Source organism: Streptomyces blastmyceticus (assembly GCF_039521185.1).
Classification (GTDB): Bacteria; Actinomycetota; Actinomycetes; order Streptomycetales; family Streptomycetaceae; genus Streptomyces; species Streptomyces blastmyceticus.
In genome coordinates, this window is record NZ_BAAABW010000013.1 from 288,358 (window position 1) to 345,763 (window position 57,406).

The window sequence follows — 57,406 nt, forward strand, 5'->3', positions numbered from 1 at the left end:
CCGGGTTCGAAGGCGCGCCACACCCGCTCGTCGAGGGAGCCGAGGGAGGTCATGACCAGGACGTTCGCGACGCGGGCGGCTTCGGCGAAAAGGGGGATGTCGCGGCGCAGGAGGGCGCTCTTGGTCGTGGTGGTGAAGTTGACGTGGTACTTCGCGAGCGCGCCCAGGATTCCGGGCATCAATCGGTAGTGGCCTTCGGCCCGTTGGTAGCAGTCGGTGGAGGTGCCGACCATGACCCAGTCGTCGCCGGTCTTGCCGCCGCGCAGTTCGCGGCGCAGGACGTCGGCGGCGTTGGTCTTGACGACGACCTGGGTGTTGAAGCCGCTGCCGGTGTCGAAGCCGAGGCGGTCGTGGCCGTCGCGGGCGAAGCAGTAGGTGCAGGCATGGGTGCAGCCACGGTAGGGATTGAGGGTCCAGGCCATGCCGCCGGGGCGGGCCCCGGGGATCTTGTTGAGCAGGGTGCGGGCGCGCTGTTCGTGGAAGGTGATGCCCTGGAAGCCGGGGGCCGGTGTGGGTGGCGGAGCAACCTCGGCCGCGTCGAAGAGCCCCGGCTGGCTGTTCACCTGGCGTCCCCTGCCTGCTCGGCGGTGTGCGCGGCGCGCAGGACGCGCTCTCCCAACGTCCGCAGGTGCGGGACGAGTTCGGGCGGGTCGAGGACGTCGAAGTCGAAGCCGAGGACGGCGATGCGGTAGGCCAGGTATTCGAGGGAGTCGGCTCCGGTGAGGAGCCGGCAGGTGTGGTCGTCGACGGGTTCGACGACGCCGAGGGTGGCGGGGACGCGGTCGGCGACCTGCTCGGCGGGGGCGTGGACGAGGAGCAGGGCGCGGTGGCCGGCGGTGCCGCTGAGGGTGGTCGAGACCCAGGTGGCGGCGTCCACGCCGCCGGGCAGTTCGCGGGCCGGGACGCGCGCGCCGGTGCGCAGCAGGTCGGTGAGGCGGTCGAGGCGGAAGGTGCGCCAGTCGGCGCGGTCGCAGTCGTGGGCGACCAGGTACCAGCGGCGTCCGGCGGCGACGAGGCTGTGGGGCTCGGCCAGGCGGCGGGTCTCCTGCCCGTTCGCGGCGCGGTAGGTGAAGCGGACCTTCTCGTGGGTAACACAGGCGGCGGCCAGGAGGGCGAGGTGTTCGGCGTCGGCGCTCGGCCCGCCCTGCGGAATGGCGACCGCGGCCTCTTGGAGCACAGTCACACGGCGGCGCAGGCGGGAGGGGAGGACCTGTTCCAGCTTGGCCAGGGCGCGTACGGAGGTCTCCTCGATGCCGGTGACCGAGCCTGCGGCGGCGGTGCGCAGGCCGATCGCGATGGCCACGGCCTCGTCGTCGTCCAGGAGGAGGGGCGGTATGGCGGTGCCGGCGGTGAGCCGGTAGCCGCCGGTGTTGCCCTGCGTGGCGTGTACGGGGTAGCCGAGTTCGCGCAGCCGGTCGACGTCGCGGCGGATGGTGCGCGGGCTGACGCCCAGACGCTCGGCGAGCTCGTGACCGGGCCATTCGCGCGGGGACTGCAGCAGGGAGAGCAGCCGCAGCAGGCGGCCGGGAGTGTCACTCATGCCCGGAGCATCCCAGCCCAATAGGACATTTCCTGACCTAAAACCCGGAGTCGGGGCACTGAGCAGCCATTCTGTCCATGAGGTCAGCGAGGCGCGGGCCCTGGCGGAGGCGGGTGGTGAGCAGGATCGGGCTCGGTGCGAGGGCGGTGGTCCCGGTGACCGCTTCTTGCCTGTTGTGTGACCGATCGATGACCGCGGGGCGAACCGGCCGGGCGCGCTGATTGCCTGCAGGCATGCACAAGGACATCACTGCTCACCAGACCCACCCGTTCTCCCGCCGCCGTCACCGCCCGACCGCGCTTGCCGCGCTCCTCGCGGCCACGGCGGTGACCGGTGCCGCGCTCACCGGCTGCGGAGCCGGGGACGAGAAGGACGGCGGCTCGAAGACGGGCGGCACCTCGGCGGCGCAGACGGGCAAGAAGATTCTGTGGATGGGCGACTCCATTGCCGGCGCCGAAGCCCCGCCCCTGGAGGCGGCGCTGAAGGCGAGCGGTGCGGAGTTCAAGAACGCGGCCTCCGACGGCGGCGGCACCGTCGTCGAGGGCGACGAGATGGCCGGGAAGATCGCGGAGGGGACGTGGAAGGACCTTGCGAAGAACATCGCGTCTTTCCGCCCGAACGTGATCGCCTACCAGATCACCACTTACGACTGGGGCAGTGCCGAGCAGCAGCGTGCCTCGTACGAGAAGCTCGCGAAGACCGCGCGGGACGCCGGTGCCGAGTTGGTGATCGTCTCGGCTCCGCCATTCAAGATCGACGATTTCTACAAGAAGTACGCGGGCGCGATCGAGAGCGCGCCGAAGGCGGCCAAGGAAGCTGCCGACCGCAGCGGCGGCAAGGCGCGGTTCCTCGACTCCTCCGCGCTGTGGGGCACCGATGCCGGGGCCGGGAAGGCCCAGCGGTCGTCCGACGGCATTCACTCCTGTCAGCAGGGCTCCGCCGCCTTCGCCAAGTGGTTCACGCAGCAGCTCGGTACGGCGTACGGGTTCGCTCCGGCGGACCCGGCGAACTGGGCGACCGGCTCGTGGACCGGCGACGAGCGGTACGGCAAGCTCGGCTGCCGCTGAGCCGGAGCACCGCGCAAGCCCTCCCGCCATCCCACCTGGACCGCCCCATGCCCGTATCTGTGCCCGTGCCCGCATCCCGTTCCCACCGCCGCCCCCGCCCCGGGCCCGCTCGCGACCCGGCCCGCGCCGCGCGCATCGCTCCGCTCGACGGCCTGCGCGGGCTGGCCGTGCTCGCCGTCCTGCTCTTCCACGCGGGGCACCTCGACGGGGGTTTCCTGGGCGTCGACCTCTTCTTCGTGCTGTCCGGCTTCCTGATCACCGGCCTGCTCCTGGGGGAGACGGCGAACCGTGGCCGGATCGCGCTGGCCGCGTTCTGGGGCCGGCGGGCCCGTCGCCTGCTGCCCGCGCTGGCCGTCACGGTCGTCGCCACCCTTCTGCTCACCTGGGCGTTCGGGGCGCCGTCCGCCCTGCTCTTCGCGCTCGACGACACACCGTGGGTCGCGGCCCAGGCCGTGAACTGGCACTTCATCGCCGAGCAGATCGGGTACTGGAACGCCTCGGGCACCCGCGTCTTCGCGCACCTGTGGAGCATCGCCGTCGAGTGGCAGTTCTACCTGGCCTGGCCGGTGGTCGTGACACTGGCCGGGCGGGGCCGGGGCGGTCAGGGGCGGGTGGCCGCCCTCGCCGCTGCGGGAGCGCTCGTCTCGCTCGCGTTGATGATCGTCCACGGGGACGCGGTGGACACGACGCGCGCGTACGAGGGCACCGACACCCGGGCGTTCGCGCTGCTGCTCGGCGCGCTGACCGCCACGGCGCCGGTCCGGCGGCTGCTCGCCCGCGTCCCGGGGCCGACGTCGGACGGGCTGTGCGCCGCGCTGGCGTGCGGCCTCGGCGCCGCCTGGGTGTTGACGGACGGCCAGAACGCGCCCGGCCTCTTCCAAGGCGGCCTGTTCGCGCACTCCGTGGCCTGCGCCCTGCTGATCGGGCTGCTCGCCCAGTCCCCGGACGGACGTGCCGGACGGCTGGCCGGGAGCACGGTCCCGCGGCGGCTCGGGGAGCTGTCGTACAGCCTGTACCTGTGGCACTGGCCGGTGTACCTGCTGCTGCCCCGGACGGTGGCCGGCGTCGGCGGGTGGGGCCGCACGGCCGTCGCGATCGGGGTGTCGCTGCTCGCCGCGTGGGCGACGAAGGTCCTGGTGGAGGATCCGGTCCGGCTCCGGGCGCGATGGGCGACCGGGCGGCGGGGCCTGGTGGCGCTCGCCGCCGCCCTCGCCGTCGCGGCAGGTGTGTGGACGGCCGTACCGCAGCCGCATCCCGGCGCGGGAACCGTGGACATCGGACGGCTGACCGCGCCGTGAGACGCGGGTGCGAGGAGTCCGGCCCGGTCCGCGGGGAGACTGGGCGCATGCCGACGAAGGCTCCTTCCAGACCCCTGTGGCGGACGGCCCGGACCGCCGGCGCGGCCCTGCTCGCGATCTGGGCACTCGCCGCCTGCGGCGTCCCCGACACCGGACCGACGGCGGACGGCGCTCCGGCCGGCGGGGCCCGTACGGCTGACGCCGCTCACTGGCTGCGGGTGTACTTCGTCGCCCCGAACGGCAGCTGGCCCGCCGCCCGCCCCGCGCCCGTCGGCGCCGGACCGCAGCAGGTGCTGGATGAACTGCTGGCCGGCCCGACCCGGGACGAGCGGGCGCGCGGGCTGGTCAGCGCTCTGCCGGCCGGGACGCACCGGGTGCGGGCCGAGCCGACGGCACCGGGGACGGTGGACCTGTACCTGCCGTGGCTGGTGTCGGAACTGGACCGGGCGGCGGTGAACCAGTTGGTGTGCACGGCCGCCGCGGCACCGGGGGTCCCGGGCGGGAAACGGCCGGCGGATGTGGTCGTCCACGTCCACGAGTCGGGGCTGTCCGGCGGACCGTGGCCGGTGATGTGCGACGAGACCGGCGCGGCCGCCCCGGTGGGAGCGCCGCGCGGAACCCGCTGACGCGCCATCTGAATGGATATGTTCAACCTGTATCGACCCTTTTGCCCCGCCCAGCGGGAGAGGGTGGCCACGCCGACGAGCGAGAGGAGAGGGCCGGTCCATGACACGCGTCCTGCTGATCGAGGACGACCCCGCCGTGCGCCGCGGCGTCACCCTGGGACTGCGCCGCAACGGCCACGAGACGGAGGCGGTCGGCACCGGCGAGGACGGCCTGGAGTCGCTCGCCCCGTTCGCGCCGGACATCGTCCTCCTCGATCTGATGCTGCCCGGCATGAGCGGACTGGAGGTGTGCCGCCGCATCCGCGAGGTCAGCCAGGTGCCCATCGTGATCCTCTCCGCACGCGGCGACGACATCGACGTCGTGGTGGGCCTGGAGGCGGGAGCCGACGACTACATCGTCAAGCCCGCCGGCACCGAGGTCATCGAGGCACGCATGCGCGCGGTGCTGCGCCGCGTCGCCCCCAGGCAGCCCGGCGCCGGCCACCACGACGGACCCCTGACCCACGGCGATCTGGAGGTCGACGCCTCGGCGGTGCGCGTGTGCAAACACGGCCGTGAACTCACCCTCGCTCCGTCCGAGTTGAAGCTCCTGCTGTTCCTTTCGGCCTCCCCGGGGCAGACGTTCAGCCGCCGGCAGCTCCTGGAGGAGGTCTGGGAGCACAGCTACTACGGCGACGCGCGCCTCGTCGACGCGTGTGTGAAGCGGCTGCGCGCCAAGATCGAGGACGACCAGCGGAACCCGCGCTACGTCCAGACCGTGCGCGGCTTCGGCTACCGCTTCGGACCGCTGTGAGACGCCGCCGCTTCCCGCGCCGCCTCGTCCCCAGGGGCTTGCGCACCCGCCTCGTCGTCGCGTTCCTCCTGGTCGCGACGGTCAGCGCGCTCGCCGCCGCCGCTCTGACCTTCCGTCAGGCCCGGGCCGCGATCCTGGACCGCGCCCGGGACGACGCCGTGCACGACCTGCGCGCCCAGGTCGGCTCCCTGGCCCCCGACCTGCCCGCCGCCCCGGCCGCCACGGACCTGCGCGCCCTGACCCTCCAGCTCGACCGGGCCGGCGGCTCCCGGGACTGGCGCACCGCGGCCGCCTACCGCGACGACGCCCTCGTCTCCGCCGCGGGCCCCGCGCCCGCCCTGCCCGAACGGCTGCGCGGCGCGGCCGCCTCGGCCCGTACCGCCGTCGTCCAGCGCTTCCACCACGCCGACGAGCCCTGGCTCGCCGTCGCACTCCCGGTCACCCGCGCCGACCGCCCGGCCGAGCCGTCCGGGCTGGTCGTCTACGCGTCCTTCTCGCTCGCCGGCCAGGAGCGCGACGTCGCCGCCCTCGTCGCGGCCGCGCGGGCCGGCGCCCTGCCCGTCGTCCTGCTGGCCGTCGTCCCGGCGCTGCTCGCGGCCCGCCGCGTCCTGCGCCCCGTACGGCAACTGCGCTCCGCCGCCGAGAACATGGCCGCCGGCGCCCTCGACACCCGGATCCGCGTCACCGGCGACGACGAACTGGCCGACCTCGGCCGCACGTTCAACACCATGGCCGCCACCCTCCAGGCCGACGCGGCCACGCTGCGCGCCATGGAGGCCCGGGCCCGCCGCTTCGCCGCGGACGTCTCCCACGAACTGCGCACCCCGCTCGCCGCGATGACCGCCGTCACCGGGGTCCTCGACCAGGACGCCGCCTCCGGGCGCCTGGACCCCGAGACCTCCGAGGCACTGGAGCTGGTCGCCGACGAGACGAACAAGCTCGTGCGCATGGTCGAGGACCTGATGGAGATCTCCCGGTTCGACGCCGGTGCCGCCGTCCTGGAGATCGACGAGATCGACGTCGGCGAACTCGTCGGCAAGACGCTCGCGTTGCGGCACTGGCAGGACCGGGTCGGCGCCGATGTGCCGCCGGGGCTGCGCGCCCGCCTCGACCCGCGGCGCGTCGACGTCGTCCTGGCCAACCTCATCGGCAACGCCCTGCGCCACGGCGGCCCGTCCGTACCGGTGGACGTCCGGGCCCGCGCCGAGGACGACCGGCTCGTCATCACCGTCACCGACGGCGGCCCCGGCATTCCCGACGACGTCCTGCCGCACGTCTTCGACCGCTTCACCAAGGGCGACAAGGCCCGGACCCGCAGCGAGGGCAGCGGCCTGGGCCTCGCCATCGCCGCCGAGAACGCCCGCCTCCACGGCGGCACCCTCACCGCTGCCAACGCCCCAGGCGCAGGCGCGGTGTTCACCCTCACGCTCCCTTGGGCCCCGGTGTGAGACGGCGCCTGCTCGCCCTCGTCCTGGCCCTGTCGCCCCTGACCGCCTGCGGCATCGCCGACACGGGCCCCACCCGGGCCGGTGCCCCCGCCTCCGGCCTGCCGCTCCCCGGAAGACATCCGGCCGCCGTCATCCACATCTATTTCTCCTCGCCCGTCGGCCTCGAACGCGTCTCCCGCCCCTACGGCGGCCCCGACGCGCCTCAGGCCGCCATGGACCGGCTCGCCCAGGGCCCCGACCCGGCCGAACGCACCCGTGGCCTGGTCACGTTCATCCCGTCCGGAACTCCCGCGCCGACCGCCGTCACACGGGAGCGAGGCACCGTGGATGTGCACCTCCCGCCGGCCTGGACGGCCAACCGCACTGCCCTGCGGCAGCTGGTCTGCACGGCGGCCGATGCCGTGGCGGTGGTCGGCACCGGACCGGAGAACGTCCGGGTGCGACTGCACCACGCGGAGGGCGGCGAACCTGTCGGGGAGACGTGCGCACGGTAGCCGGGGTGGTCAGACCCACAGAGTCATGAACCCCGCTATAGGGGCAGTGTGAGAGGTGAGGAACCCCGCGAGAGGTGAGAAGAGAAGTCCCGCAGGAATGCTTCCGGCGGGACTCCTGCGTGCGGTGGGCTATTGGGCGTTGCCGGAGGGGTCTCCTCCTTGAGGGGCGTAGCACTGGAACGCCGGCTGCTTCGTTAGGGGCGGGCGACCGAGGAGACGGAGGCGAGTTGGGCCAGTGCGCGGGGTGTGGCCAGGGTGGCGGGGGCGTCGAGCATGTGCATGCTGCGGGCGAAGCGGAGGAAGAGGGCGGGGTGGTGGGGCAGGCGTGCGGTGAGGGCGGTGAGGTACCGGGTGGCGAGGCGGGTGCTCAGGGGCGCGGTCTGTGGTTGCCAGGCCCGGTCGGCGGAGGTGTTGAGCAGCCAGGGGCCGCGGGTGAGGGCGGCTGCCCGTCGCTGGAATACCGGCCCGAGGCGATCGAGTGTGCTGGGCGCGCCCTTGATCCGGTTTGTCTGCGCCTTCTGGGTGAGCAGCGTGTCGAGAAGCTTGGCCTGCTGGGCGGCGACCGTCATGCCTTGCCCGTAGACGGGGTTGAGGGCGCAGATGCTGTCGCCGAGGGCGATGAGGCGTTCGGGCCAGCGGGGCATGCGGTCGTAGCGGTGCCAGCGGTTGGCGGTGGCGTGGGTCTGTCTGATGGGGCCGTGGGGTGTGCCGTTTTCGATGATGTGGGTGAAGTCGGGGTTTTCGAGGGCTGCGGCGTAGGCGCGGAAGCCGTCTTCGTCGGTGGGCGGGGTGTGGCCGGCTGCTCCGATCAGGCCGAGCTGCCACAGGGTTGGGCCGATGCGGGCGGCGACGGCGCCTCGTGGTGAGTGGGGGGCGAGTGCAGGCTGGTAGGAGGCGAACCAGTCCTGGCCGGGGTCTTCTTGGAGGGTGTAGATGCGGGAGGCGTAGGTGATTTTCCCGTCGACTGTGACACTGCCGGGGAGCGGGTAGCCGGCGTCGGTGAGCCAGAGCGGCAGCCGCGTCCCCCGGCCGGTCGCGTCGACGATCAGGTCTGCCTCGATCACTTCCTCGGGAGCGTCACTCCTGCGAGGCCTGACCACCACCCCTGTGCAGCCGAGGGCCGGAGGGTGGGGCAGGAGGAGGTGTTCGGCGTGCAGGCCGTAGCGGAAGGCCACCGGTGCCAGGGCGGTGACCCGGTCGCGCAGGACGTCTTCCAGAACGGCGCGTGCCATGAGCTGGACGTCGAAACCGACGGGGGTGCGTGGTGCCCAGCCGGTGGGGAAGAGGATGCGGGTGGCTGCGGCGAAGTCCGCGGCCGGGCAGCCCCGGGCGGTGAGTTCGTCGCGTAGTCCGGGGAAGAGTTCTTCCAGATGTTCGGCGCCGCGGGCCAGGAGGGCGTGGGGGTGGTGGGCCTGTGGCACGCCGGGGCGGGGCACGGGTCCACCGGGTGCGGGGGACGGGTCGCGTTCGATCACGGTGACCAGGTGGAAGTGGTCGGCCAGGACGCGGGCGGCGAGCAGCCCCGCGTACCCGCCGCCGAGGACCACGGCCGCGTTCCAGCCCACGGCCCGTGCAGCCGGTCCGTGGTCGCTGTTGCCGGGAGGACGCCCGGGCGCCTGCGCGGTCACAGGGCGCTCGTAGTGAGGATCAGCCAGGTCGGTGAGCTGGGGGCAGCACTCCGCGACGCGTTCGGTCGAGGGGAACGGGGCATGCTGGACCTCCGGGGCAGGGCCGGTCAGGGCGTGTGGCTGCGACGGTGCGAGGTTTCATGCGTCTGTCGCGAGGCGGCCGGGCGGCCCGGGTGGGCGCGGCAGGCGGTCGGATCCGGTAACGCCGACCGTGTCGGCCTTCGCGCTGTCGTGGGCGCCTCGGGGGCGACCCGGTGAGTGAGGTGGCCGAGGGCCAGGAGTGTGAAGGCGTCGGTGAGAACGGGGATGGCGAAACCGAAGGGGCGTGGACCGATGGAATCGGGCACGCCGGCGATCGACCCGTCGGGGCGCTGCTGGGTGAGCAGGTAGGCGGTTGCGCCTGTGGCGGCCGCGAGCGCCTCAGGTCCGGCACCTGCTGTTGTCAGGGTGATCAGGGCGTACGCGGTGCTCAGTGCGTCGCTGGCCGCACCGTCTTGCTGGCCCCAGCCTCCGTCCGCGTTCTGTGTGTCCAGGACCAGCTTCCGGCACCGCCGGGTCATGCCCTGCACCGGATCGTCCGGAGCGTCGGCACCCGCAGTGGCGGCGAGGGTTGCGCGGAAGACGGTGTGGTGGCGGCTGCTGCTCCAGTCCGGGGGGAACGTTCCGTCTTCACGCTGCTGGGAAGTGAGGTAGGCGAGAGTCTGGGCCAGCATGTCGTGTTGCGCTGTGCCTTGCGTGGAGAGGGCGTTCGCGGCGGCCGCGGTCATGCACGCCTCCGACGGTGCGCCGGAGAGGTAGGTCGGGAAGCCCCCGTCCTGGCCACGCACTGCGTGCAGAGCGCCGACGGCTCGACGGATCCGGGGCCGGTGGGCGGCCGGGTCCGTGAGATGGAGGGCTTCGACGGCGACGGAGGTGCAGTCCACGTCGGTCAGCTGAGCGTGCTCGCTGTGGGACCACCCCCCGTTCGGTTGCTGGAGGGCGATCAGACGTCCGGCGATGCGCTCCATGACCGGTCGGCCGGCCCCGGTCGCGTGCAGGGCGACGCCGGCGATGGCGGTCGCCCAGGTGTCCTCGTTGCAGATGAAGGGCATCCCGCCGTCGGCGCGCTGGTGCTCCAAGGCGGTCCGGATTCCTTCTGTGACCAGTTGGTCGTGGCCGGGTGCAAGAGCAAGGGCATGCAGTACGGAGAGGTGTATCAGGAGGTTGCCCTCCCAGACCGTTCCTGTCCGCTGGGTGGAGCGCAACAGGCTCACGTCCTCATCCCTGAACGTGTCGATGAGTCCGTGAGCGTGGGCCAGGATGACCTTGACGGCGGTGACCTGGACGCGTGCCCAGGGGTGAAGAAAGCGTTGCGAGAACGCTCGGGGCGCGGGCGCCTGCGGGGCGAGGCCGGCACCGAGGAGATACAGGACCGCGTCGAGCAGGGCTCTCTTACGAGGCCCGGTGAAGTCCGGTGCCCGGCTCAGGAAATCGTCGACGTCCAGCAGATCAGCCCTCTCCGTCCGGCGGCCGAGGGCGGCGCGGGCCAGCAGCCGGTCCAGCGGCTGCGAGGAGTCCCGGTGGCTGTTCAGGTAGGCGGTCAAGCGGCTGCGTGCGACGGTCTCCTTCCGGGCGCGTTCGAGAAGTGTCAAGAGCAGGGCGGACTCCAGGACGCGGCTGTGGCACGGTTCGCGCAGGGCGCCGTCCGGTCCGATCCGGGACGTGAGGTGGAAGCGCAGCCGGGCGGTGGCCGCCATGAGGCCGGCCGGTAGCGAGGATCGAGGCCATCGGGGTCCGGTGGGGAGCAAAGGGGGTCGCATAGGGTGTCCGTTTCCAGCACGGTGTCCGTCGCGTCCGGCTTGCCGCCGGCCGCTGGAGACTGCAGAAGAGTGCGGGTCGAGCGTCACCACGCCGTCGGCGTACGGGCTGCGGCAGATGTGTCCGGGCCGACGGTGAAACGGCCGGTGGTGGAGAGCCAGTGCAAAGTCGCCGACATGAACCTTTCCACCAGGTCCACGTAGCGGCTCAGTTGCTTCGTGTGGCCGGACGGCACATGCGTGGTCCGTAAAGCCTGTGCCTGCGAGGCGAAGTCCCGGCAGCGCTGGTCGATCATGGATCTGGCCCGGCCGCGCGCCAGGGCCGTGGAACAGCCTTCCTCGCGGGCGATGACAGCGACGAGGTTGTCCTGACCCGCCAGCGCATCATCGGATCCTGAGGCCAGGTCGTTGGCCCATCCCGAGATGTCGGCCAGGGCCCACCGAAGGCTCCTCACCCCTGCATCGACCAGAGGGTCCTCCACCATCACGGCATGACCAGTGCGTTCCAGGACGGTGAGCATGGGCAGCACAGTGATCGTGCGGCGACGCAGCTGTACATACTGCGCCAGGGAGAGCCGGGTCCCGGCGTCCCGCAGCGCCACCTCCTGCTCTGTGGCATCAAGGAAGTCCACGTACTCCCGGGTGAAGCGCTCCCGCCACCGCGCCGGCATTCCCTCCGCGGTCCGCTCCCACAGTCCGGCCAGGACGGACGCGACGGGCGTCGGCGCCTCGGACCGGTCCGCCACCGGATCGAGTGCCTGGCGCAGCTGCGCCGTGAAGGCTTCCAATGATCCAGCCGAACGTGCCAGATTACCGCGGTCGATGTGGTCGTCCACCCAGCAGATGAACGCCGCCCACTGCTCCGTGAGTAGCACATCTTCCGCGGCCGCATGCCGCAGAGCACCGCCGGCCAGTACGTCCAGGCGCATCGCTGCCAGTCGGCGCTCTCCCGGCCCACCCGTCACCAGGCCTTGTTCCCGAGCCCACACCAGCATCTGCTCAAAGCCCAGGTGTACCAATGGGTTTGATGTGCTGTCAGTCATGGACTGTCCTTGCCAGGCCGCAGTTGAGACGGTCATGGCGCACAGAGCCAGGGTTCGCCGTCACCAGCGCGCGCAAGCGCACTGGACAGCATGGACCGGGCGCAACAGTGTTCTCACTCACTGTCCGGGACCGGCCTTGCCGGAGCCGCGGACGGCGTGTTCGCGACCACCCCGAACCAGTACAGGACTGTCGCCACAGTGATCGCTGCCATGACATCCGTCCACGGTGATGCGAGATTCATTCCGAGGGCGACCATCGACGGCCATCCCAGAAAGCATCCCGCAGCAAAGACAACTCCGATGCCCATGGGAATCACGGCCACGGACCGAGCGCCCGAGAGTTTCGGAATGAGATGGTGGAAGACCATCCCGATGAGCAGGAAACTGCCCGTGAAAACGAATGGCCAGACCACGGGGACCTCCAGCAGCCGCGGCGACTGATGGCCGTAGTACACGGCCACACCGAAGTGCATCATGAGAGACTCGCCTGCGAAGTCGAACACCACCAGTGCGGCGAACACCTTCCACAGGGCCCGCTTCGACCAGCCGTTCTCTTTGGCCCAGAGACCGATCACCGCCATGGTCCCGATCCAGGCCCCGTAGGTCAGCGCTCCCCACAGAGGCATGCCGCGCTGAAAGGCCGTGTAGAGGACCGGACCTTCCCTGCTGTTGAACCACTGCCAATTGATGAGAGCGTCGTAAGGCGTCTCGGCCGCGGCAGCCAGAGTGACCAGAAGGACCACGACAATGGCGTGACGGAGCTTGCCGCGACGCCTCGCCCGGACCGAACACCAGACGATGAGCGTCAGCCACCAGACCACAAAGATCACGGTGATCACAAGGATGGCCGCTGATGAGGCAAATCCCTGCGGAGGGTTGTTCACGGTGATACGGATCCCTTTCCGTGACGGGTCCGGGCAGGCGCGAACTCGCATGCCCTGTGCGCACTTTCGAGAGGGAGGCGATGGCTGTCCAGTCGGACACGTAGCGGCAGATGACGGCGCCAGGGGGCCGCTGGAATGGGTCCTGGCCAGCTGTCCGGCAGTTTGACCGGACGGTGGCCGCGACCACCACCCGGGGGCCGGTCAGGCCGTTGGCATAGCGTTCGTGCCGCTCAGGTGTCCAGGCGGAGGCCCCGGAGTCCCATGCCTCCGCGAGGGGGCGAGTTCGATGCCCAGGGCTCAGGCGTGGGCGGCATGGATGTCGACGTACCAGCTGTACCAGCGGCCGCCGTTGAGGGTGCACCGGCCGGTGAGGGGCGGCCTACGGCTTCCTCCGGCACCACCTTGGATCGGGTGGTGCAGCCGTCATGATCGGCGTCGATCCAGTGACGGAACGAGCCCCGGTCGTAGCCAGTGCCTTCCTCGTCAGCCGCGGGGAGTGCCGCGACAGTGGACCGGAGCGGAAGGCTGATGCTCTCGGCGTGCGCCGAAGGGGCAGTGGTGAGCGCACTGGCGACCATAACTCCCGCCAACGGCAAGCACGTTGGAATCTCCACGACGTGTGCATGCCGCGCAGAGGAGCACGTGATGCGCCACGTGGGTGAACGCCACACCACAGAGTGAATTGTCGGGCAACCCGATTTCAGTAATACCTGGTTCGGTGATCGTCCCACACGTCACGCACGTCTCCGAGCCTGCGGTCACCGCACGGATCGCGGGTGTGGCGGAAGAGTTACGGTCGGCTGGACGTGCTGGTCAACATTGCGGGCATCGGCTCGGCGGCTGATTCCCACGCGGGCGAGTTCAGGGTCGACGACTCTGCGAACGATGCGGATGCCGGCAAGGTCCGCGAGCGGCTCCAAGCCCGGACTCCATAGGAGATCCCGGAAGGCCGCCTCCGCCACCAGGCTCGTTCCGTACTTCAAATGGTCGCCGATCGTGCGAGAGAACCCCTCCAGCGTCTTCAGGTCCAGGCGATCGGCGGGATCGGCACCGGTAGCGGCCAGCCGCTCTTGGATCTCGTCGCGGCAGAGGGCCGGCCAAGCGGGCGCGCCGGCCAGGGCGTGCGCCAGCGTGGTTTTGCCTGCCGGGCGGGCCACTGACGGCGACCAGTGTCGAGCGTCGCGTCATGCGGCTGCCTCGCGCTCGACCAGGGGGCCGTTCTCGAACCTCGCGCCTGCATGGACCAGGGGGGCGAGGTCGGTGCGGAGGTCAGTGCCGCAGGAGCCGCCACTGCTGCCCGGCGGAGCCGTTGCACGGCTGCGTTCTCGGGCTGGAACTCCTGGTTCGGCCTGTGGTGGTCCGGATACAGGATCGTCGGCGTCCCGTTCGCGGTGCCGCCGCCCTCGGCATCGAGGACCTTGCCGCTCGGCACGCTGACGATCGTGTACTTGGGCGGCTGCGAGGTCACCGAGGCGGGTTGCGCGGGTCCCACCGCCAACAGCGTCGCGACGGCTCGCCTGTGCCACAGCCGCTTACGAACGATGCGCGAGTTCCGCGTATATTTCCCTCCGTCAACTGTTCTGGAGCACAAGGAAAGACGTCTTTCCCTTCGGAGGGGCGAGGCATTCCGTCCCGACGTTGCGGCGATGGCGCCGATGGTTTTCGGACGGCTGGAGAAGTCCGGCATCGGCGGAACGATTTCGCCCCCCGTACGGGCCTCAGGCCAGGCCGAGCTGGGCGGCGATGACGGACCCCTCCGCGTAGCAGTCGAAGCGCTGTATCTTGCCGTCGACCAGCTCGAACACATCGCAGCACGGGGCGTCGATGCGCTTGCCGGTCGCGGGTACGGTGCCCGAAGGGAGCTCCAGCGGGCCGAGGTGGGTGCCCTGCAGACGCAGCTGCACGATGACCACGTCGCCGGAGACGTAGAACCGACCGAGCTCGCGGTGCATGTCGGGGAACGCCTTCGCGTAGACCTCGACCGTTTTCCCGAGCTCCTCCGGACCGCGGTATGTGAGCGGGACGGACATATCCGTGAAGGCCCCGTCTTCGGTGAAGGCCGCGACCCACCCGGCGACGTCCTGGTCCTCGGCGACCTGGTAGGCGTTGCGAATGATCTTCTCGTTGTCGAGTGACATTTCGGATTCTCCTGCTTCGTGCTGTCGGTTCCAACTGCCGTTGGAACCGCTCGGTCGGTGCGTGAGAAGGCGCGAAGTGGCACCGGTCGGCTCAGGGCTCCGCGCCGCGCCTGGCTGTGCGTCGAGCTCGCCGTGTCATGGAGCTGGGCTTGCGATCCCGCGAGGCCGTTGCTGGTAGCGCTCAAGGGCCTGTGACAGCGCCGGAGCGATCTCGGGCAGGACTGAAAAACCTGGTGCGAGTGAACACGGTCAGGCGGGACAACTTGGGATCGATGCGCCAATCACTTTAACACTCAAGTCATCGCCGCACGCAAGACTGTCGGCAGGAGTGGTTTCGAACGCCCCGACAACCAGATGGAGTTGAGCGATCCGGTGGTGCCGGCGAGATGTGGTGACGCCGGCTCGGTCGGCAAGTACGCCGGAACGAACCGATCGCGGACGGGGTGTCACGGCGGCGCCTCGCGCAGCCCGGTGCGCTCAGCGTGCGGGCGAGTCGATGCGCTGCAGGATGCGCTCGGCGTCCTGGCCGAGTCGACGCAGGCGCTCGCCGGACAGGTTGCCCACCACGAGGTGCCGGATGTGGGCCACGTGGCCGGGCGCGGCCGATTCCAGTTTCCTCATGCCGTCGGGAAGCAGGACGGCGTGGGTGAAACGCCCGTCGTCCGGGTCGGGTTCGCGCCGGACATAGCCACGGATTTCCAGCCGTTTCACCAGGTGCGACAGACGGGACAGCGACGAGCTCGTGTGCTCGGCCAGCGCACTCATGCGCAAGGTCCGCTCGGGGGCCTCGGCCAGCACCGCCAGGGTCATGTACTCGACCATGCTCAGTTCTGCGTCGCGCTGCAACTGGGCGTCGATGGCCCAGGGCAGCCGGGTGATCAGGCGCACCACCGACATCCATGACGCCAGTTCGGTCGGCGTCAGCCACAAGTCGGCGGGCTCGTCCGCCTGCTGCGACATGTCGGGGGTGGTCATTTCGTGAGCGTATCAGCCTCGCTGCCGCGAACAGAGGCCTGGATCATCCGATTCCGGCAGGGGTGCGCAGGGCTGCAGGCCCGGCAGATCAGGCCATGCCCCGGCCAAGCCCTCTCGGGCGGACAAGAGGGCGGTCTGGGTCCTGCTCGATCCACCTTGATCACTTGAACACTCACGTGATCTCGGCGTGGTGTGGACCTCTTTGCTCGTCCCCCTTCGCCCTCACCAGCCGGATCCGACCGGCACGTGTCATGGCTGCATGCGGGATGCCGGTGAACGTGCTCAGTCGCGTGGCCTCGATGCCGGCCATTCCGGATGACGTTCTCGCGTGGGACTTGTGCCTAACTTGACTCCGTCGGGAATCTTGGGGGGCGAGGTCAGGCGCCGAGGGTCCGCCGACGTTGACCGGGGGATCCTCTGTTGGTCCAGGTAGGTCTGGAATGTGGTCGGCGGGCGTGTTGAAGGGACGGCCTTCCACTCCGGAGCGGACCGCGTAGCGGGCCTTCCATTCGGGTGTCTGCTGCTCGGTGCGGACGCGGAGTTCTCGTGGGGGAAAGCCGACGGTTCGGGCGCTGTCGGCGGTGGTGGTGCAGCGGGTGCGGGCCGGGCAGGGGCGGCACTGGCTCTTGGTGAACCGTGCCACGATCAGCGGGGCGGCGGTGGGCGAGGAGGTCGGGTAGGGGCCGTGCCATCCCTGGCTGACCTGGCCTTGGGGGCAGGTGACCTGCTGGCGGTCGAAGTCGATGTGGGAGTCGTCCCGGTCGAAGCCTTCGTTCTTGCGGTGCTGGCGGGTGGGGTTGCCCGGTAGTGGGCCGCTGACGGTGACCTGGTGTTCGCGGGTGGCGCGTTCCAGGTGGACCAGGGAGGTGTATCCGCCGTCGACCAGGTGCTCGGCGGGCAGCAGCCCACGCCGCGCCAGTCGAGTGTGGAGGCCGGGCAGCACCTGGGCGTCGCTCGTGGCGGCCGAGGTGGTGGCCACATCCGTGATCACATTGACGCTGCCAGGGGCGCACGTCTCGGTGAGGTGGGCGGCGAACCCCTTCCAGCGGATGATGTGCCCATGGCGGACGTAGCGAGCGGTGGTGTCGTAGGGAGAGACGATCGCTCCTGATGAGGGCGGCAGCCTGCCGTCCTCGGCGGTGCGCCAGCGCAGGCGGCCTCCCGCATCACAGTAGTAGTTCTGCACGACGATCTGCCGCAGGGCCTCGTCCTGTAGGCCGTGCCGGTAGCCCGGTCCGTGCCGGTGGAGGCGCTCCAGCAGCCGGCAGGCGTCGTCGCCGGCGGCGAGGATCCCGGATTGCTCGCCCGTGCGATCTGCGCGGTCAGAGACGGGACTTGCTCACCGGAACGGGGACGGAGCGACAACAGACACCTCGACAACTGCATCGGTCTTCGAAACAGCCCAGAGCATGCCCGCTGATCATGCTGGCGCACCGGGAAACTCCAAGATCCCCGACAGAGTCAAGTTGGCGCGCCGCCCTCAACTGTTCCGGTTCAGGTACTGAAGGAATATGGAAACATACGTCCGATCGGCGGCTTGCGAGCAGGGAAATGTCGCCACGGCGGCATCGAGTTCCGATTGATGGAACTTCCGCCACTTAGGATTCTGAGCGGCCAGCGCCGCCAGTTGGTCCTGGGGCAGCACTTGGTTCCCACTCTGAATGCCGGCCATCACGGACGTGTATTCCTTGCGCAGGTCCGTGATGAGCGCGAGACGGGACTGCGCCGGATGGCCGGCTGCCGCCGCACAGGATCTCCAGGTCTCAAGTGCCGATTGGTAGCGTCTGTCGTGTTGGACCTCTCCGTCCACCCGGGCCCACTCGGAGTTCGCCTCCGGGATTCCATATTCCTTTTCGGTTGTACGCTGTGAGCTGTCGACGCAACCGGGAAGAGTCGCATCGTAAGCCTTGAGGGAAGCAGCGGAAAGGGTCTTCAGGTAGCTCTTTGCTGCCGTGGCCTCAGGGGCGAAGTGAGGAAACACCGATATTCCGAACCCGTGCTTGCGCGCGTAGTCGAGGCTCGAGAAGTCTGATGCGTCCTCGACATCGACCACGCTGTGCGGGTTCTTGGGCAGGTACTGGAAGCCGTGTGACTTCATGCATGTGGATGTCAGGGCCTCCGTGCGAGCGGCAACCTCAAGGTCGAATTTTGCCGACTCCGACTGGCCGGAAGCACCTGCCAGGATCAGCACGAATCGGCGGGTGTCGGCCGTGGCCCGGGCCGTCTGGCTGTCGTCGGACGGGAAATACGCGAACCCCGCCGCGACCATCGCGGCAATGACCGCGGCCAGCGCGACCGCAAGGGTCTTGTGTTTGCCCAGCATCGTCCGGGCCTCCTCCTTTGACTGGTGTGCCCTGGTACGCCCCGAACGGGGCGCACCAGGGCTCCTGTTGCCTGATCAGGCACCTGTCACCAGTTGCTCAGGTCGACGCCCACCTGGTCGAAACCCCGGTTGTAGGTGCCGTTGCTGGTGCAGTCGTAGTGCGAGGAGTTCGTACCGTTGCGCGCGACGATCGAGGACTCGTACCAGTTTGCCCCGCCGTTGCCCCGGAGGCAGTGGGCCATGTCCTTGCCGCCGTCCGGCCCCGACACCCAGACGAACGACTGCTGGTAGCGCTGGTAGCGGCTGTCCCAATTGTTCGCCACGAACTGGTAGTTGCCGGTTCTGCCGGAATCGTTGTACGAACCGAATTGCGTGACGTTGCTGGTCTTTATTTGCGTCTGCGCCTCAGCGGCGCCCGTGGTGAGGCCGATCGTGGCGCAGCAACCTGCGACTGCCAGTGCGCCGAAGGTCTTCCAGTTGCGAGCCATGGTTGATGAGTGCTCCTTCTGTCGTTCTGCCGATCGGCAGTGGTGCGGCGGTGAGTATGGAGCGGCGCAGCGGTGCGCGTGTTGCCTGCCCATGCGTCTTCGGTGAGCCGTGCTGCGGAGATGCTATGGACACAGCTCCGTCGGCCGTCCTAGATTCGTCCTAGCGTGAGGTCAGCCAGGGGGGATCGGCGCTCATCGTCACGTACCAGGGGGAGCATGAGATTCGGCTTATTGGGGCCGTTGCACGCCCAGATCGCCGGACGCGCCGTCCCGTTGAACGGGCCGCGGCAGGCCAAGATGCTGGCAGCACTTCTGATCGACGCCAACAACATCGTCGCCATGGAACGGCTCGTCGCCGTGATGTGGGACACGAACGCCCCCGCCACTGCGGTCCGCCAGGTCCAGGACGCTGTCTCCGGGCTGCGCCGCAACCTCGTCGCCTGCGGAGCACCCGGCTCCTTGATCAGTACGCGGCGCGGCGGCTACGAGATCCACCTGGCTCAAGATCAGCTCGACTTGCTGGAGTTCGACCACCAGCGACACCTCGCCGAACAGCACACGACCCCGCTCGAGACAGCAGCCGCGCTGCGGCGGGCGCTCGCTTGCTGGCGCGGAAACGCCCTGGTCGACACTCCCGGCCAAGCCCTGGAGATCGATGCGGCACGACTGAACGAGAAACGCGCGGCCACGCACAAACAGTGCCTGGCCATCGAACTCGACCTGGGGCGTCATCGAGAGGTCATCGACGAACTGACCGTCCTGCTCCGCGAGCACCCCTACGACGAGCAGGTCGCCGAACACCTGATGGTCGCCCTCTACCGGTGTCGAAGACAGGGCGAGGCGCTGCAGGCGTACGAGCGGCTGCGCCGGACACTGGCCGACGAACTCGGTGTCGACCCCACCCCACCGCTGCAGGCGCTGCATCAGCGCATCCTGACCGCAGATCCCGCCCTGGCGGCTACGATCCCGGCAAACGGCCCCCCGGCCACGCCACCGCAGAGCCCTGCCCCGGCGGCCCCCGGACCGGCAATGGCGATGCCGGTGCGCCAACTGCAGCTCGATGTACCCGACTTCGTGGGCCGAGCCGACGCGCTGGCCGAGGTCGCCCGATTGCTCGACGTGTCGGCGTCGAACCGGGCTCCGGTGGCCGTCATCGTGGGCGGCCCAGGTGTTGGCAAGTCCTGTCTGGTGACGCACGCGGCGCGGCTGGCGAGCCCGCTCTTCCCCGACGGCCAGCTCTACCTCAACCTCGCCGGGACATCGGACGAGCCGCGGGACCCGGCGCTGATGCTGGCCGAGGTGCTGCGTGCACTGTCGATCGCCGGCAGCGCGATCCCGAACGGCCTGTCCGAACGGGCCGCGCTCTACCGGTCGTTGCTGGCGGACCGCCGGATGCTGGTGGTGCTGGACGATGCCGGTCGCGCCGATCAAGTGCTGCCGTTGCTGCCCGGGGCCGACGGTTGTGCCGTGCTGATCACCAGCCGCACTCTGCTGACGCAACTTCCCGGCGCCCGGCACATCGACCTGGACGTGCTGAGCCCCGCAGAGGCGCGGGAGTTGTTCACGGGCATCATCGGGCGACGGCGGGTCGAGCGGGAACCGGCGGAGGCCGACGCGATCCTCGACTGCTGCGGCAACCTGCCGCTGGCGATCCGGATCGCCAGCGCCAAACTCACCGGCCGCCCGGCCTGGTCGCTGCGGGTGCTGCGGGAACGAATCGAGGACGAGTCCCGGCGGCTGGCCGAGCTGAGGATCGGGGATCTCAGCGTTCGGGCCAGCGTCGATCTGAGCCTGCGGCTGCTGCCGGCCGACGCGGTGCGCGCGCTGAGTCTGCTGGGTCTGCTCGGCGCTTACACCCTGCCCGGCTGGGTGGTCGGCCCGCTGCTGGACCGCTCGGACGGCGACGAAGTGCTGGACACCCTCGTCGACGCCAGCCTGGTGCGGCTGACCGCCACCGACGCCCTCGGCGAGCCGCGCTACCGGTTGCACGACCTGATCAGGACCTGTGCCGTGGAGATCGCCGCCCAGCTGCTGGTGACGGACAAGCGGGACGCGATCATCCGGGTGCTGTCCGTCTGGCTTGAGCTGATTGGGCGCGGCACCGACCGGCTGCCGGCAGCCGGGCTGCTGGCAGCCGCGCCCGGCTCGGCACCGCGCCGGTCGCTGCCCGATGCGGTCGTGGACCGGCTGATGGCCGACCCGCTCGGCTGGTTCGACGCGGAACGCGACAACCTGCTCGGCGCCGTGAAACTGGCCGTGGACTGGGGCCTGGACGAGTTGGCCTGGGAGCTGGCGGCCGGCACGGCGACCTACTACGACCACCGGTGTCTCTATCAGGACTGGCAGCACGGGCACCGACTCGCGCTGGACGCGGCCAAGGCCGCTGGCAATGCGCGCGGCGCATCGGTGCTGCTACGCGGTCTTGGCCAGCTGCACATCTACCAAGACGAGTTCGATCGGGCCACCCAGGCCCTGGAGTCCTCCCTCGGGCTGTGCCAGGACGGTGGGGACAAACGCGGCGAGGCGCTGTCGGTTGCCATGCTGGGTACGGTCAGCCGGGTGCAGGGCCGTGACGACGAAGCCCTCGAACGTGTCGAGCACGCGCTGGCCATCGCGGTCGGTGAGGGCGACCGGCACATCGAAGCGCAGCTGTCCTGCTCCATGGCCGTGATGATGCTCATGCAGGGCAAGCTCGACGAGGCGGAGTCATGGTTCGACGAGGCCTTGAGCCAGGCCAGGGCACTGGGCGACGGGCATCGCGTGGCCGTGGTTCTGCGGCGGTTCAGTCGGCTGCACGATCGACGTGGTGATCCGGACGAGGCGCTGCGCTGCCTGGGGCAGGCGCTGGCCACCTTCGAGGAACTGGCCGACGAGCGGTGTGCCGCGTACACGCTGCTGGAAGTCGGCCGCGTGTACGCCGGTCAACACGACCGGGACCGGGCGAGCCCGGCGTTGGAGCGCGCGGCGGGCCTGTTCCACCGGCACGGCGACCGACAGGACGAGGCCGCCTGCTGGCAACTGATCGGCGACCTGGACGCCGCCGTCGGCGCCCATCAGCTGGCGCACCAGCACCGAGAGCGGGCGCTGCGGCTGTGGAGGATGATCGGCGACATTAACCAGACGAATGCTCCGGCGCGACCATCGTCGCCGTGAGGTGGTCATGTCCCTGATTGGAGATGTCTGTCCGATCAGGGATCACTGATGTGATGCGGGACCGGATCGAGCCGTTGATGCCGAGGTTTGTCGCTCGACTGCTCGTTTGGCGGATGGTGGGAATCTCTGTGGAAGCGACGCAAATTCTCCCCTGCCCATGAGGTGACTGATTGCGTAGCGGAGGTTCCCCGGCGGCGTGGGGGTGGCTATGTTGCGGGATGATCAACATGCCCCTATGCCAGTACTACGTGGTCGTCGACGGACAAAACGAGCTAGACCTGTCCAAGATGCTGGCGTCGGGGTATCGGATCAACTCGGCGGCGGACGACGCGGCCGGCTTGGCGGTCTCGTCGAACATGACCCTGGTGACGGTGAAGCGAGACGCGGAGCGTCTGACGGCCGGAGTCGAATCGCTTGGGACCTCGCCGAGCGGGGCATCGAGGGCACCGCTATCCGCGTCGCCCAACGCATCCTGGCGATGGCCGCAGGCATCTGGCACGACAACGCCATCGGCGCACCAGTCACCCGCTCGCTGATCGCCTACGACCATTGATCGCAGTCCTGCTCATCGAGTCGGCGGACCTTCACCGGCGATGCCGACGACCAAGGACATCGATCCCTCAACAAGGTAAGGATGCCCGGGAAAGTGGTCGATGTGGCGGTGGCCGCCGCCGTCCACGGCAGCCATGGCGGTGGCCATGGCATCGAGATTGTCCGCGAAGAGAGCCCTGGCGACGGGATCGCCGCTGATCACAAGGATCCGACGCTGGGAGTCGAGATGAATCAACACTCCAGGCCCGGGAGCTTCCCTGACTTCGACCTCCGCCAAGGTCTCGCTGTCCGGCGCAGTCGCAGACACAGAGCTGATGAATCCCTCGCCCTCGGCCACCATGCCTGCCAAGCGGGCCAGCTCTGTCGCCGACCCAGTGAGTTCCACTTCGTCGAAGATGGGGTCGGGCACGAGAATCATGGGCGTCGCTCCTGCAAGGTCGGGATGGGGCTGCGAAGATCATCCACCCTACCCATCGGCGAGCAAACCCGTGAGGCGTGGTCACGCACATCGGATCCACTGATCTGGGGGAAGTCGGGCAACCAGGGGAGCTGATCCGCAGCACCGGCTGTGCGCTGGTCATCAGCCGCGGACTGAAGCGTTCCTGACCTCCTTCCGGAGGGAGGCGGAGTTCATGAAGGCTCAGCCGGGATTCGTCTCCATGTAGACGGAAAGGGAACGGCGGACAGTCAACTTCTCATGAACGTCGCGATCTGGGAGTCGACCGAGGCTCTCGCCACGGCGTTCGGCAGCCCGGAGTTCCAGTGCATGGCTGCCGAGTTCCCCGACGACATCGTGTCGTACCCGCACATCTTCGGGCAGGGCGACGTACAAGGAAGTCCCGGATTTGCTAATCCGCTGCTAACTAAGCGACTCCATTGTTAGCGCAATCGCGGATTCTGCAGGAGGCGCGCACCTCCGGGGCGGAGTCACGGTTGAGAAGAATTAGGTGAACAGGTGGATGCGGCGCTGGAGGGTGTCGTAACGGCTGTGGGAGAGGAGCTGCGCCTGTGCCGAGCGCACCGCTGCGTACCCCGGAAATCTCGCACGTGACCGATGTGATCGTCGCCACGCTCGAACATCAGGGCGTGCCACCGTACATCGCGTCGCTGGCTGCGAGGTGCGGTATCGCTGTCCTCGTCCGGGTGAGACTCGATTGGCTGGCGGGTGATACGCGCGGCTGTCCGATTCTCCTTGCCGATGCTTTCGCGGATCTCGCTTCCCTCGTCGGTCCGAGCACCTGGCAGGGTTTCTCGTCGGCACACAGGTGGTGAGGTCTCGACGAGAACGTAGGACCACATCAGTGGTCGGCGGCATCGGCCACCTCCGCCTGATCACGCACGAAGCCCATGGGGAATGGGCCGCCTGGGCCGGCCGTGCGGTGGCCCAGGCGGCCCGGTGGGTTCAGGGGCTGACTGCGTTCCAGCGTTCGGCGGGGATGTCCTGGCACTTATAGAGGGTGACGCGGCCGTGGTCGGCGTCGGGGGCCAGCAGGCACAGGTGGTTGGCCTCGTTGCGGTACCGGACGCTTCCGTCCGGGTATGCCTCGGCCAGCCATCGCTGGCCGGCTCCGGCGACGCCGCGGGCATCGTCGCACTTGTAGATCATGGCCTCTGTCTGCGTGCCGGCGTGGACGTCCCGGCTGCCCAGGCACAGGTTGTCGCCGTCCAGGCTCTGGAACCGGACGAGGTTGTCGTCCCGGCTGATCCGCTGGATGTTCCAGCCGAAGTCCTTGCGTTCCCAGAGCAGCCAGTAGATCCACCACGACCGGGGTGGTGTGGGCTGGGTGTAGACGAAGGTTCCGGGGACGTTGCCGGCCCTGCGCAGTCGGCCTCCGAGCCATGAGGATTCCAGGCGTACGTTGTTGCCGGTCGTCTGCCAGTTCGCGGGGAGGGACGAGGCGTTGTCCCACCAGAGCTGGGCGGCGTTCTGGGTGCACGGCGCGGCGGTCACCGACGTACCGGCCGGGGTCAGGCAGAGTCCGGGGTCGGCCACGTTGCGCCAGCGTTGCGGTCCGCCGTTGTCGTCGTTCCATGCCGGGGGGTCGTCGAGGTGGGCGATGGTCCACTGCGCGCGCGGGTCGTCACACTTGCCGGCGACGACCGGGGTGGACGCGGCCCGGCGGGCGCCGGGCGCGATCGCGATGCAGTCTCCGGTGTCGATGTTCTGGAGGTAGTGGGTGAGCGCGTCGGTGGTGAACATCCCGAAGGTCTGGCTGCCGTTGTAGCGGGCGTCCCCGATGGTGATCGAACGGTTCGGGTTCTCCTGCAGCAGACCGCCGGTCGGAGCGGCCAGCACGCTGTGGAAGACGTGGGCCGGGGCCGGTGCCCTGACCGGCGGCGGGGTGCGGGCGAACTCCACCGGCACGTGGTCGGATCCGCCGCCCCGGGGGACAGTTGCGGTGAACCCTCCCGGGATGCCGCGCGTGATCGCGTAGTCCAGCTCGCTCGGGGTGTTGCCGCCGATGTACGTCACCTGGCCGGTGCGCAGCAGGGACTCATCCGCGCGCAGCTGCAGCGACTGGTTGCGGGCATCTGCGTCGGTGCGGTGGAGAATGTTCACGTTGAAGTCGCCGGCCAGCACCCAGTTCCGGTGGTCGGTGGCCGCGAAGTCGCGGACCCGGCCGAGCAGTCCTTGCACGTCCTCGCCGCGGGCGTGGGTGTTCCAGTACCAGGTGTTCCCGAACCGCAGACCGAGCAGGGGACGTGCCCGGTACCGGTTGTTGGGGGCATTCGGGTCCGCGTTGTAGGACGGGTTCTCCAGCACGCGGACGTCATCGGCCTGGGTGTCGGTGACGAAGGCCAGGTTCATCTGGCCGCCGTCCCAGGTGTCCAGGTTCGTACCGGCGACCCGGCGCGGGTCGGTCTGCAGGAAGTACACATACCGGTTGCTGCCGTTCGGGCCGCCCGCCCAGGTCACCCGCTGGACGGAACTGGGCTGGGGAGAACGGTTCGGGTTCAGGCGGATCTGGCGGAACTCGCTCCGGTCGTTGTCGTGCGCCGGCAACGGCGGCCCGGCCCCCGCCTCCTGCAGCGCCACCACCTGGTTGGTCGCGGCCAGCGGCGCGACCTCCGAGGTCCAGCGTGAACCGTTGTCGGAGCCGTGCATGTTGTACGTGGCAAACGGCGAGGTGCCGTCGCCATTCACGGCATGCGCCACCGCGGCGGTCAGCGTCACGTTCGTGACCAGCGCCGCCAGCACCGCTAGGACGGCGACCGCAGCCGTGGTCCACCGTCGTCGAGGGCCCGGCGTCGTCAAATGGTTGTGTCTCGTCAATGATCCGTCCTCTCCCGTCGGCCCCGGTGCCGAGCGGCCCGGGGGACTACCAACGCCACGCACTGACCGTGGCGGCACCAAGCCGGCATCACCGGCAGCCGGCCGCGCCGCCCACGCCCAAGAGGGGACCGTCCCTGTGCTCGTTTCCGCTCAGATGTTCCTCCTGGACCACTCAACCTGCTGGCATCATCCGGCACTTGGCTCAAAGTGGCCGGGCGCGTCGTCTGTCAGGACGAGGCGGGCGGGTCACAGGCCGGTGCCTCATGAGGGGCTGTTCGTGACGCGGTCGACGTCGGCCATGGACCGGGCCAGGACGCGCGAGCCGCCGGCCCAGCGGACGTCGGCGCCGCTGTGCAGGGTGGCTGGAATTTGACCTGGTCGCTGGGCGGCGCGCTGGCCCCGGTAATGCTGTTGCTGTGGGATGCTGCCGGGCCGCTATAAGACCGCGGAGGCGGGCAGCGGCGTGGTGGCGGGCCTTGCGCCTCGGCCGTATCAGCCAACCGCGGCAGACCTGTTCGCTCCGCCGGCCGGACCACCGGTACCAGGTCTGCGTCCGCGATCAGATTAGCCTCGTCGAACGCGGCGTCAACCGCCCCGGAGCAAGGGAAGATTGCATCTCGCGGAGATTCTCTCAACCTGGCGATGTGGAATCCTGGACAAGTCCCATCATCTCAGGCCAGAGGGCGTCCGCGCTTTCGTATCCGCCACACGGACAGGCGCTCAATCGGTGGATCGAGGCCGAAAGCCGGTCGGATGGCGACGCCTGGCGGAGCCGCCGCGCTATCAGCCCGATGCCGTCATGGACCACTGCGGCCAGGCTCTCTTCATTCGCGGACCAGATCACGGCCATCAACTCAAGCCATCAAGCCGGATGGTCAGTCCAGACTGATGGATCTAGCGTGTGCACCGTGAAAACCGGATTCGGCACAACGAAGTTCGGCATCCACACCATTGTCACCGACGAGTCCATCCACCCAACGAAGCTCGGACGTGCCCTGGAAGAACGCGGCTTCGATGCCTTGTTCGTGGCTGGCCACAGCCACATTCCGGCCGGGAGTGCCGCGTCTCCGCGCGGCGGAGAGTTGCCTCGGGAGTACTTCCGGGCACTCGACCCGTTCGTGGTTCTCGGCACGGTTGCCGGAGCGACCGAGAACCTACTGCTGGGCACCGGCGTCGCCCTGCTTGTCCAGCGTGACCCGATCCAGACCGCCAAGGAGGTTGCCTCCTTGGACTTCCTGTCCAACGGTCGGGCGGTCCTCGGTATCGGCGCGGGCTGGAACCGCGAGGAGATGCGCAACCACGGCACCGACCCCCGCACCCGCGGTCGGCTCCTGGACGAGCGAATCGGCGCGATCATCGAGATCTGGACCGAAGACCAGGCCGAATTCCACGGCAAGCACGTTGACTTCAACCCGATCTTCGCTTGGCCCAAGCCGGTTCAACGACCGCACCCGCCGGTGTACGTGGGCGGCCAGAGCGCCAAGGCGATCGCCCGGGCCAAACGGTTCGGCGGCTGGATGCCCAGCGCCGCCGGTATCACCGCCCCCGCCGGGGCGGCCGAGCAGATCGCGCTGGTGGCCCCGGAAACCCCGGTGATAGTCAACGCCGCCCCGCCCGACCCGGACATTGTCGCGGCCTACCGGGAGGCCGGCGCGGCGGGCATCACCTTCCACCTGCCCAACGTCCCGGAGGCCGAAGCCCTGCGGACCCTGGACAACCTGGCTCGGCTGATCGGCTGAGCCCTGGATGAGCGTCGCGGGTGCGGCATGATCGCTGCGTAAACTTGCGTCTCCGAAGTGCCTTGCCGATCGTGCGTGCCGGAAGTTTGGAGAACTCCCATCATCGCAGGTCACAAGGCACTTGCCCGCCCTTCAAGACCGTCTGCGACTACTACGCGAAGTGGGAGGCCGACGCGCCCCGCCGCGCATGCTGATCGGCGCCGGACCTCGGGCCGTGTGATGATGCCTGGAGGGCAGGCTCACAGGCGAGCGGCCCGGTAGATCCTCGGCACGGAGGGCAAGGGCATGATCAAAGGTGCTCACGTCGTCGTCTTCAGCCGGGATGCCGAGGCGGACCGTGTTTTCTTCCGGGACGTGCTGAGGTATCCGTACGTCGACGCGGGCGGCGGATGGCTGATCTTCAAACTTCCTCCGTCGGAGGTCGCCGTACACCCTTCCGGGGAATCGGGTGGCCATGAGCTGTTCCTGACGTGTGACGACGTCCGCGCCACCGTTGCCGAACTGGCGGCGAAGGGGGTGGAGTTCACCCAGCCGGTCAGCGAGGAGGGCTGGGGGCTGCTGACCACGCTGCGCCTGCCGGGCGGTGGTGACCTCCGGTTGTACGAGCCCCGCCACGAAGTGGCCTACACGCTCCCGGACATGGGCTCGGTCACGCCGGACGCATAGCGGAACCGATGCCTGTCGGGTGCGGAAGCGGCCCGTTTCGCGGGCGGTCACGGGCCGCAATGCGCCGGGCCGAATCGTGACCCCTTGCCGTCCACCGGGATCGCCGGTCGCGTCCTGACGGTGGACGGCATCCGGACCGACTGGGTCAGACCAGGTTTTTCTCCAACGCGGCGATGTAGTTGCGCATGAAGTGGTCCCGTACCCCCGCGCTCGCCGGAGCGAACGCGTCGGCCGTCAGTCCCTTGGCCTTGTCGCCGAGGCCGTCGAGGAACGAGACCGTGTCACGGACCTTGCCGTTGGAATCGATGTACCGCAGTGCCTCGACGTGCGTGTACGCGGGCTCGGGCGGCAGCTGCGGCACGATGTCGTTGTTGTTGACGAACCGGAACATGCGCTGCTTGAAACCCTTGTCGTACGCGGAGGCCAGCAGCCGGTCGCAGGTGCGGGGCTGGCCGTAGGTGTAGACGCCGTCGGCCAGTAGTCTCGGCTCCTCCAGGTAGAGCCGTGCACCGGCGAGCATGGCCAGGGCGCCGCCCAGACTGTGGCCGGTGAACCACACCGTCTGGCCGTTCGTGCGGAACTCCTGGAGGGTGTTCCTGACGTCGGGGTAGATTGACTCGAGGGCCTGGCCGAAGCCGTAGTGGACGTATCCGGTCCGTGACGGACCCGGCCACGGTGGAGTGCTGGTGTCGGAGAGCCAGTCGCGGATCTCCGACGGTTCCGTGCCCCGGAAGGCGGTGATGATCATGTCGTTGCTTGCCATGGTGTACGCCTGGGTGTCCTCCAGTGGGAACGGCGGCGTGAACCGCGTCTCGTGGTGCCGCACCCGGTCGAATCCCCAATCGCGCGCTTGTTCCTCGATGGTGGCCGGGTCCTTGTAGGCGAGGTCGGACGCCTGCGCCAGCCAGTACGCGTGGGCCAGGCTGTAGGCACGGGCCTTGTGGTCGAGCGCGGAGGGTACGGGCACGGAAGCTCCCTTTCTCGGGCGGCCGGGGTGTGGACGCACCACAGTCGTTACCGGAGAGCCCTCGTTCCAAAGAGCTGACGTATGACATTCCCCCGAACGGGGCAGACGGCCGGAGCGGGCCGCTGCTGCCATGACGGGGATCACGGCCCGCGGATGCAGCGGAACGGCGCTGCTGCGCGCCATGTGCATGGCCGCGAGAAAGTGCCGGAACACCTCGGGCTCGGCTGCCATGGCCTGCCGTACCACGGGAAGGAGCGTCCCCCCCCGGCGAGCTGATGTCGAGCATCCGGCGCAGCACGGGGTCCGTGGACAGGCGGCGGGGAAGTTCGAATCCGGTAGACCTTCTGGCTGGGGTTCCAGCATGGCGTGGACGGATCCAGACCTGCGGCGCAGGGTGAAGTACTCGGGCCGCGCCGGGATGCTGCGGCGAGCGCGGTTGCGGGCTTCTCGCGTGTACGCGCCGAGGTACCACTGCCAGTGTCGCCCGGTGTGCTCCAGTCACTCCGGCGAGGTGTCGCGTACCAGGCGGCGCCAGACGTGGGAGAACGCCCTGACCAGTGGTCCGGCCTCCGCCGTCATGTGTCCTTGCGAGGTGATGACGGCGGTGAAGTCCAGTCCTGCCATACGGCGTCGACAAGGCGCGCTGGGTCGGCCAGGGAGCCGCCGAAGCGGTCGTCTAGGAGGATGGCCACCACCGCGTCCATGGTCAAGTCCAGCCGGTCGTCGCTCACCCGGGGATCCATGCCGCATCGGCCCGGCGATGTCCCAGCGCAGGAAGCGCCGTTCGTCGACGGGGTGCGTCACCAGCTCCTGTCGGCGGCACCGGATGAGGCCGCGGCGTCGTGCCGCTTCGGCGTCCGGACTGACGTTTGCCGGCCGCGGGTGTCGGCGTCGCCGTCAGGTGGAGACGCGGGCGCTGCAGGCACCGATGTGGCACCCTGCGCCGGGCCGGGTGTCGTATTGGGCCGTCCGAGGGTCCGTTGGGCGGCGATCTCGGCGAGGGCCGGGATGTGTTCGGCTTTGCGCTCGTGGCGACGGTCCGGGCGGTGGCACCCGCTGGACCATGGGGGAGCGGATCCCGGGAAGCCGCGAACGCCCCGTCCGACAGGTTGCGCGGCGGCAACCGGGCGAATGACGTGACCCGGCTCCGGCATGGGGGTACCACTGCACCACCGACACCAGGAGCCCTCCATGCACATCCATGACGCCGTCGTCCTCGTCACCGGTGCCAACCGTGGCATCGGCAGTGCCCTCGTCACCGCGTTCCTCGAACGCGGTGCGGCACGCGTCCACGCCACAGCGCGGGACCCCGAAACACTGGCGGCGGTGACCGCGCGGGACCCCGAGCGGGTCCTGCCGCTCGCCCTGGACGTCACCGACCCCGACTCCGTCGCAGCCGCCGCCCTCGCCGCGCCCGACGTGACGCTCCTGGTCAACAACGCGGGCGTGGCCCTGATGGGGCACCTGCTGGAGATGGATCTCGGCGCCGTCGAGACGGTGATGAACACCAACTGGCTGGGCACACTGCGCGCCCTGCGCGCCTTTGTGCCGGTCATCGAACGCAACGGCGGCGGAGCCGTCGTCAACGTTGTCAGCATCGGTGCCTTCGGCGGGACCCCCTCCATGGGCGGCTACCCCGCCTCGAAGGCGGCACTCAACTCACTGACCCAGGCCGTCCGGCCGGACCTCGCCCCGCGCGGCATCACCGTGCACGCGGTCTACCCGGGCCCGGTCGACACCGACATGCTGCGGTTGAGCACGCCCGCCCTCCCCGCCCTGGGCGACATGCCCCGGGCAACACCGGCCGACGTGGCCCGTGCCGTCGTCGACGGCGTCGAGGCGGGCGCGGAGGACATCTTCCCCGACCCCTTCGCCGAGCAGATCGGGGAAGCATGGCGCCGTGACCCCAAGGGCGTGGAACGACAGCTTGTCGGCCTTGAGTGATGCGAGGTCATCCCCGCGTGCGCGGGGACCGTGAACCGAACCCGTCTCAAGTCCACGACACCCAAGGGACGCGTTCCAGCCACGGCACCCGCCCTGCGGAGCGCGAAACCGCAGTGCCCTGGGACGTAACGAATCCGGTGGCGGTGGCCGGTGACACCCGGTGCTTGGATTCCCGGGATGGCGCTCGGCCCGGGCACGCCGACGCCCATCGTGGACGAACTGCCCGCCGGAGCGTCGGTGCGGATCCTCGGGCCGGATGACCCGGTGCTGCCGAGTGCCCTGGCCGCGGCGCGCCTCGCTTTCACGGAGCCCGGAACCGGTGTCGGCTCGGCGGGAGTCGCCGAACTGGCCGAAGCCGTGCATGCCCAGGCGGGCGACGGGACGGTGGACCTCGTGGTGGCGCGGATGGGGGCGGGGCTGACGTCGGTCGCCGCGGCGGTGGACGACGGGGTGGCGCTGTGCGCGGGCCAGCACCAGCCGGTCGGTATCGTCAGCGAGGTCGTCGGCGTCGGGACGCTGCCCGCCGCGCGCCGCCGGGGCCTGGGACTCGCAGTCACCGCGGCGCTGGTGGCCGACGCCCGATCGCGAGGCATGGAGACAGTCTTCCTGTCGGCGGGCGACGACGATGTCGCCCGGATCTACGCCCGCCTCGGCTTCCGCCGCGCCGCCACCGCACTGATCGCCGAGCCTGCCGGGTAGTGAGTCCGCTTCCGGATCTTCGGGATGATGTCGCCGTCGCCCCAGGACTGGAGGACGGGCCCTTGACGGCGCCGTCCGTCGGCGCTCCGAGCGAGAGCGCGCGCAGCTGCTCGCCCAGGTGGCCCGGCTTCCGCACTGACATGGGGTGGCTCCCGTTTGCGTTGCTGGAGCACCCCCGCCGCCCGTGACCCACCGTCCCCGGGCCGCGCGGTGCGGAAGGTGAAGCCGCCCGCGCCGATCACCTGCGCCGAGTGCCGGCACCTGATGTACGCGAAGACCGCCGGCCTCGTCAGCCGATGGGCCAGCAGTTGGTGGCGTCATAGACCGTCTCGCCGCACTGGAACCTCATGCCGTACTCGCACTCGGGCATTCCGTGCGCCGCAGCCGAGTCCCACACGCCACCGCAGCAACCCCAGCAACCGGTGGTCGGGCTGCAGCACGTGTCGCCGTCCACGCACGGTCCGGGCGGAGGCGGACACCCGGCTGCCACGGGGCGTACGGAGCGGTGAGCACCCTGCCGAGGCATCCACCGCCCGGCCGTCGGCCGTCCCGTCCGCTCCTGCGGCGCGGGTTGCCGAGACTCCCGCAGCTCCAGGACGGCCCGCAGCAGGCCCCCCAAAGCAGCGGCCTCCGGCGTACCGGAATCCTTGAGCTGCAGCCGGACCAGGTGGTGCACATGGTCGTCGCACGGGACCTGGCTGAGTGTTTCAACGCGTTCGATGAGCGTGACCGGAATCGCGGTCCAGTTCTTGCAGGCCGTACCAGGGGCGAACCGGATGACATCCGGCTCGTCAGCGGCCTTGACCATGCCGATCAGGGGTGCGGTGGGAGTGAGGGAGTCGGATACGAGCGCCCGATGGAACTCTTCCCCGGTGAATGACCTGCCCATGACGTAATCCTGTCGCTATGGACGGTGACGCCCTGATTCATTCCCCTTGCACATCTTGATCACCCTCGGCCGGACCGGCTCGCATGAGTCTTTCCGGTGTTGGGCAAAGCCGGCCCGTGACCGGCGCACCCGTCGTGCCTGGGCGGACGGGTGCGCAGGCGTTCTCTGTCAGTGCCCGGGACCTGTACGGGGGACCCAGCCGTTGGTACCACCGGTGCGGATCAAGTCCTGTGCGTATCGCCACAGGTCTGCCGAAGCGTCCTCGATGGCGGACTTCCGGGCGAGCACGTCGTCTTCCGTGACTCCTGGAGTGCGCCAGGTGCTGCCACGGTTGCCGTAGTTCAGCAGGAGCGGCTGGAGCCGGTCCATGGCCTTCGCGAAGCGCGCTTCGGGGGTCACCCGTGCTTCGAACTCGTCCCACAGGGCCCGGAACCGCTCGGCCTGGCCGGCGGGCAGGATGGCGAAGAGTTTCTCCGCGGCCCGCTGTTCCCTCGCGTCCTGATCGGCGGTGGCCACGGTGTCGTGGATGAAGGTGTCCCCTGCGTAGATCTCCACGAGATCGTGGACGGCGACCAGGGCGAGGGCCTTGCCGACGTCGATGGGCTCGTCCGCGTATTCGGCAGGCACCAGGGTCATCAGCGCGAGGTGCCAGGAGTGTTCGGCGTCGTTCTCCTTGCGGTCCGCCGCCAGGAGCGGGCTTTGCCGGAGGACGTTCTTGAGCCGGTCGGCTTCGATCACGAACTCGATCTGGCGGCGCAACCGCTCGGGGGTGTTGCCGGGTTGCTGGAATGACGCGGCGAGCAGAGGCGCGTCCTGGTCCGGCTCCTGGGGTGTCAGGCGTCCCCGCGATGCTCCCGGCGGCGTCGGCGGTGCCACGGGGCTGATGGTGTCGCCACCCCCGCGCACCGCACGACGGCTCCTCTACGTGGTAGACGCGCACCTGTCCCTCGGTGACCTCGACGCCGCCGTCGGCAGTGCCTACCGTGCCGTCGACCTGCTCGGCATCCTGCCCCCCCCGGCCTCGCGGACCAGTACCGGCGGCGATTCGCCCCTCACCTCTCCGAGGCCTCTGTGAGTGACCTGTTCCCCCACCTCGCAGATCACCCCGCGTCATGATGGTCGCTGATCAAACGCCCTCCAGCAGCGCCACCCGCTCGCCGTCGTCGAGCCCCACGCGCTGCAGCTGCTCACCGTGGTGGGCATCGGCCCGGACGCGGCCGTAATGTTGCCGATCACCATGGGGGACACCCCGGAACGCCTGAGCAGTGAGGCGTCCTTCGCCGCGCTGTGCGGGGTCAGCCCTGTCGAGCGTTCCTCGGGCCGTCGGCAGACCAAGCTGCTCGGCCGGTCTGTGAGTTGTGGAGATCCGCTGTCACATGCCGCTGCCCCCCTTTCGCTTGGCCGGCGGCTGGACTCGCCGACCATGTAACCACTTCAGTTGACGTACTTCAGTTGCAGTGCTCTACTTGAGGTCGTTCAGAGCGAGGAGTACGAGATGCGTCAGAACCCGGCCCGTCGGGCCGCGCTGCTCGACGGCGCGATCGAGGTTCTCGCCCGCGAGGGCGCGCGTGGCCTGACCCAGCGCGCTGTCGACAAGGAGGCGGGGGTGCCCATCGGCACCGCGTCCAACTACTTCCGCAACCGCGACGATCTGCTCGTCCAGGCCGGTGCCCGTGTCTACGAGCGGCTCAGGCCCGAAGAGAACGCGCTCACCGAGATGTTCGACCAGGCGCGGGACGCCGCGTCGTACGGCGTGATGCTGCGGGAGAGCGTCGGCAGGGTCGCGGCCTTCCCGTCCGGGCACCTGGCGCTGCTGGAGCTCCGGCTGGAGGCCACCAGAAGGCCGGATCTGCGGACGCTGCTCACCGAGCGGGTCCGCGCCGACATCGACGAGAACGTCACCCGGCACGAGGCTGCCGGCCTGCCCGGTGGCGCAACAGCCGTCCTGCTGATGTACCTGGCCATGAACTGGCTGATCGTCGAGCAACTCACACTGCCGGACGTCTTCACGGACGCTGAGCGCGACCAACTGGTGGTGCAGGCAGTGGAGCGCATCGTCGGCCCGTTCCTTACCGCTACGAAATGACACCCCGGTAGCGCTCGCCCCCGGGTGGCGCACCCATCACCGTCCACTGCGACCCGATCGGTAAAGGGACTCCTTTTGCGCAAGCTCGTGTACTTCGTCGCCTCCACGCTCGACGGTTTCATTGCCGGTCCCGACGGCTCCGACCCCACGGGCCTCGGCGGCTTCTGGTCGCCGTCCGCGGACTACATACAGCACCTCGTCGAGGAGTACCCCGAGACCCTGCCGGGGCCGGCGCGCGCCGCGCTCGGTGTCACCGCCGAAGGCACCCGCTTCGACACCGTCGTGGAAGGCCGCAAGAGCTATGAGATCGGCCTCGCGGCCGGCGTGACCGACGCCTTCCCCCACCTCAGGCACCTGGTCTTCTCCCGGACACTGACCGAGAGCCCGGACCCCGGCATCGAACTCGTCGCCGACGAGCCGGTGTCGAAGGTGCGGGAGTTGAAGCGCGATGGCGGCAAGGACATCTGGCTCGTCGGCGGCGGGGAACTGGCCGGCGCACTGTACGGCGAGATCGACCGCATGATCGTCAAGCTCAGCCCGCTCACCATCGGCGCCGGCATACCCCTCTTCGGGCGGACCCCGGCCTTCGCGCCCAACGCCTGGGAGCTCACCGACCACACCGTCCTCGAGGGCGGAGCGGCCTTCCTCACCTATGACCGGCACCCCGGCACTCCCCAGCCCGCTGGCAGGTAGCGGCAGGGGGAATGAGAACAGGCCGGTCGACCCGACCCTATGTAGTGCCGACCGGCCGTTTTGGTCTGGGCGTGTACCGGCGAGCGCGGGTACCACTGACAACCGGGAGCTCGGACCGCTCTTCGTGCGAACTGTTCGCGCTCAGGCGGGTGCCACGGGCAGCCGGTACTCGGTAACGGCCGCCGGAATGCGGACGCCGGTGGCCCGCAGGTGGCCGGTCCGCGTCTGGTAGGCGGCTCCGCGCATCAGGTGCCCCGTCACCACCGCGACCTCGCGGCAGGCGGGCGCCGCCAGGGCCGAGCCGGTGGTCCAGGCGTTGAACGCTCCCATCGCCGGGCCGCACCAGACCTGCCAGTCCTCTGCGCGGTCCGGTGCACCGGTGGCGGCCCACCGGGAGGTCATGCCGAGGTACCAGCGGAACACCATGGCCATACGGTGCTTCGGATCGTGCTCGGCCCGGGCCAGCCAGTCCGGATGGTGCTCCCTCAGGTAGGCGGCCGTCTCCTCCCACGTCCGGTCCAGCGATCGGCGCAGCACACGCTCCTCCAGGCGCCGCCGCTCGGCGTCCGGCAACTCGTCGAGGCCGCCGTGCTCGTGGTAGAGGCGATACAGAAGGCCGGCCCGGGCGGGAAACATGGTGCCGCGCCCCAACACCTGCACCTGGATGCCCTGTTCGAACATGTCGGCGGCAGGGGCCATGACGCAGTCGGCGATCCCCGCTTCTGCCAGCAGCCGCTTGACCGCCGTCGACGTGTCCGCCTCCACCGCGGCCTGGTTCACCGAGCCGGTGACCACGTAGTCGGCACCGAGGGCGAAGGCCCCCGCCACCGCGTGCGGCGAGCCGATACCGCCAGCCGCCCCCAGGTGCACCGGCGGCACCTCGTCACCGTACTCTCGCGCGATGCGCGCCCGCACCCTTGCCAGCGCGGGCAACAGCACGGCCAGCGGCCTGCGGTCCGTGTGGCCTCCCGAGTCGGACTCGGCCGTGACAGCGTCGGCCATCGGCACCGCACGGGCCAGCTCCGCCTGCTCGGCGGTCACCCGCCCCTGCTCCCGGAGCGCATGGACCAGCGCCTGCGGCGCCGGCCGCAGGAACATCTCCGCCGTCTCCTCCCGGGACACCTTGCCGATGACGCGGTGCTCCGCGCACGCCCCGCCCATCCGGTCGCGCCGCAGCCCGGTGAGGCGGTAGCGCACCAGCTCCGGCGTGAGCTGGATGAACGCCGACGCCTCCACGCACCGCACCCGGTGTCGCAGGCACAGGTCCACCACGATCCGTTCCAGGTGCGGCGCCGCCGGGCTGTGGATGAGGTTGCACGCGTACGGACCGTCGCCCAGCTCCCGCGCCAGCTCGCCCAGCGCCGCGTCGATCCGCGCCTGTGGCAGTCCCGCCGCGCCGAACGCCGCGAGAGCGCCGGCCCGGGACAGGGCGGCCACCAGGCGAGTACCGGCGATACCCCCGGCCATGGCCCCCGCCATGTACGGCAGGCGCACGCCGTGCCGGCGCAGGAAGCCGGGGGAGCCGAGCCGCTCGGGCGGCATCGCCCCCGCGGTGGCCAGCACCTCCGCTCCCCGCGGCGGCACATGGCACATGCCCAACCTGCCCCAGCTGCGCACCAGGTGGCAGGGGAGCTCCAGCGACGACAGCACCTGGTACACGCCCTCCGGGTCGCTGTGCACGGCGGTCGTGCGGTCCATCAGGCACCGCCCTTGCGGTCCGTCGGCCGGCTTCCGAGGACGATGTTGCGCACCTGGTAGATCCGCAGATCGTCGCGCCACACGCTGCCGTCCGCGCGGATCAGCAGCCGGTCCCGCTTCCGGGTCGCCTTGCGGATGTGCACCTCGCCGCGGACCTGCTGGTGCTCACGCAGGATCTGCGCGCCGTAGTTCCAGCTCAGTTGCTCTCCGGCGACCAGCCCGAGCTCCGGGTCCGGCAGGTCGTCGATGAGCCCGGTGTGCAGCGCGAACGCGTGCACCGCCTGGAAGAGCATCTGCACGCCGGCCGAGCCCGGCATCACCGGGTCACGGAAGAAGTGGTGGTCGAAGTACCAGTCGTCCGGGCGCACCGGTTTGGTGCACAGCGCGTACCCCGCCCCGTGTTCACCACCGCCGGGCACCAGCACCAGGTCCTCCAGCAGCGCCAGCCGTCCGGTGCCCAGTCGTGCGTCGCCCCGCGCGTCCAGTCGGCGCAGCCCGGCCGGTGTCGCCCCCTGCCGGTCCAGCCACGGCGGGACGCACCGGCCTTTGTCCATGCCCTGCTGGAGATCCAGCACCCCCTGGGTGAGGTAGCCGTGCAGCGCCTCGCCCGCGTAGAACACCTCGCCGCGGGTGCTCAGTTCGAAGCGGTAGCTGTGCAGCGTCGCACCGGGCAGGTCGGTGACCGACAGGACGGTGATGCGTTGGGTGACGGTCGTGCCGCGGGGGTCGGCGTTGCGCAGCAGCGTCGCCTTGCCGTTGAGATTGCGGCACACATACGGCTCGTCGGGATGCTGGAGCGCCACTCCCAGGGCAATGGCGCTCAGCAGGCCCGCCGGCTGCAGCGAGATCTCCATCAGCGCCAGCGCCGGTACCGACCGCGTCCCGTTCTCCCGGCAGTACCACGGGGCGGGCGGCATGTCGTACTCGGTGACCCCGCACGCACCGGTCCGGTCCGACGCCGTCCCCTCCGTCACCTCCACTCCACGGTCGATCATCAGGAAGTCGCCCCTGGGCAGGCGAGGGCGTACCGGGCACAGTGCGGCGTCGTACTTGCCGCTCGCGGTGGCCAGCTGCGCCACGTCCCCCTCGGACGCGTGTGCCATGTGCAGTTCGGTGGAGTACGCCGGGCTGCCGCCGGAGGTCAGGCGGATGCCCGCGTCGTCGATGTGGAGCCGGGGGTCGAGCTCGGGCCTGCCGTACAGCGCCACGCCCACGTCCCGCAGCCGGGCCACGACCTTTCCGTCCGCGGACGTGACCTCCGCGTCGGCGGTCACGAAGGGGCGCGGGATCCAGCCCGCGCGGGTGACCTCTGCCCGCAGTCCCAGCGGCCCGCCGAACGGACCGAGCAGCTCCACGTGGGCCGTGCCGCCCGGCAGGGGGACCGCGTGTGCTCCCGGCAGGCACAGATGGATGCCCCGGTGGAAGAGATACACCCGCAGTGCCTCGGTGACGGCCCCCAGCAGAAAGGGCCAGGCGTCGCCGTCACCGGCCGGCAGGGTGGTGGCGGTCAGCAGTCCTTGCCCCCAGCGCCCGCCGCTCGGCGCGATCTCGCCCACCTCCTCCAGCAGTCGCTCGGGCCACGGTGCGGGCCGGAGCTCCGGCGCCACGTGCTGCTGGCCGAAGGAACTGCCGAGGACCGCCGCCACCTCACCGCGTGCCAGCGCGTCGAGGTCACCGGCCGACAGCCGGCCTACGGACGTACGGGCCGGCGGTTTGAACTCCCGTGGGTGGCAGGGAACATCGGGCCGGTCCACCGGGCCGCCGCTCGCCGCGCCGACGGACACGGTCAGGAGCGTGCGGTTGTCCCCGTCACGTACGTCGCAGTGTGCCGGGTCGGCGTTCCCGCCGGGGTGGTACGACGTGCGCAGGGGCACCGGCCCGGAGGGCGGCAGCCTGTGCCAGGTGACCTCCACGTGCCCGGACGTCAGGGGCCCGGCCTCGCGCAGCCGCGCCGCCGCTGCACGTACGATGACGGCCGGTCCGCCGAGGCGGGACCAGTCGGCGGGGGACGGGGTGACGGCGGCGGCGTGAGGAGGGGCCACGGGCTCCGAACTCCGTGTGTTGCCGGTCGCGTTGGTCGTCCACTTCGCCTTGAGGTCGCTCAGGGTGCGGCCGAGATCCAGGCCGCCGCGGACCTGTGACGGCGGCGCAGGGCGCTTCGGTATCTGCCGGGGCACCGCAGGCGGGGGAGTGGCCCGGGGCGGTGCCTCCTCCGGCGCCGGCTCCCGGGGCGCGGCGTGCAGCGCGGGAGGGGCCACGTGCCGCACCTGCCAGGCGCTGATCGCCCGATGGGCTTCCACGACGGCCGCGTGCGCCCGCTGCACCTGCTGCGCCATGCGTACGGCGAGGGCGTCCGGGGCAGCCACGAAGTCGCCGCTGACCCGCCCGTCCGGTTCGGGCGCCGGTGTGCCGGTGTACGCAGGCGCGGCAGGGGTGATGGGCTCGGGCACGCGGCCCACGGGCGTGCCCTCGAAGCCGAGTTCGTCCATGACGGCTGCCTCACCCGGTTTCCGTACGGCCGGGCGCCGCCGGGGTGGAGGTGGAGACGTAGGTGGTGAGCAGGCGGACCGCCTGGACCTCGTTCACGTCCAGCATCCGCAGCCCGGTCCACTTCTGCAGGACCCGGCCGCCGGGTTCGCACGCGGTGACGGTGCAGTACGTGTCCAGTACGGACGTCCTGCCGGCCTCGGCGACGACCACGAACGGCTCGTCGTCGGGCAGAGGTGCGTACAGGTCGACGCGCTCGGCGCTCACCGGGATCCCGCCGCATCCCTTGATTCCGTGGGTGACCAGCGCGGCTCCCTGCAGCAGGAGATCGGAGAGCGCGGGGCTGAACAGCTGTGCGGCGTACGCCCCGGAGGCGAACGCCGGGTCGCGCAGGCGCGCGGACAGCACGAGCCGCTCCGCGTCCTCGTCGAGGACGTCCCGCAACCCGGCCAGGGACGGCCCGTGGAAGATGGTCCGTTGCGTGTAGCAGGGGTGGGGGGTGCCGGTGGGTTCGTAGCGGGGGAGGTCGAGGCGCGGTGCTTCCCCGGGCTCCTCGGCACACACCACGAGGACTTCGAAGTGCGTCTGGCCCTCGTTGCCGTCCGCGTGGTGCATCCGGGCCCGGACGGTGTCGCCCTGCTCGTTCGGCACCAGGTGGAAGCCCACGGCTCGCGGGTGATGGCCGTCCAGGTACAGGCCGCGGGCGATGCGGAGGTCCTGGCACCGTACGACCGGCAGACGGCTGCCCCGGGCACGCTCCACGGTGTGCAGGACCGCTCCGAGCAGCCCGGTCATCGGCACCAGTGGATGGCCCGCCACGCGGTGGTCGCGCAGCATCGGTTCGTCCTCCAGGCCCGTGAGGGAGCGCACGGCGGTCAGCCCTTCGGCGGGCAGGCTCTCGGTCCTGCGCAGCCAAGGAGCCACGGGGCCCATCACGGTCACCTCGCCGGCCGGGTGCTCCGGTCCCATCAGGCCGCGGAAGTACGCCGTCCCGGCCTCGCGGGAGAGCACGGGCACGCCGGCCTCGGTGAACAGCCGGTGCACGCCCTCGGCCATGCCGCCCTCCCACGGCCCCCAGATAACGGGGGTCGCCCGCAGAGCCGGGTACGCCGCCTGCATCGCGCAGACGTGGCGGACCATGGCCTCGTTGGCGAGGGCGTAGTCGGCCTGCCGTACGTTGCCCCACAGGCCCGCCACCGAGGCGAACACCACCAGGTGCCGCAGCCGCTCCGGGCCGAGGGCGTCGAGCACGTGCTGCAGGCCGGAGAGCTTCGTTGCGATCACTGGTGCCGCGGACACGGCCGTCATCTCGGCCAGTGGCCGGTCACCCAGCACACCGGCCGCGTGCAGTACGCCCGTGATGCGGTCCGCGTGCGGTGCCAGCGCCGCCCGTACGGCGGTGGCGTCCCGCACGTCGGCGCTGACGTAGTCGGCCCGGACGCCGCGCGAGCGCAGCGCCTCCAGCGCCGACCGGACACCGTCGTCCTCCCCGGGCCGTCGGCCCATGAGCACGTACCCGCACCGGTGGTCCTCTGTCAGGGCCTCCAGGCACCACGCCGTGATGCCGCTCGCGCCGCCCGTGACCAGCAGCGTGTCGTCCCCAGTGAGAGGGGACGGGCCGCCGGGGGCGTGCGGCAGGAGCCGCTGCGGGGCGTCCGACAGGGTCGGAGTGCGCCGGTGCCGTCCGTTGCGGCCCACCTCCAGTACGTCGGTGGCCACGTCCGCGATCTCCTCCAGCAGAGCCTCCCCGGCCGCGTCCGGCGCCATGTCCGGGGCGAGGTCGAGTGCACGGCAGAAGACCGGGGACGCCTCCAGGGCGAAGGACTTGACCAGGCCCGCCAGACCTCCGGCGAGCGCGGCCACGGGCTCTCCGCCTGTGCCCGCGTACCCCGAGAACCCGTCGAGCTGCGTCACCGTGACGAACGCCGCCCGGCGGCCCGTCCGTGCGCAGTCCAGCAGCAGTGCCCTGGCGCGCTTGGCGAACAGGAGGCCGTGGGTCAGCCGTCCGACCGCCTCGTCGGCGTTCATGATGCGTGAGCGGCTCAGCGGCAGCAGGCACAGGTCGATGCGTGATGCCTTGCTGAGGGCCTCGGCGACGCGGTCGCGCAGCTCACCGTCCGACCAGCTGTCCAGTGGCTGGGTATCCGGGCCGCCGGCGGGCACGCCGGGCACGGTCAGGCGCAGCACGCTCCAGCCGCGGCCGGTCAGCGCCTGCCCGAGGGCGGCGCAGAGTTCGCCGCCGTCGTCGAGCATCAGGGCGCGCGGCTGCTCGTGGTGGACGCCGGTGAGGACGTCCACGGGCGGCAGGGTCCGCAGTGAGACGTACGCCCGGCCGAGCGGCACTCCGCCAGTGTGCCGCAGACCGGACCGCGGGGAGCTGAACAACTCCTTGAGCATCGTGCTCAGGTCGCCGACCGTACGGGCCTCGCTGAAACGGAAGAGCTCCTCGCGTTTGATCACCGGGTACCGGCGCCATACCTCGGCACCGATCTCCACCTGCTTGAGGGAGTCGATGCCCAGGTCCTCCTGGATGTACATGTCCGGTTCCAGCATGCCGACGTCGTAACCGGTCTTGTCCGCGACGATCTGGCGAAGGACCTGCTCCGCTTCCACCGGGTCGATGTCCGAGAGGTCCTGGACGGGGCGGTGGAGCATCCTGTCGTCGGCCATCAGCGCGGCCAGGGCCGACCGGTCGTTCTCCTCCGGGCCCGCGCCGGGCGCGCCGTCGACGGCAGGCGCCCGTTCCGCGGCATTCGCCGCATCCGCGGTATCCGTGGCAAGGGGCGGTACACCGGGGACCGGCACGGCGCCGGGGGAGGGGGCGGGGGCGGCGTCCGCCTGGCCGTTCGTCATCGGCCGTACGGGTGGCGCCTCTGCCGCCGCGCCCGTTCCGCCCAGCAGCTCGGCCACCACCTCGCCCGCCCGGGTGTGGGCCTCGCCCACGGCCAGGCTGTGCTCGGTGATCGCGCCCACCGCCGCGGCCAGGGCCGCGTCGGGGCCCTGCCCATTGCGCGTCCGGGAGCGCAGCAGCTCCACCAGCTCCCGCTGGGTCGCCAACTGCCCGTCGAGGTAGCGGACGTGGGCGGCGAGGTGGTCGGCGGCGGCCCGGGCCAGCGGATCCGGGCCGGTCCCCGCGGGGACCGGTACCCCGTTGGCAGGGGGTATGAGCAGCTCGGCGGCGGGCACGCCGGCCCGGTCCTCCGCCTGACGGAACCGCTCCTGGCGGGCCTTGAGCGCGAAGTTCGGCCCCTCCAGCAGCCTGGCTACCGCCGACGGGGCCGGACACTCCTCCGGCGCCGGGGCGTCGTACCGGTTGATGCCGACGACCGGCAGTCCCAGCACGGCCAGGCGCAGGGCCGCCTCCTTCAGCACGGCGGCGCTGTCGGGGCCGTTCTCACCCCGGTCGCAGGGGACCGCCACCACCGCGTCGGCGCCGAGCGTGCGCTTCACCAGGCGGGTCAGCGTGCTGCCGGGCCCGAACTCGACGAAGACCCCGAATCCGTCGGCCCGCATCTGCCGCACGCGCTCGACGAAGTCCACCGGCCACAGTAGCTGTCCGACCAGGGTGAGCTGGTCTGCCTCCGGCCCCTGCCCGTAGCGCGCACCCGCCGCACCGGCGAACACGGGCACCTCGGGTGCGGCGAAGTCCACCTGCGCACAGGCATCGGCGAACGGGCGGGTCGCGTGCTCGACAAGCGGCGTGTGGAACGCGGCGGCCACCGGCAGCCGCTTCGCCGGGACGCCCTCCCGCAGGCAATGGGTCACGAAGCCTTCGACGGCATCGGTGCCACCGCCCACGACCTGCTCGTCGGGGGCGTTGCGATGACACACCGACAACTCCGCATGGGCTGCCAGAATGCCCGCGACCGCATCGTCCGCAGCCCGGACGACTGCCATCGCCCCCGGGTCCGCCCCCGCCTCCGGCCGTTCCTCCATTGCCAGCCCCCGGGCCCGTGCCAGGGCCCGGAACGCGTCGTCGTCCAGCGCCCCGGCTGCCCACAGCGCCGTCAGCTCACCGAAGCTGTGCCCCAGAACGCCGTCCGGGGCGAACCCCAGCTCCCGCAAAAACCGGTACTGCCCGGCGGCCAGGGCCCCGATGGCCGGCTGGGCACAGGAGGTACGGTTCAGCCGCTCGCGGGCCGCGTGGGCGGTGTCCTTGTCGCCCGGGGGCGGGAACACCGTACGGGCCAGCGTATCCCCGGGCGGGGACAGGGCGTTGGCCTCGTCGAAGGCCGCCCGCAGGGGCGGAACCGCCAGCAGCGCCCGCAGCCCCATCTCCGGGTACTGGTTGCCCTGCCCCGTGAACAGCGCCGCCACCTTGGTACCGGCCGGCAGCGCCGTACGGCGGTAATGCACGCCCTCGGGAAGCCCCCACGACTCCTCCTGCGCGCCGCGCGTGCGGAGCCGCTCGATCGCGGTGGCCAGCAGGCGCCCCCGGTGCTCCTCGTCCGCCGCGACGAAGCCCAGCCGGGCGTGCTCCGGGGGTACACCGCTGCCCTCGGCGGGCTCCGCGCCGGCTTCGAGGAGCGACAGCAGCTCCCCGGGGTCCGGGGCGTGCCACAGACAGGCCCGCGGCACGGGGTGCAGCACGCGCTCCTGGGGTATGTCGGCGTGGTGTTCCTCCAGCACGGCGTGGTAGTTCACCCCGCCGAACCCGAAGGCGGACACGCCCGCGCGCCGCACCGGGCGGCCGGGGTCGCGCACCCACGGCCGGGCAGTGGTGTTGACGTAGACGGCACCGTGCGCAGTGACGGCCGGCGCGGGGGATGCCACATTGACGGTGGGCGGCAGCACCTTGTGGTGCAGAGCCAGCGCCGCCTTGATCAGCCCTGCCGCACCCGCCGCTGCCTTCGCGTGGCCCATCTGCGACTTGATGCTGCCCACGGCCACGTGCCGGCTGTCCCCGGGCACGCCCATGATCTCGTTGAGCGCCGTGACCTCCACCTCATCGCCGGTGGGGGTGCCCGTGCCGTGCGCCTCCACCAGCTCCACCGAGTCCGGCGGGCACCCGGCGTCGTCGTACGCACGCCGCAGCGCCGTCAACTGGCCGTCCTTGCTGGGCGCGTAGATGCTCTTGGCCACGCCGTCACTCGAACTTCCGAGCCCGCGCAGCACCGCGTAGATACGGTCCTCGTCGCGCCGGGCGTCGGCCAGCCTCTTGAGCGCCAGCATCCCGATGCCCTCGCCGATCAGCGTGCCGTCGGCCTCGGCGTCGAAAGGACGCACCCGGCCACTGAAGGACAACGCCGGTGTCTTGCTGAAGCACATGAACGAGATGATGGAGTTGTCGGCATCGCAGCCGCCGGTGATCATCAAGTCGGCGCGGCGGCAGATGAGTTCGTCGACCGCGGCCCGGACGGCAGCCAGCGAACTGGCGCAGGCGGCGTCGACGGTGTGGTTGGCCGCCCGCAGGTCCAGGCGATTGGCGACCCGTCCGGAGGCGACGTTCCCCAGGATCCCGGGGAACGAGTCCTCCGTCCACGGCGGAAGCTCCCGCACGTAATCGCACGCGGCCTGCCGCGCATCCTCCTCAGCGGCGCCGCGGGCCCGCATCGCCTTGACCAGAAGGGGTGCGAGCAGCCGGGCCGCGAGCGGCATGAGCGTGGTGTTGGTGCCACACACGCCCAGCACCACGCCCGTACGGCGCGGGTCGTACCAGCCGTCGCGACCTCGCGCGCCGTCGCGCAGCACCTCGCGCGCCACCACAAGACTCAGCAACTGCACGAGCCCGGTGGAGTCGAGAGATTTCGGCGGCAGGCCGAACTCCATCGGGTCGAACCTCACCGGGGTGAGGAAGCCGCCGCGCCGGCCGTACGTCCTGTCGGGAGCGAAGGGGTCGGGGTCGTAGTAGTCCTCCAGCTCCCACCAGGCGGAGGGCACCTCCTCGGTGCAGTCACGGCCCGCCACGATGTTGCCCCAGAACGCGCGGAGGTCAGGGGCCTTGGGGAACATCCCGGCCATACCCACGATTGCCACGGGGTCTTGAGAAAGGCGACGGTCGGGTTCCTCCAGCATGACGCGATCCCCTGTCTCCCGACAGTCCCGTACCACCGCCGTAAGACTGCCCGGCCGTCAGCACGAAGAAGCCATCTCCACCCTTGTGAGTGAAGGCCCGGGGCTTCCTTCGGACTGTCAAGCATCCCGGACTTCACATGGGCGCCGGAAAGCACCGTTCGTCTCAGTCAAGACCCGGCTCCGCCAGGGCCCGGCCGAGCGAACCCGGCTTCGCGGGACGGCTAGGGCATGTATCGAGTCGTGATCAATCTGCGGATTCGCCTTCGTGGCGACGCGTGGTCCGGTGGATCGTCCGGCATGGCACGTGTAAATGGCTTATGGAGAACAGGAGTTCATCGATCCGCTTCCGTGAACGGCCCGGCTCATACCGACGATCAGGCATGCAGCTCGCCATCCTTCCGCCGGGGCGTGTCCAGTGCCGGCCATGGGCTTATGGCAGGGCATTGGGGGGGCAGGGTCGCGTGCGGCCCGATTCTCCGAAACCCGACTGACACGGGCTCGTCAGTGCGACAGGATGTCCGTTCGTCGTACTGGCGAGTGAAGGGCAGTCCGCATGCCGCACCCTGCACCGCGACCGATTCCCGAGTCGGCCGACCTGCTCACCGCGGAACTGGTGGTGGACATGGCTGCCCCCGTGGCGCCGGCCATCTCGCCGGACGGTCGCCTGGTCGCCTACGGCGTGGTCGCGAACAGCGGAAGGGACGGACGTCCGCACAGCTCTGTCTGGGTCGCCGCCGCCGATGGCAGCGCAGCCCCGCGCAGGCTGACCGACGGCACGGCCCGAAACACCGCCCCGAAGTGGGCGCCGGACTCGGCCTTTCTGTTTTTCACCTCCGACCGCGAGGAGCGGGGCACCGCTCAACTCCAGCGGATCCTCCTGGACGGCAGCGAGAACATCGCCAAGGCAGAGCCCCTGACCAGGTGGCGCGGGGGCATCTGCGACTACTATCCGCTCACCGATGGCCGCACCGTCGCGCTGCTCGCCGAGGACGAGCCCACCGCGGAGGACGAACGCCGGGAGGCCGAGGGTGACGACGCGAAGGTCTGGGGCCGGTACCTCCCGGTCGCCCGGCTGCGCCTGCTTGACCTGGCGACCGGCGTGGTCCGCACCGTGGAGGGCTTCGGAGACCGCCATGTCGTGGAGGTGACCCAGCGTCCGGACGGCGGCCCGCTGGCCGTGCTGAGCTGGGCCACCCCCGAGCTCGACCCCGGCGTCACGACGGCAAGGCTGCATCTGGTCGCCCCGGAGACGGGAGCCGTCCAGGACCTGGGCCCAGTCGGAGTCGAGGCCCAGTCCCCGGTCTGGTGGAATCACGACGGTGAATGGCATCTGGCCCACGTGGCGGTGACCCCTGGGTACTTGGTAGGCGCGCTCGCCGTGATCGACACGGTCTCGCCCACGACCGGTCCGACCGTCGAACAGCGCAATCTCACGGCCGGCATGTCCGCCTGCCCCACCGAGCTGGTGCAGGTTGCCGACGGGCCACCGCTGGCGCTGTTCGCCGACGGGCTGGATACCGCGCTGTACCGGCTCGATCCGCAGTCGCTACGGTTCCACCAATTGTCCTGCGCGCCCGGCACGCTCGCCGGGCTCACTGCGAGTCACTCCGGAGAGACCCTCGCTGTGCTGATGAGCACCGCGCGCGAGCCCAAGAACGTCCACGCGGGACCCACGGGCGGGCCACTGCTCCGGCTCAGCGACACCAGTCCCGAACTGCGCAGGATCCGCTGGGGTGTCCAGGAACGGCTCAGCTACCAGGCATCCGACGGACTCCAGCTGGACGGCCTGCTGATCCTGCCCGCCGGCCGGACTCGGGACGAGGGTCCGTTCCCGCTCGTCACCATGGTCCACGGCGGCCCCTACTTCCGCCATGCCGACGAGTTCACGCTCAATGCGGTCGACTGCGGCCAGTGGCTGGCGACCGCCGGGTACGCGGTCTTCCTGCCCAATCCCCGGGGCGGGTCGGGCCACGGCCATGAATTCGCCGCCGTGGTGGCGGGCGCGGTGGGCGGCGACGAGTGGACCGACATCCTCGCCGGGATCGACCTGCTGGTCGCCGGGGGAGTCGCCGATCCCGAACGCTTGGGCATCTCCGGCTGGAGCCACGGCGGTTTCATGGCGGCCTGGGCCATCGGCCAAACCGAACGATTCAAGGCCGCCATGATGGGCGCCGGCATCAGCGACTGGGGCATGCAGGCCGGGACCGGCGAGTGGGGAATCACGGACGCGGCGCTCGGCGGCAGCACCGGCTGGAACGGGCCGGGACCGCACATCCACGACCGGAACAGCCCGATCTCCTACGTGTCCCGGATCCGCACCCCGGTCCTGATCCTGCACGGCGAGGAGGACACCAACGTCCCACTCGGCCAGGCGGTCCACTTCCATCGCGCACTGCGCCACTTCGGCGTCGAGCACGAGTTCGTCGTCTACCCCCGAGAGGGCCACGGACTTCACGAACGCGCCCATCAACTCGACGCCCTCCGGCGTATCCGCGCCTGGTATGACCGCTGGCTGTAGCGAAAGCAAGTTCTTTGATCCAGATCATCGATGCCCGTAAGTGGAGGCCGGCGAGGTAGCTGCCCGGGGTCTTGTCGTAGCGGGTAGCGATGCCTCGCCATTAGGCCATAATTTGTTGGATGTCAGTAGCTGCGGTGATCCTCACGCCCGCCCCTCGCCCGAAGCACTGAAGTCGGAGAGTCTGCGGACACCCACCGAGTTATGGGCGGCTTGAGGCAGTGGCATGTTCGGCGCGACGGGCCACGGCGCGCAGTACCTCGATCCTGATGTATGCCGCCCCGCCCAGCTGGATAAGCAGCCAGTAGGCCCGGAAGGCGCGTCGGGCATGGGCATCGGTGGAGTGCACCCGGGTCTCGAACGACAAGAGCGAGCCGTCTGCATCGGGGACGACGCGCAGGCTCAGGGCGGCTTTGGCCCAGCCCGGCTCGTCAAACGCGATGAACGCCGCGACGTCCCCCGGAGCGACCGGGGCGGGCTGGGGGCGGGTCTTCCAAAACCGGGCGACCATGCCCTTGACCAGTTCCTCGCCGTCCACGGTGACCAAGGTGGGCGTGGGGAAACTGTCGACGAACGGCCCCTCGACCCGGCCCCGGTGACCCAGGCGCAGCCGCATCAGCGTCCGATAGACGGGCAGTTCCCCGGCGGTGATCTCGGTCAGTGCCCGCCACACGGTTGCAGGGTACGCCGGGATCCGCCGGGTGAACCGGGAGCGAAGGTCGTAGGCGGGAAGCAGGCGGTCGAGTTCCATCGCATCACTCCGGATAGATCGAGCCCGACAGCTACTGCGCACCCGGTCCGTGCGGCGGCCGGGCAGGCTCGGTGACCAGGCCTCAGGCCGCGCGCCCGGGTTTCGGCAGACGCCTGTTCGGACGGGCCGTCGCGACACCCGCGTGGACACCACACCCTTCGGTCGGTGCTTCTGTATATCGGAGGCGGGTCCTTTTGGACCGTACCCGTCAGGTACACGGGGCAGCAGGGCCCGGGCCCGCAAAGCTATCGGTTCACGCACTCCGGTTCGCCCACGGCACGGCCAGATGTCACCAGAAAAGGGTGGCTCCATTTCCGCCGCCGATCATGGCCTTTTGTCGGGGGCCATCACTTTCCCCGCTGGAGCAACGTGGCTCTCGAAACCGCCGCCCCACTGGCTCTAACTTCATCCTCGCTAGAAACTAGGGGTTCGCCCGTCTCACCGGCGATCCGAGAGCCTCCCATCCCGGTACGGTGCTGTCGCCATGCCACTTCGCATCGGGTCGGCGAGCTGCGTCAGGGCGTGCACGGCCGCATCCATACGGTCCGGGGAGTCCATGCCCGCCACCCACCGCACCATCTGTTGCTCAAGCGACAGCCACTGGCCGACGTGGTGGACACGCCCCTGCTCGTACAACTGCGCAATCAGCCTGCCACCATTCCCACAGGCGCTTGCGCATCGTGGGCGAGCCGGCCTCGGCGGCGTCCTTGATCGGACCGTCCACCACGGCCAGGTGGGCGCCCTTACCGGTCAGGCCGCCGCCGACACCGGCCATGACCGCGCCGCCCTCGGTGCCGACCAGGTCGAACCGGTTCGCCGCGCTCGACCCAGGCCGCAGGCCAACACCCAGCTGGGGCCCGTAGGTGATGATCGCGTCCCGGATCCACCGGCCGTGATCGTCGGCCAAATCCGACGAGTAGGAAGCGATCATCACCCGGTGCTCCGGGCGCCGCCGCAGGTACCACAGCGGCGCCCACCGGGCCGCCCTTCGGCTCTTGCCGTGCCGGGGCGGCATGGTCAGCATCAGCTGCGTCGGCTGCCCGGCTGCCACCCGCTCGAAGGCCGCGTCGATGAGGTCCAGGTGGGCGGCCTGCGTCTCCCGCTCCTCGGTGAGGACGGCGGCCATCGTTCCCGGGGAATGATCCATCGCCATCTCGCGCTCGATAGCGGCGAGACGGTCACGCAACTGGGGGCTGGAGACGGCGGCGATCTCACGGCGGCGCTGTGCGGGAAGCGCCCGGTACGCCTGGAGGACCGCTGCCTCGTCAGGTCTCACCTTCCTCCGGCACACGGCCGGCCGGGCCGATTAGCCGCTCCAGCTCATCCAGGTCCGTGGTCGACTGGATCTGAACGGCGCCGCCGTCCGGGCCGGACGCCTCCGTGCGGGCCGGGCGGTTCAGGCCGAGGAGATGGCTGCTGCGTTCGATGATCCGAACAGCCCGGTCAGCGGCCTGGTAGTCGCCCGAGCGGAGCGCTTGCCGCTACATCGGGAAGAACAGGCGCTCAAGGCGCTCCGCCATGAGCCGTCGCATCTCATCGACGTTGTCTTCGAGCTTGGTGCTGCGCTCGGCCAGGGCCTTGGTGACGTCCTTGCAGGCGAGCTCGATCAACCGCTTGTCGGTGGGCGGCTCCTGCCCGGCCTTGTACCGCTCGACCCCGTACCCCTGCGGGCAGGCGATGTCGTCACTGTTGACCGAGGGATCAACGGAGAGCTTCCGGCCGATGGGCAGCCAGTCGACGACGGCCAAGCGATGGTCGATCGCGTCGGCCTGGCGCTGGGTGATGGCGGCCCGACTGGCGCGGTTGGGGCGGCCCATGAATGCGACTCCCGTACCTCGCGCCCACCATGATCCCGCAGCCAAGATTCATCCGGTGAAGAGACCTTTGCCCCCTCGCTGAACCTCTTTCGTGCGCCCCGCAGAACAGGAGGTGACGACGCGACGGTGAAGCTGCATCGGTCCGGGTCGGCGCCCGGGGCGGCCTCGGCGGCCTCCACCTTGATGCCCAGGTAGCAGGCATTGCCGCCCGCTTTGGGAATCCCGTGCTGTCGCACCAGCAGGGGCAGGAAAGCCTGAGTTTCAAGTCTGTCCGCAGCTCCACCAGAACAGCCTCATAAAGCCTTACTGATTTCTTATTTAGAATTACACGAAATGCGGGACCTCTATCAGAAAGCTGATGGGGACTCATGAACGGTCGGGGCAAAGGAGCGCAATGCTCTATTCAGCGTTGATCCATCGGGAGGTCAAATGTCACTTTAAGGGACTTAAGTCCCTTCGGGATGGTGGCGGAGGCTTCCATGCTGGATGCATGAAGAAGAGCTCAGGAGTTCGCCGTATCGCAACCGCCGTCACCGTCGCCGCCATGGCCGCCGTCGTGACAATGTCTGGTGTGGGCACCGCACAAGCAAGCGCGAAAGTGAATGACGGGGGATATGTGACTGATGCGCATGGAAATGCCCTGCGGTCCGGAGACAGGATTAAGATTCAGGATCTGTCGGACAGGGGTGGGTGGGTTTTCACTGACAAGAATTCCGGGTCAACCGTTGCGTACTCCTACAACATGAAGTCGTGGGATGTCCGGCACGGGGGGCCGAGTACTCGTGCCGATGACTATGAAGTCACGCTTGTCGGAGGGCACTCGGGGGATCCCATCAAATGGGGCGACTCCGTCAAGATTGACGACGTCAATCACGGGTACTGGGGATACCTCGAGAGTTGGAGCGGTGGGTCTCCACTTCTCTACGCATCGGCCAATGCCGACAGCTTCGGATTTGTGCCGGTCAAGGGCAACAAAAATCAGGCACAGCTCACGGACTACAACGGAACGGGCGGAGACGAGAATTACCATTCCGTCGGTGGCGCCACCCTGGGGCTCCAGGGCGGATCCCCTGACACGCTCAGTTTCGTCATCGATAAATAAGATTCCGGGGCGTGAGCAAATGGTTGCGGCCGGATGACGAGCGCAGCTTGGACAGAAATTCTCATGTATGGCGCTAAGGGTCGTGACCTCCGCTGCCGTAGCGTGAATCATGAGGACACCACCGGCCCCGGCCGGCCGTGCTCCGCTCTGCCCGTGCTTCCGTGCTCCGCGCCCACCTTGGGAGATCGTCGGCATGACGTGAGGCGGAGCGTGCGAGGGGACTGCACCCAGTGGGGGGAGCAGTCCCCTCGCATGACGATCAGACGCAGTCGCGACATGATGGCCAACTGCTCGTCACCCCCCTGGGCTGCGGGCCTGGCTGGCAGAGGCGGCGCGAGCGGCGCGCCCCGGTTCACGCGCAGCCAGTGAGTGAACTGCCAATTGCGGCAGGTCCGGTAGTGCGTCGAGCTCCGCAGCGGTGCATCCGGGGGGACGGAGTGCTCGCCCCACCCGAAGATGGGGCGAGCGTTCGCCAGGCAGATGCCGAGCCCGCAGACCAGGGCGTCGCCCTCCCAGGAATGGCCCGGCGCGTGCTCGAACGCCAGGTGCGCGTTGCGGTGCCAGTCCCAGAGGATCGGCAGAGCATACAGGTACCAGGCCAAGGGCGGCCGCGCCGCGTCCAGGACCACCGTCTGCTGCCTCGCCGTGTGCGTCACACGCGGCCGGTCGCAGAACCCGAATGACTTCAGGCAGTGCTGTGTCAGATCCACGTGGCGCACACCGGCCGGCCACATGATGCGGTACCTGTCGCGCGATTCAATTTCCACACGGACTCGTTTCGGGCCCGCTTCAGATTGCATCCCCCTGGAAGCACACCTTCTTTCGAAGGCCCTGACGTCCATGCCGGGGATCGGCGTACCGGAGCCCGCATCCTCATCGACGTCGGCGACGGCAGCAGCTTCCCGAGCGCCGCCCACCTCGCCGCCTATGCCGGTCTCGCCCCCGCAACCCGCAGTTCCGGATCATCGATCCGCGGCGAACAACCTTCCCGAAGAGGCAACAAACAACTCAAACGAGCCTTCTCCCTCTCAGCATTCGTCGCGCTGGCCGACCCGGTCTCCCGTGCCTACTACGGTCAGAAGATCGCCCAGGGAAAGCATCACGCCCAAGCCATCCGCTGCCTTGCCAGATGCCGGGCCGGCGTCCTCTTCGCCATGCTCCGCGACGGCACCTCCTGCCAGCCCAGGGCCGCTACAACAGCATCATGAACCGTTCAGCTCTCCGGGCGAAGGCGCTGACGGGCCGCTGCAAGCTGCTCATGGTAGTCAGCGGCGAACAGGCCAGGAAGGCTCTTGTCCAGCGTCCCCGAGATCTTGTGAATCGGCGCCCACACCGCCGGATCATCGTCATCGACCGCCCGGCAAAGGTCCGTCATCTGTAGACGCTCCAGCCAGTCCGACAGGACCAACGCCTCGTCAGCAGTCAGCGTGACCGTTATTTGCCCATCACCCATGCACGCCTCCATGCCACAGCCTCGACTACCGAACACACGAACCTACCTGTCGCCCCTTGCCTAAACGCATAGGGGCACCCCCCGCACCAGCTTCGTCGTCCCGCCCCGCTGAGTGGACTGGGAGAACCGCGTCCCCGCCACCTCGTAGATCTCGCTCGCCCGGCGCGACCAGGGACTGGAAGAACACCGGCGCTCACGCCACCCTCGACTGCCTCCTCGGCCCAGGCCACACCGAGCAGTACCAGGGCGAGGCCATCGACTGGTTCAGCCTCAGCCTGTGGCTGGCCGCCACCGGCTCACGGCTCACCCTCGCCGAGCTCGCCGAAGACGTTCCCGGCCTCGGGCACTCCACTCGTCATGCCGCCGCCGTGATCCAGGAGGACGGAACGATCCTCGCCGACTCCGCCGACTCCCTCATCGTCCTGCGAGGCCGGCTCGCCGCCTGGGAAGGCGCCGCACGTCCCGGACTTGACGGCTACACGCCCACTCTCGTGCCCGATATGGAGACCGAAGTCCCCGGCTGGGACCTCCGCCTCGCCCGATAGCCCCGAAACCTCGCCGCCGGAGGCAGTCACACCGCCTCCGGCGGCGAGGACCGGGCAAGTCGGGGTTCCTCGAACTCCTAACGAAATGATCTCCAGGCCGTACGGGTGAGGGGGTGTCGAGCCTGCCGCAGCCGGGGATCGACGGCTGCTTCACCGGGGTGGATCAGCCGACGAGTGCAGCCTCGATCGTGGCCGACAGCGGGGTCGTCGGGCGCCCGACGAGCCGGGTCAGGTCGTCGCTGCGCCGGGCGAACAGTCCGCGCGACATCGCCGCGCCAACGTCCACGAGGACTTCCGCCTTCGCCTCGGGCACGCCCGCTCCGGTGAGGATCGCCAGGTGCTGCTCGGCGGGGACGTTCTGGTACGAGATGGTCTTGCCGGTCTGCCGTGACAGCTCGGCCGCGTACTCCGCGTGGCTCCACGCGGTGTCGCCGTTGAGCTCGTACGCCTTGTTCTCGTGCCCCTGGCCGGTCAGTACGGCGACGGCCGCGGCGGCGAAGTCGGCGCGCGATGCGGATGCGATGCGGCCGTCGCCTGCGCTGCCCACGACCGTGCCGCGCTCGATGATCGGGGTGAGGTTCAGGGTGGGGTTCTCGTTGTACCAGCCGTGGCGCAGGAAGGTGTAGGGCAGGCCGGAGGCGAGGATCGCCTGCTCGGTCACCTTGTGGTCGTCGGCCAGGCGGTAGTCCGCCTCCGGGCCGCCGAGGACGCCGGTGTACGCGAGCAGGGCCACCCCCGCCGCCTTCGCCGCGTCGGTCACGGCCTGGTGCTGAGCCACGCGCGCTCCCCAGTCGTTGCCTGAGATCAGTAGCACCCGGTCGCCTGCGGCGAAGGCGCCGGCGAGCGTCTCGGGCTGTGCGTAGTCCGCGATCCGCAGCTCGATACCGCACTCGGCGAACACGGCACCTTTCTCCTTGCTGCGCACGACGGCCACGATCTGCTCTGCCGGGACCTGCGCTGTGAGCAGGCCCTCTGTGACGAGGCGGCCGAGGTTCCCGGTGGCACCGGTGACGACGAGGCTCATGTCTGGAATCTCCGTTTTCTCTGGGCTCGCCATTCACACTAGATTGGGCATTAATTTCCGGAAAGTACCCACTTTGAAGTAAGGCACTGCGATGAGCGTGAGCCCGTCGAACCCCGAGCGGTTCAAGCCAAATGCCAACCAGGCGCTGGCACAGTGCCCCTCGCGCTTGATCCTCGAGCACGTCACCAGTCGCTGGGGCGTCATGGTTCTGGCCGCATTGTTCGACCGCCCGCACCGCTTCAGCGAACTGCGCCGCGCGACCGGCGGTGTCACCGAGAAGGTACTCACCCAGACCCTGCAGACCCTGGAACGCGATGGCTTCGTACGCCGTGACGTCCAGTCCGGGACCCCACCACTCCGCGTCGACTACTCCCTGACCGACCTCGGCAAGGAGGCCGCCGAGCAGGTGTCGGGCCTCGCGCGCTGGGCCAAGCGACGGATGGACCAGGTGCTCACAGCCCACGCGGCGTACGACGAGTCGAAGAGTTTGTGAGCAGCCGGGCCCATGCCAGGTTCGCGAACGTGGTGACCCGAACCACGGCGGTGCCGAGGGCGCCGGCAGGACCGCCGTATGTACGAAAACCTCGCGTCCGCGGCCACACCCATTCCTGCTGAGCCGCTCTCAGTGCGTGTTCTGTGAGTGCTCGGCGGAGTCGCAGTGAGTCGCAGTACTTGAGGGCGGGTTGTCCGGTTCCCGGGCTTCACGTCAGGCCGTGGATGCGGTGCCTTGATGGGCGTGGACGGGCTGTCGGATGAAGCATGGCTGATCCGGCCGGACGGGCCACCCCAGAGCCCAACTCATCTTGGAATCCGGCGAACCACCCTGGAAAACCCGGTCAGGAGTAAAGGCCCCGGCCGTACTCTTCGCGGCTGATCTGGAAATCGGCTGGCCGATCACGACGGAGCTCCTCGTACCGCTGGGCGAAGAGGTCGATCGCCCCGTGAAGCGTGCAGCCCGACGCCTCCCGGATCGTCTTGATAGCAAGGATGATCCGGTTCTCCAGGATGTCCTGATCCACGCTCTCCGGTAGCTGGTCCATGAAACCGACAGCGTAATAGAGGCCACGGGAGTGTCCGGCGCAGCGGTCGAGCCCGCATGGCAGACGGTCAAGGTCTACCGCCGCAGAACAAAAGTCCCGCAGAACACTCATTGAGACAAAGACCGTGTCCAGTCGCGCATCTTGGAGCGCTGTTTACGAGCGGCGAATCAGCCGACGAGTAGCCCGCCGGCGGCTTTCGGGTCGAAGGCGCGCTGCGTGAGGGGGGGGGGAGAGACCCCGGCCGCGGCGGCCGGGGTCCGCTGGTGTTCTGGAGTTGCTGTTGGGAATCGGTTCTTCTCAGGCTGTGCCCGCCAGGATGGTGTGGGGCGCCTAGAGCCAGGTGACGTCGTCGCCGTCGACGATCAGGTTGTCCCAGGCGGGGATGCGGTAGAACTTCTTGTTCTCGCCGCTGCCGAGGACGCCCTTGCGCCAGACGCCGACGCCGTCGGTGAGGGTGTAGCGGCCCTCGTAGCCCTTGTCGTAGGCGGGCACGAAGGTTCCCTGCTCGCAGGTGGTGTCGGTGGACCACATGCCGTGCCCTCCGGAGTACTCGTTGTACCGGCGGGGCATGGCATCGCGCCGGTACTGGCCGACGTACTCGGGCTGGGGCTGGGGGTCGGCTTCGCTGGCCGCGGCGGTCACCACGGCCAGCGGTGCGCCGGCCAGGCGGGCGGGAGCGAATGCCTCTGCCGCGTCGGGGGCGATCAGGGTGCAGGTGTGGTCGGAGTAGGCCATGCACACGGTGCCGTCGGGGGCGACGGCGATGGCCGGGGCCTTGTCCGGGGTGCTGGGGAAGGTGCCGGTCTCGGTGAGGTCGGCGGCGTTGAGGATGCTGCCTGCGCGGTCGGCGTGGACGGCGTAGAGGAGGGTGCCGTCCGGGGACAGCGCGAGGGCGGTCGGGGCGGGGCCCTGGGCGCGGGCGGTGACGGTCAGGGTGGCGGTGTCGATGGCGACCAGCGGGTCGGCCTGATGGGGCACGAACGCGTACAGGGTGGCGCCGTCGGCGCTGAGGAGTACCTGGATGCCGTGGAACTTCTCGGCGGGGGCGGCGATGTCGACCGCCTGCCCCGGACCCGGATCGGTCTCCTCCGCGTTGTCGTCCTGTGCGCTGGTCCCTTCCTGGGCCCGCTCGGGGACGTCCATGGCCAGCACGCAGGGCGTCACTTTCCGGTTCGAATTTTGACCCTGCCTGCCCAGGTAGAGGCGTTTGCCGTCCGGGGACGCCGTGATGGTCCCCCAGGAGGCGAAGACGGGCTTCTGGGGGACGGGGTGTTCCTCCTCCTTACCCGAGGCCGTGTCCACCTCGAGCACGCCCAGGCCCTGGGCCAGAAACAGACGGCTGCCGTCGGCGTTCACTGCTACGTCCGTTGCCCAGGATTGCTCTTGGTCGGAGTAGAGGGTGTCCGTCTCCAGGGTTTGGGTGTCGACCGCGCTGATGTTGTGGCCTCCCTCGGACAGGGCGTACAGCTTTGTGGCGGTGCCGCCGGACCGGGCGGCCAGGCCGCGGCTGCCCATCAGGGCCCGGGTCGTTCTGATCCGGCCGGTGGCCGCATCCAGCACCGCAATGCCGCCCGGCTCCGGCCCTGTCTGCCGGTAGGCGATGTAGAAGTGAGACACACCCGACTGCGTCACGCGACGTTCCTCCCGAACGGCGAGCGGCCCCGGCCGCCCCATGCGCCCGCGCCCTGCCACCCCCCTGCCTCGCAACGTAGCCACCCCGCCGCCCACCCAGGAAGATCGCCAATCCACCCATAAC

Annotated in this window: 47 protein-coding genes and 6 pseudogenes (1 of these 53 cut by a window edge); 22 read left to right on the forward strand and 31 right to left on the reverse strand. The window is 69.9% G+C overall.

Features of this window, described 5'->3' with window-relative positions:
* Together ABD269_RS11495 and ABD269_RS11500 are read right to left on the reverse strand one after the other, a co-directional pair.
* Positions 1-563: the 5' portion of a radical SAM protein gene (locus ABD269_RS11495; protein ID WP_344117691.1), read on the reverse strand. 427 nt of this gene lie to the left of the window's left edge; the window shows 563 of its 990 coding nt (coding positions 1-563); the start codon lies at positions 561-563; the stop codon falls past the left edge of the window.
* Positions 560-1,540, reverse strand: a complete 981-nt coding sequence (locus ABD269_RS11500) for a helix-turn-helix transcriptional regulator (RefSeq protein ID WP_344117692.1) — start codon at positions 1,538-1,540, stop codon at positions 560-562. Before ABD269_RS11500 ends, ABD269_RS11495 begins: the two co-directional genes overlap by 4 nt.
* Before the next feature lie 233 nt (positions 1,541-1,773).
* Here ABD269_RS11500 and ABD269_RS11505 point away from each other — a divergent pair, with 233 nt between their 5' ends.
* The 6 genes from ABD269_RS11505 to ABD269_RS11530 all read left to right on the forward strand — a co-directional run bounded on the left by ABD269_RS11505 (position 1,774) and on the right by ABD269_RS11530 (position 7,266).
* Positions 1,774-2,607: an SGNH/GDSL hydrolase family protein gene (locus ABD269_RS11505; protein ID WP_344117693.1), complete on the forward strand. Its 834-nt coding sequence runs from the start codon at positions 1,774-1,776 to the stop codon at positions 2,605-2,607.
* Between the two features lie 47 nt (positions 2,608-2,654).
* Positions 2,655-3,905 carry an acyltransferase family protein gene (locus tag ABD269_RS11510; protein ID WP_344117694.1) on the forward strand — a complete coding sequence of 417 codons (1,251 nt, stop codon included), beginning with the start codon at positions 2,655-2,657 and terminating at the stop codon, positions 3,903-3,905.
* Positions 3,906-3,952: 47 nt separating this feature from the next.
* Complete coding sequence (locus ABD269_RS11515) at positions 3,953-4,531, forward strand: GerMN domain-containing protein (protein WP_344117695.1); 579 nt, start codon at positions 3,953-3,955, stop codon at positions 4,529-4,531.
* 100 nt (positions 4,532-4,631) lie between these two features.
* Positions 4,632-5,324 carry a response regulator gene (locus ABD269_RS11520; protein ID WP_344117696.1) on the forward strand — a complete coding sequence of 231 codons (693 nt, stop codon included), beginning with the start codon at positions 4,632-4,634 and terminating at the stop codon, positions 5,322-5,324.
* Between the two features lie 38 nt (positions 5,325-5,362).
* Positions 5,363-6,772 carry an ATP-binding protein gene (locus ABD269_RS11525; RefSeq protein ID WP_344117697.1) on the forward strand — a complete coding sequence of 470 codons (1,410 nt, stop codon included), beginning with the start codon at positions 5,363-5,365 and terminating at the stop codon, positions 6,770-6,772.
* Positions 6,769-7,266, forward strand: coding sequence for a GerMN domain-containing protein (locus ABD269_RS11530; RefSeq protein ID WP_344117698.1), 498 nt, complete (start codon positions 6,769-6,771; stop codon positions 7,264-7,266). The genes ABD269_RS11525 and ABD269_RS11530 overlap by 4 nt, the downstream gene beginning before the upstream one ends.
* A gap of 194 nt (positions 7,267-7,460) precedes the next feature.
* Here the strand turns inward: ABD269_RS11530 and ABD269_RS11535 are convergent, their stop codons facing one another.
* From ABD269_RS11535 to ABD269_RS11580, 11 genes and pseudogenes are all read right to left on the reverse strand, one after another.
* Complete coding sequence (locus tag ABD269_RS11535) at positions 7,461-8,894, reverse strand: FAD-dependent oxidoreductase (RefSeq protein ID WP_344117699.1); 1,434 nt, start codon at positions 8,892-8,894, stop codon at positions 7,461-7,463.
* Positions 8,895-9,001: 107 nt separating this feature from the next.
* Positions 9,002-10,630 (reverse strand): prenyltransferase/squalene oxidase repeat-containing protein, encoded by a 1,629-nt coding sequence (locus ABD269_RS11540; RefSeq protein ID WP_344117700.1) that lies wholly within the window; start codon positions 10,628-10,630, stop codon positions 9,002-9,004.
* A gap of 146 nt (positions 10,631-10,776) precedes the next feature.
* Entirely contained in the window at positions 10,777-11,733 is a 957-nt protein-coding gene (locus ABD269_RS11545) for a terpene synthase family protein (protein WP_344117701.1), read from the reverse strand.
* Between the two features lie 113 nt (positions 11,734-11,846).
* The gene (locus ABD269_RS11550; protein ID WP_344117702.1) at positions 11,847-12,617 is read right to left on the reverse strand and encodes a hypothetical protein; all 771 of its coding nucleotides are present in this window, start codon (positions 12,615-12,617) and stop codon (positions 11,847-11,849) included.
* A gap of 758 nt (positions 12,618-13,375) precedes the next feature.
* The gene (locus ABD269_RS11555) at positions 13,376-13,774 is read right to left on the reverse strand and encodes a P-loop nucleotide/nucleoside kinase family protein (protein ID WP_344117703.1); all 399 of its coding nucleotides are present in this window, start codon (positions 13,772-13,774) and stop codon (positions 13,376-13,378) included.
* 170 nt (positions 13,775-13,944) lie between these two features.
* Positions 13,945-14,424, reverse strand: a pseudogene (locus ABD269_RS35330) (RICIN domain-containing protein); the annotation flags it as partial.
* Positions 14,336-14,755: a nuclear transport factor 2 family protein gene (locus ABD269_RS11560; RefSeq protein ID WP_344117704.1), complete on the reverse strand. Its 420-nt coding sequence runs from the start codon at positions 14,753-14,755 to the stop codon at positions 14,336-14,338. The pseudogene ABD269_RS35330 and the gene ABD269_RS11560, both read right to left, overlap by 89 nt.
* 477 nt (positions 14,756-15,232) lie before the next feature.
* Positions 15,233-15,730, reverse strand: a complete 498-nt coding sequence (locus ABD269_RS11565) for a MarR family winged helix-turn-helix transcriptional regulator (RefSeq protein ID WP_344117705.1) — start codon at positions 15,728-15,730, stop codon at positions 15,233-15,235.
* A gap of 172 nt (positions 15,731-15,902) precedes the next feature.
* Positions 15,903-16,916, reverse strand: a complete 1,014-nt coding sequence (locus ABD269_RS11570; RefSeq protein WP_344117706.1) for a transposase — start codon at positions 16,914-16,916, stop codon at positions 15,903-15,905.
* A 294-nt stretch (positions 16,917-17,210) separates the two neighbouring features.
* On the reverse strand, positions 17,211-18,053 hold the full coding sequence (locus tag ABD269_RS11575) for a hypothetical protein (protein WP_344117707.1): 843 nt from the start codon (positions 18,051-18,053) through the stop codon (positions 17,211-17,213).
* Between the two features lie 86 nt (positions 18,054-18,139).
* The gene (locus ABD269_RS11580; protein ID WP_344117708.1) at positions 18,140-18,541 is read right to left on the reverse strand and encodes a hypothetical protein; all 402 of its coding nucleotides are present in this window, start codon (positions 18,539-18,541) and stop codon (positions 18,140-18,142) included.
* 216 nt (positions 18,542-18,757) lie between these two features.
* Between ABD269_RS11580 and ABD269_RS11585 the strand changes: the two genes are divergently transcribed.
* Complete coding sequence (locus ABD269_RS11585; protein WP_344117709.1) at positions 18,758-21,694, forward strand: AfsR/SARP family transcriptional regulator; 2,937 nt, start codon at positions 18,758-18,760, stop codon at positions 21,692-21,694.
* A 430-nt stretch (positions 21,695-22,124) separates the two neighbouring features.
* Positions 22,125-22,247 (forward strand): annotated as a pseudogene (locus tag ABD269_RS11590) (IS982 family transposase); the annotation flags it as partial.
* A gap of 12 nt (positions 22,248-22,259) precedes the next feature.
* Here ABD269_RS11590 and ABD269_RS11595 read toward each other — a convergent pair.
* On the reverse strand, positions 22,260-22,664 hold the full coding sequence (locus ABD269_RS11595) for an Imm32 family immunity protein (protein WP_344117710.1): 405 nt from the start codon (positions 22,662-22,664) through the stop codon (positions 22,260-22,262).
* A 279-nt stretch (positions 22,665-22,943) separates the two neighbouring features.
* Here ABD269_RS11595 and ABD269_RS11600 point away from each other — a divergent pair, with 279 nt between their 5' ends.
* Both ABD269_RS11600 and ABD269_RS11605 read left to right on the forward strand, forming a co-directional pair.
* Positions 22,944-23,129 (forward strand): hypothetical protein, encoded by a 186-nt coding sequence (locus tag ABD269_RS11600; RefSeq protein WP_344117711.1) that lies wholly within the window; start codon positions 22,944-22,946, stop codon positions 23,127-23,129.
* Positions 23,130-23,254: 125 nt separating this feature from the next.
* Positions 23,255-23,518 carry a hypothetical protein gene (locus ABD269_RS11605; RefSeq protein WP_344117712.1) on the forward strand — a complete coding sequence of 88 codons (264 nt, stop codon included), beginning with the start codon at positions 23,255-23,257 and terminating at the stop codon, positions 23,516-23,518.
* Positions 23,519-23,648: 130 nt separating this feature from the next.
* Here the strand turns inward: ABD269_RS11605 and ABD269_RS11610 are convergent, their stop codons facing one another.
* Positions 23,649-25,445 (reverse strand): endonuclease/exonuclease/phosphatase family protein, encoded by a 1,797-nt coding sequence (locus tag ABD269_RS11610; RefSeq protein ID WP_344117713.1) that lies wholly within the window; start codon positions 25,443-25,445, stop codon positions 23,649-23,651.
* A 983-nt stretch (positions 25,446-26,428) separates the two neighbouring features.
* Here ABD269_RS11610 and ABD269_RS11615 point away from each other — a divergent pair.
* Together ABD269_RS11615 and ABD269_RS11620 are read left to right on the forward strand one after the other, a co-directional pair.
* On the forward strand, positions 26,429-27,259 hold the full coding sequence (locus ABD269_RS11615; RefSeq protein WP_344117714.1) for an LLM class F420-dependent oxidoreductase: 831 nt from the start codon (positions 26,429-26,431) through the stop codon (positions 27,257-27,259).
* Between the two features lie 285 nt (positions 27,260-27,544).
* Positions 27,545-27,925 (forward strand): VOC family protein, encoded by a 381-nt coding sequence (locus ABD269_RS11620; RefSeq protein WP_344117715.1) that lies wholly within the window; start codon positions 27,545-27,547, stop codon positions 27,923-27,925.
* Positions 27,926-28,070: 145 nt separating this feature from the next.
* On the opposite strand, the gene ABD269_RS11625 is transcribed toward ABD269_RS11620, so the two are convergent.
* The 3 genes and pseudogenes from ABD269_RS11625 to ABD269_RS11630 form a co-directional block, all read right to left on the reverse strand.
* A complete protein-coding gene (locus ABD269_RS11625) occupies positions 28,071-28,892 on the reverse strand; it encodes a lipase family protein (protein WP_344117716.1) in 822 nt (273 codons plus the stop codon).
* 369 nt (positions 28,893-29,261) lie between these two features.
* A pseudogene (locus tag ABD269_RS35335) lies at positions 29,262-29,390 on the reverse strand (terpene synthase family protein); the annotation flags it as partial.
* Complete coding sequence (locus ABD269_RS11630) at positions 29,391-29,516, reverse strand: hypothetical protein (RefSeq protein ID WP_344117717.1); 126 nt, start codon at positions 29,514-29,516, stop codon at positions 29,391-29,393.
* Between the two features lie 567 nt (positions 29,517-30,083).
* Between ABD269_RS11630 and ABD269_RS11635 the strand changes: the two genes are divergently transcribed.
* Both ABD269_RS11635 and ABD269_RS11640 read left to right on the forward strand, forming a co-directional pair.
* Entirely contained in the window at positions 30,084-30,836 is a 753-nt protein-coding gene (locus tag ABD269_RS11635) for an SDR family oxidoreductase (protein ID WP_344117718.1), read from the forward strand.
* Positions 30,837-31,013: 177 nt separating this feature from the next.
* A complete protein-coding gene (locus ABD269_RS11640; RefSeq protein ID WP_344117719.1) occupies positions 31,014-31,535 on the forward strand; it encodes a GNAT family N-acetyltransferase in 522 nt (173 codons plus the stop codon).
* A 289-nt stretch (positions 31,536-31,824) separates the two neighbouring features.
* On the opposite strand, the gene ABD269_RS11645 is transcribed toward ABD269_RS11640, so the two are convergent.
* Together ABD269_RS11645 and ABD269_RS11650 are read right to left on the reverse strand one after the other, a co-directional pair.
* Positions 31,825-32,424, reverse strand: coding sequence for a hypothetical protein (locus tag ABD269_RS11645; protein ID WP_344117721.1), 600 nt, complete (start codon positions 32,422-32,424; stop codon positions 31,825-31,827).
* A gap of 168 nt (positions 32,425-32,592) precedes the next feature.
* Positions 32,593-33,300, reverse strand: a complete 708-nt coding sequence (locus ABD269_RS11650) for an HD domain-containing protein (protein ID WP_344117722.1) — start codon at positions 33,298-33,300, stop codon at positions 32,593-32,595.
* A gap of 355 nt (positions 33,301-33,655) precedes the next feature.
* On the opposite strand from ABD269_RS11650, the pseudogene ABD269_RS35340 reads away from it, so the two are divergent.
* From ABD269_RS35340 to ABD269_RS11665, 3 genes and pseudogenes are all read left to right on the forward strand, one after another.
* Positions 33,656-33,749, forward strand: a pseudogene (locus ABD269_RS35340) (transposase); the annotation flags it as partial.
* A 170-nt stretch (positions 33,750-33,919) separates the two neighbouring features.
* Positions 33,920-34,510, forward strand: coding sequence for a TetR/AcrR family transcriptional regulator (locus tag ABD269_RS11660; RefSeq protein ID WP_344117723.1), 591 nt, complete (start codon positions 33,920-33,922; stop codon positions 34,508-34,510).
* Positions 34,511-34,585: 75 nt separating this feature from the next.
* Positions 34,586-35,203, forward strand: coding sequence for a dihydrofolate reductase family protein (locus ABD269_RS11665; RefSeq protein ID WP_344117724.1), 618 nt, complete (start codon positions 34,586-34,588; stop codon positions 35,201-35,203).
* Positions 35,204-35,344: 141 nt separating this feature from the next.
* Here the strand turns inward: ABD269_RS11665 and ABD269_RS11670 are convergent, their stop codons facing one another.
* From ABD269_RS11670 to ABD269_RS11680, 3 genes are read right to left on the reverse strand one after another with little or no spacing between them, the layout of a single operon-like run.
* Complete coding sequence (locus tag ABD269_RS11670; RefSeq protein WP_344117725.1) at positions 35,345-36,901, reverse strand: PfaD family polyunsaturated fatty acid/polyketide biosynthesis protein; 1,557 nt, start codon at positions 36,899-36,901, stop codon at positions 35,345-35,347.
* The gene (locus ABD269_RS11675) at positions 36,901-39,390 is read right to left on the reverse strand and encodes a hotdog family protein (RefSeq protein ID WP_344117726.1); all 2,490 of its coding nucleotides are present in this window, start codon (positions 39,388-39,390) and stop codon (positions 36,901-36,903) included. Before ABD269_RS11675 ends, ABD269_RS11670 begins: the two co-directional genes overlap by 1 nt.
* 10 nt (positions 39,391-39,400) lie before the next feature.
* Complete coding sequence (locus tag ABD269_RS11680) at positions 39,401-45,364, reverse strand: SDR family NAD(P)-dependent oxidoreductase (RefSeq protein ID WP_344117727.1); 5,964 nt, start codon at positions 45,362-45,364, stop codon at positions 39,401-39,403.
* 592 nt (positions 45,365-45,956) lie between these two features.
* Here ABD269_RS11680 and ABD269_RS11685 point away from each other — a divergent pair.
* The gene (locus ABD269_RS11685) at positions 45,957-47,921 is read left to right on the forward strand and encodes a S9 family peptidase (RefSeq protein WP_344117728.1); all 1,965 of its coding nucleotides are present in this window, start codon (positions 45,957-45,959) and stop codon (positions 47,919-47,921) included.
* A 7-nt stretch (positions 47,922-47,928) separates the two neighbouring features.
* Here the strand turns inward: ABD269_RS11685 and ABD269_RS35345 are convergent.
* The 4 genes and pseudogenes from ABD269_RS35345 to ABD269_RS11700 all read right to left on the reverse strand — a co-directional run.
* Positions 47,929-48,021: pseudogene (locus tag ABD269_RS35345) on the reverse strand (IS5/IS1182 family transposase); the annotation flags it as partial.
* 99 nt (positions 48,022-48,120) lie between these two features.
* Positions 48,121-48,669 (reverse strand): hypothetical protein, encoded by a 549-nt coding sequence (locus ABD269_RS11690; protein WP_344117729.1) that lies wholly within the window; start codon positions 48,667-48,669, stop codon positions 48,121-48,123.
* Positions 48,670-49,255: 586 nt separating this feature from the next.
* Positions 49,256-49,945, reverse strand: coding sequence for a terminase large subunit domain-containing protein (locus tag ABD269_RS11695; RefSeq protein ID WP_344117731.1), 690 nt, complete (start codon positions 49,943-49,945; stop codon positions 49,256-49,258).
* Positions 49,946-50,150: 205 nt separating this feature from the next.
* Positions 50,151-50,486 (reverse strand): hypothetical protein, encoded by a 336-nt coding sequence (locus ABD269_RS11700; RefSeq protein ID WP_344117732.1) that lies wholly within the window; start codon positions 50,484-50,486, stop codon positions 50,151-50,153.
* A 490-nt stretch (positions 50,487-50,976) separates the two neighbouring features.
* Between ABD269_RS11700 and ABD269_RS11705 the strand changes: the two genes are divergently transcribed.
* Positions 50,977-51,588, forward strand: coding sequence for a hypothetical protein (locus ABD269_RS11705; protein ID WP_344117733.1), 612 nt, complete (start codon positions 50,977-50,979; stop codon positions 51,586-51,588).
* A gap of 804 nt (positions 51,589-52,392) precedes the next feature.
* Positions 52,393-52,796 (forward strand): annotated as a pseudogene (locus tag ABD269_RS11710) (transposase); the annotation flags it as partial.
* Between the two features lie 5 nt (positions 52,797-52,801).
* Here ABD269_RS11710 and ABD269_RS11715 read toward each other — a convergent pair.
* Positions 52,802-53,041, reverse strand: coding sequence for a hypothetical protein (locus ABD269_RS11715; RefSeq protein ID WP_344117734.1), 240 nt, complete (start codon positions 53,039-53,041; stop codon positions 52,802-52,804).
* 56 nt (positions 53,042-53,097) lie between these two features.
* Between ABD269_RS11715 and ABD269_RS11720 the strand changes: the two genes are divergently transcribed.
* Positions 53,098-53,586 (forward strand): hypothetical protein, encoded by a 489-nt coding sequence (locus ABD269_RS11720; protein WP_344117735.1) that lies wholly within the window; start codon positions 53,098-53,100, stop codon positions 53,584-53,586.
* A 163-nt stretch (positions 53,587-53,749) separates the two neighbouring features.
* Here ABD269_RS11720 and ABD269_RS11725 read toward each other — a convergent pair whose 3' ends face one another.
* The gene (locus tag ABD269_RS11725; protein WP_344117736.1) at positions 53,750-54,610 is read right to left on the reverse strand and encodes an SDR family oxidoreductase; all 861 of its coding nucleotides are present in this window, start codon (positions 54,608-54,610) and stop codon (positions 53,750-53,752) included.
* A 91-nt stretch (positions 54,611-54,701) separates the two neighbouring features.
* On the opposite strand from ABD269_RS11725, the gene ABD269_RS11730 reads away from it, so the two are divergent.
* A complete protein-coding gene (locus tag ABD269_RS11730) occupies positions 54,702-55,103 on the forward strand; it encodes a winged helix-turn-helix transcriptional regulator (protein ID WP_344117737.1) in 402 nt (133 codons plus the stop codon).
* Positions 55,104-55,446: 343 nt separating this feature from the next.
* On the opposite strand, the gene ABD269_RS11735 is transcribed toward ABD269_RS11730, so the two are convergent.
* Both ABD269_RS11735 and ABD269_RS11740 read right to left on the reverse strand, forming a co-directional pair.
* Entirely contained in the window at positions 55,447-55,650 is a 204-nt protein-coding gene (locus ABD269_RS11735; protein WP_344117738.1) for a hypothetical protein, read from the reverse strand.
* Positions 55,651-55,980: 330 nt separating this feature from the next.
* A complete protein-coding gene (locus ABD269_RS11740) occupies positions 55,981-57,282 on the reverse strand; it encodes a YncE family protein (protein WP_344117739.1) in 1,302 nt (433 codons plus the stop codon).
* Positions 57,283-57,406 lie beyond the last annotated feature (124 nt).

Excerpts from the sequence above, each read along its gene's own strand:
- ABD269_RS11735 (WP_344117738.1), bottom strand. The coding sequence starts at position 55,650 with ATGGACCAGCTACCGGAGAGCGTGGATCAGGACATCCTGGAGAACCGG.
- ABD269_RS11725 (WP_344117736.1), bottom strand. The coding sequence starts at position 54,610 with ATGAGCCTCGTCGTCACCGGTGCCACCGGGAACCTCGGCCGCCTCGTC.
- ABD269_RS11700 (WP_344117732.1), bottom strand. The coding sequence starts at position 50,486 with ATGGGCCGCCCCAACCGCGCCAGTCGGGCCGCCATCACCCAGCGCCAG.
- ABD269_RS11540 (WP_344117700.1), bottom strand. The coding sequence starts at position 10,630 with ATGGCGGCCACCGCCCGGCTGCGCTTCCACCTCACGTCCCGGATCGGA.
- ABD269_RS11510 (WP_344117694.1), top strand. The coding sequence starts at position 2,655 with ATGCCCGTATCTGTGCCCGTGCCCGCATCCCGTTCCCACCGCCGCCCC.
- ABD269_RS11640 (WP_344117719.1), top strand. The coding sequence starts at position 31,014 with ATGGCGCTCGGCCCGGGCACGCCGACGCCCATCGTGGACGAACTGCCC.
- ABD269_RS11545 (WP_344117701.1), bottom strand. The coding sequence starts at position 11,733 with ATGACTGACAGCACATCAAACCCATTGGTACACCTGGGCTTTGAGCAG.
- ABD269_RS11575 (WP_344117707.1), bottom strand. The coding sequence starts at position 18,053 with ATGCTGGGCAAACACAAGACCCTTGCGGTCGCGCTGGCCGCGGTCATT.
- ABD269_RS11595 (WP_344117710.1), bottom strand. The coding sequence starts at position 22,664 with ATGATTCTCGTGCCCGACCCCATCTTCGACGAAGTGGAACTCACTGGG.
- ABD269_RS11515 (WP_344117695.1), top strand. The coding sequence starts at position 3,953 with ATGCCGACGAAGGCTCCTTCCAGACCCCTGTGGCGGACGGCCCGGACC.
- ABD269_RS11690 (WP_344117729.1), bottom strand. The coding sequence starts at position 48,669 with ATGGAACTCGACCGCCTGCTTCCCGCCTACGACCTTCGCTCCCGGTTC.
- ABD269_RS11660 (WP_344117723.1), top strand. The coding sequence starts at position 33,920 with ATGCGTCAGAACCCGGCCCGTCGGGCCGCGCTGCTCGACGGCGCGATC.
- ABD269_RS11715 (WP_344117734.1), bottom strand. The coding sequence starts at position 53,041 with ATGGGTGATGGGCAAATAACGGTCACGCTGACTGCTGACGAGGCGTTG.
- ABD269_RS11635 (WP_344117718.1), top strand. The coding sequence starts at position 30,084 with ATGCACATCCATGACGCCGTCGTCCTCGTCACCGGTGCCAACCGTGGC.
- ABD269_RS11705 (WP_344117733.1), top strand. The coding sequence starts at position 50,977 with ATGAAGAAGAGCTCAGGAGTTCGCCGTATCGCAACCGCCGTCACCGTC.
- ABD269_RS11630 (WP_344117717.1), bottom strand. The coding sequence starts at position 29,516 with ATGGCAGGACTGGACTTCACCGCCGTCATCACCTCGCAAGGACACATG.
- ABD269_RS11600 (WP_344117711.1), top strand. The coding sequence starts at position 22,944 with ATGAACGTCGCGATCTGGGAGTCGACCGAGGCTCTCGCCACGGCGTTC.
- ABD269_RS11560 (WP_344117704.1), bottom strand. The coding sequence starts at position 14,755 with ATGTCACTCGACAACGAGAAGATCATTCGCAACGCCTACCAGGTCGCC.
- ABD269_RS11505 (WP_344117693.1), top strand. The coding sequence starts at position 1,774 with ATGCACAAGGACATCACTGCTCACCAGACCCACCCGTTCTCCCGCCGC.
- ABD269_RS11685 (WP_344117728.1), top strand. The coding sequence starts at position 45,957 with ATGCCGCACCCTGCACCGCGACCGATTCCCGAGTCGGCCGACCTGCTC.
- ABD269_RS11565 (WP_344117705.1), bottom strand. The coding sequence starts at position 15,730 with ATGACCACCCCCGACATGTCGCAGCAGGCGGACGAGCCCGCCGACTTG.
- ABD269_RS11520 (WP_344117696.1), top strand. The coding sequence starts at position 4,632 with ATGACACGCGTCCTGCTGATCGAGGACGACCCCGCCGTGCGCCGCGGC.
- ABD269_RS11580 (WP_344117708.1), bottom strand. The coding sequence starts at position 18,541 with ATGGCTCGCAACTGGAAGACCTTCGGCGCACTGGCAGTCGCAGGTTGC.
- ABD269_RS11730 (WP_344117737.1), top strand. The coding sequence starts at position 54,702 with ATGAGCGTGAGCCCGTCGAACCCCGAGCGGTTCAAGCCAAATGCCAAC.
- ABD269_RS11670 (WP_344117725.1), bottom strand. The coding sequence starts at position 36,901 with ATGGACCGCACGACCGCCGTGCACAGCGACCCGGAGGGCGTGTACCAG.
- ABD269_RS11620 (WP_344117715.1), top strand. The coding sequence starts at position 27,545 with ATGATCAAAGGTGCTCACGTCGTCGTCTTCAGCCGGGATGCCGAGGCG.
- ABD269_RS11645 (WP_344117721.1), bottom strand. The coding sequence starts at position 32,424 with ATGGGCAGGTCATTCACCGGGGAAGAGTTCCATCGGGCGCTCGTATCC.
- ABD269_RS11585 (WP_344117709.1), top strand. The coding sequence starts at position 18,758 with ATGAGATTCGGCTTATTGGGGCCGTTGCACGCCCAGATCGCCGGACGC.
- ABD269_RS11675 (WP_344117726.1), bottom strand. The coding sequence starts at position 39,390 with ATGGACGAACTCGGCTTCGAGGGCACGCCCGTGGGCCGCGTGCCCGAG.
- ABD269_RS11500 (WP_344117692.1), bottom strand. The coding sequence starts at position 1,540 with ATGAGTGACACTCCCGGCCGCCTGCTGCGGCTGCTCTCCCTGCTGCAG.